Source organism: Hyphomonas sp. TMED31, from assembly GCF_002172815.1.
GTDB lineage: Bacteria > Pseudomonadota > Alphaproteobacteria > Caulobacterales > Hyphomonadaceae > Hyphomonas > Hyphomonas atlantica.
In genome coordinates this window covers 1-51,249 of the sequence record NZ_NHCK01000067.1, presented here as the reverse complement: position 1 = coordinate 51,249, position 51,249 = coordinate 1, and the positions used below count along the sequence as shown (strand labels likewise).

The following is a 51,249-nucleotide window of genomic DNA, read 5'->3' as shown; positions in this document are numbered from 1 at the left end:
TCGGTCGCGAGTACATCCACGATCCCGGCATTCAGCGCCCGCCAGAGGGCGTCCTGATGGCGTTGTTCGCGCACGGGCGGGTTCTGCTGGGCAAAGCCTTTGAGGCGCTCATAACAGTCGGGCGCAGCCAGCGTGAGGTGGTTCGGAAGGACTTCCACACTGGCCAGATCCTTCGCATCGCGCAGCAACTCCATTTCCTCAGCGGTGGAGATATGCAGCACGTGGATGCGTTTTCCGGTCTTGCGGGCAAGGCGCAACAAGCGGCGCGTAGAACTGACAGCGGCCTCAACATCGCGAACCACAATATGACTTTGCCAATCCCCCTGCACGGCCAGGCTGCGGCGTTCCTCGAGTCGATACTCGTCTTCCGAGTGGAATGCGGCGCGACGCTTGATAGCGCGCAGCACAGCTTCAACGCCTTCATCGTCCTGGATCAGCAAATCTCCGGTCGACGCGCCCATGAAGACTTTCACACCGCAACAACCGAGCATCTGCTCCATCTCTGGCAACACATCTGTGTTGTCATGTGTCGCGCCGGCATAGAACGCATGATCGGTATCCATCCGGCCCTTCGCGCGGGCCAGCTTGTCAGTCAACGCATCGGGCGTGATCGTGGACGGGTTTGTGTTCGGCATCTCGAACACGGCCACGACGCCGCCCAGCGCGGCAGAGCGAGCTTCTGTTTCGAGGTCGGCCTTGTGCTCCAGTCCCGGTTCCCTGAAGTGAACCTGGCTGTCGATCACACCGGGCAGAATGTGCAGGCCGGTTGCGTCATAGATTTCTCCGGCATCAACGCCGGTCAGGTCGCCGATATGGGCAATACGCTCGCCCTTCACGCCGATGTCGGTTTGCGCCATGCCGCCGGGAGAAACGACGGTGCCGCCTTTCAGGATCAGATCATAGGTCATGGCAAATGGGGTGTGACTCCGCGCGGCCTAAGTCAAGTGTGGTTTTCCCGAGCCTTGAATGGAACGTCGGACTTGAGAAGCCACCTTGCCATACTTACAACAGGCAGATGAAACGCATTCTCCCCCATCGCGCGATCATTCGCCTGACCGGCCCTGACATGCTTCACCTGCTGGGCCGCACTGTCACACACTCCGTCGACAATTGGCAGACGGGTGAGATGCGCTATGGCGCGTTATTGACGCCGCAAGGAAAGGTGATCGCCGATTACCTGGCCATGCTGGCCTTGGAAAACATCTATCTGGATGTTCACGTCGACGCGGCGGATGACCTCGAAAAGCGCCTGAAAATGTTCAGAATGCGCAATGATGTGACGATTGAACGGCTGACCGATGATGTCGTGACCGAAGGGAGTTGGGTGGACGTCAGGTCGCCGCAAATGCCGCATCGCGCAATCACGCCGTCGGGTGTCTCTGGAATCGATATGCCCGAACAGGAATGGCATGCCGCCCGGATCGCAGCCGGCGTTCCGGAATGGGGCTCAGACTATCGCGCAGCGGAAGTTTTCCCGACTGACATCAACATGGATATGATGTCGGGTATCGACTACAAGAAAGGCTGTTTCGTCGGTCAGGAAGTCGCCAGCCGCATGAAGCGCAAGGGCAAGATTCGCAAGCGCACCGTGAAGGTGACGGGTGAGGCCCTGGAAGCGGGCGCAGACATCGTCGCAGGCACCCCCATAGGCAGTCTCACCAGCGTGGCCGGATCAGTTGGACTCGCTCTGATCCGCACGGACCGGCTTGCCAAGGCTGAGCAGGATGGACTGACGTTCACCTGCAACGGCGCNTCTGTGACGTTCGAGCTCACGGAATGGCAACGCGCGGAGGTGGACAGTCACATCGCGGAGCCAGCCGGTGAGTGACACATATCCCTGCGCATGGGCCCCGCCGTCAGACGAGCTCTATCGGACCTATCATGANACCGAATGGGGCGTGCCGGAGCGCGATGGACGCGCGCTCTGGGAGAAACTGCAACTGGACGGCATGCAGGCCGGACTGGCCTGGATCACCATATTGCGCAAGCGCGACAGCATCCGCGAAGAGTTCGACAACTTCGACCCCGAAAAGCTCGCCCGCTGGACGCCCGCCCGCGCAGCCAAAGCGCTGAAAAACCCCGGCATCATCCGGAGCCCCAAAAAGGTCGACGCGGTGATCGGCAATGCTCAGGCATTCCTTGCGATGGAAGAATCAGGTGACAGCTTTTCCGACTATTGCTGGCAAATTGTGGGCGGCCAGCCCATNGTGAACCAGTGGAAACATTTCCGCGATGCGCCCACTCACACCGACTGGTCCGCTGCAATGTCNAAGGATCTCAAGAAACGTGGGTTCAAATTCGTGGGCCCAACGATCNTTTANGCATGGGCNCAGGCAGTTGGCATGGTCAATGACCATGATGTATCCTGTCCNCGACACAAGGCCGTTCAGGAGATGTGATTGATGAAAGCCTCAATGATTGCCGCTGCCCTTCTGGTCGCGGTGCCATTTCTCGCTGGCTGCGCAACGTCTTCAATGGACAAGGCAAACCGCGCCGAAGCCTGGAGCCGCTGCCGGACAGCCCCTGATCCTGANACGCGAGACCGGTGCATAGANACAGAGATCGCGCTGCTTGAAGCGCGGCAGGAGCGAAATGCTGCATCCTACGCCGAAAGAATGAAAGCGGCGGAAGAACGCGAGGCCATAAACGAAGCTCAGGGTCTGCCCCGCGAAGCAGTTCGGGAAACGGTCGATTCCGGGCTACGCGCCCCAAAAGACTAAACAGCCTCGGTACTTGCAAATCACCGGAAGTTGACCAAACTTCCCGCAGACACAAACCATTGTAGAAAAATGCGATAACGGTCTGGGTTATCCGGATCGGACAAAGAGGGCAGGCATGAATACACCAGTCATTTCGGCGACAGGACTCTGGACGCCTCCCAACTCCATTTCCAACAAGGAATTGGTCGACAGCTACAATGTTTGGGCCGACAACTGGAACCGCGAGCGGGAAGCAGATATCGCCGCCGGCCTGCTGGAGCCAAAGACGCACTCATCGGTCGAATTCATCGAAAAGGCGTCCGGNATCAAATCCCGCTATGTGATGGACAAGACNGGCGTTCTGGATCCGGACATCATGGCNCCCCGTATTGCAGAGCGTCCGAACGAGCAGATTTCGGTCCTGGCCGAAATCGCTGTGAANGCCGCCAANGATGCGCTGGAGCGCGCCGGGCGCAAGCCCGAAGACGTGGACGCCGTGATCTGCGCCGCCTCAAACATGCAGCGCGCCTATCCTGCCATGGCCGTGGAAATNCAGGACGCGCTTGGATGTGGCGGTTTCGCATTCGACATGAACGTCGCCTGCTCTTCCGCAACCTTCGGCATCCAGACCGCAGCAGACTTCGTGCGCTCTGGCAGCGCCAAATCCGTCCTCATGGTCAACCCGGAAATCTGCTCGGGGCATCTGAATTTTACGGATCGCGACAGCCACTTCATCTTCGGCGACGTCGCAACGGCTGTCCTGGTGGAAGATGTCAGCATAGCGCCGGTCGGCCATTGGAAAATTCTCGGCACCAAGCTGAAGACGCAGTTTTCGAATAATATCCGGAACAATTTCGGCTTCCTGAACCGCGCCGCACCGGAAGGCATTGACGCGCCAGACAAGCTGTTTGTTCAGGAAGGGCGCAAAGTGTTCAAGGAAGTGGTGCCAATGGTTGCCACGATGATTGGGGAACAACTGGGCGAACTGAACATCGCCCCAACCGATTTGCGCCGCATGTGGTTGCATCAAGCGAACGCAAACATGAACCGCCTGATCTCGTCAAAGGTCTTGGGGAGAGAAGCAACCGATGAGGAAAGCCCGACCGTGCTGGACACCTATGCCAACACGTCTTCGGCCGGTTCCATCATCGCCTTCCACAAATATTCAGGCGACTTCAAGCCCGGCGATCGCGGTTTGATCTGCTCTTTCGGAGCCGGTTATTCCGCCGGAACCGTATTTGTGGAGAAAACGGCCTGAATCAGGCCCGGCCGGACTAATCGTCCAGATCATCCATGAACATGTCGCCCCAGAGGATTTCCTTGCTGGCGCGAACGGCTTCAACGACAACAATGCTGCACCCTATCAGCAGGACCCCGAACGCAATGGTTTGGGAAGATACAACAGTCGTCAAAGAATCCAGCATGGTCACCTCACTTGCAGGAAAGGCGGCGAATCTCTGAACGCGGCCCTTGTTCATGAGACCCTTTTGCCCCAAACGCCTTAACAGCGCATTTGCCGATTGGGGCCAAAAAGGGACGAGTTCGTAACCGGAATGCCCTCGTTTCTTTACCTGTGTTTCCAAAGCTTTAAATAAGGTGGTGATGACCTCTCGCGTGAAGCAATCTGTTAAGGCCCCCCGCGTCTGGCAACGCATGTTGTCGGGTCGACGGCTTGACCTGGCCGACCCATCCCCAATGGATGTGGAAATCGAAGATATTGCCCACGGCCTTGCCCGGGTTGCCCGATGGAACGGGCAAACACGCGGTGAACACGCATTCTCAGTGGCCGAACATTCTGTTCTGGTTGAAGATATCTGCCGCCGCCTTCAACCTGACCTGACACCGCAGCAACGCCTGACGGCGCTACTTCATGATAGTCCTGAATACGTGATTGGCGACATGATATCGCCCTTCAAGGCGCTACTGGGTGAAAGCTACAAGACCATCGAGGCCCGCCTGCAGGAAGCGATCCACATCCGCTTTGGCCTGCGGCCTGTTACTCCACAGAAGCTGAAGCGCCTGATCAAGAAAGCCGACCTCATCTGCGCCTGGGCAGAAGCGATTCAACTGGCGGGTTTCTCCGAAGACGAAGCAAACCGCTTGTTTGGAAAGCCGCCTGAAGGAACCAAGCTGAAACTTTCTCCGAAAGCGGTTCCAGATGCGCAAGCCGCGTTCATGAAGCGCTACGCACAGATCAACAAATTGCTGGAGCCCTCCTGATGCCGCTGTCATCGCCTTTGCTCATTGGACTGTCCGCCGTGATGGTTGCTGTCGAAGGCGACGCCCCCCGCGTATTGATCACCCAGCGCGAGACGGGCGAAGACGCCCTGCCCTTTGGTGCATTTGACCCGGACCGCCATCGCACGTTTGACCTGTCATTGCGGGGCTGGGTGCGTGAGCAAACCGGCTTTGAACTCGGCTATGTCGAGCAACTCTACACGTTTGGGGACAAGGATCGCGAAACCCCCGAAGCCACTCTGGCAGATTCAGCCCCGAATGCGCGCGTCATTTCGGTTGGCTACCTCGCCCTGACCCCAGAGCCCCGCCCCGCGGATGATTCCTTCGAGGCGCGGTGGCACTCCTGGTATCGATATTTTCCGTGGGAAGATCATCGCAGTGGCCGTCCAGCGCTGATCGATGCACACATTGCGCCCCGCCTGATGACGTGGGCCGCCGGGAATGAACGTCGGTTGGAACGTGCCCGCGCTGCTTTCGCTCTGGATGGAATCCGGTGGATTGAGGAGCGCGTTCTGGATCGTTACGAATTGCTNTATGAGGCCGGGCTTGTCATCGAATGCGCGCGCGATGCTGGCCTGCCAGAACCGGATGTCCGCCTCGGCGAGCCAATGGCCTCGGATCACCGGCGTATTCTGGCCACAGCAATTTCTCGTTTGCGCGGCAAGATCAAATACCGTCCAGTCGTATTCGAATTGATGCCAGACAAATTCACACTGTCGTCACTTCAGCGCGCCGTTGAGGGGATTCTGGGTCTGTCCCTGCACACACAGAATTTCCGGCGCGCTCTGGACAAGACCGGCTTTGTTATCGGAACCGGCGCAATGGAAACCAGCACCGGCGGCCGACCGGCGGAGCTCTATCGATACAATCGGGAGAGCGTGTTTGATGCGGCAACGACCGGCCTGTCCGCACCCCGAAAGACTGCGGACTAGGCCGGGCAATCGCTATTCCAGCCCTTCGGGCTGCCCCACGACAATGAAGCTGAGCCGATCTGGCTGCAGATATTCAGCGGCGACGCGATTTACGTCTTCCAGTGTCACTGCCTCGATCAACGCATTGCGACGGTCGAAATAGTCCACACCCAGATCATCCTGACGCACGCCCATCATCTGGCCCGCAATCTTGGCGTTGGAATCAAACGCCAGCGGATACGACCCCGTCAGATACGCCTTGGCATCTGCCAGTTCTTCAGCGGTAACGCCTTGCTCTGCGATCAAGGCGGTCTCTTCTTTCAGCGCCGCAACAAACTCCCCAACGCTTTCGTTCCGCGTTTGACCGCCACCGCCCCAGTTCTGATACTTCTCATCATAGGACAGGCCGGTATAGACGCCATAAGTCAGCCCCTTCTGGACACGAAGCGATTCCATCAGACGACTGCCAAATCCACCGCCACCATAGGTGTAGTTCAGCACATAGGCCGTAAAGAAGTCCGGATGCTCCCGCTCCAGACCCGGCGCCAGAAAACGCACAAGGCTCTGAGGCTGGGGCAGGTCAATGACAATCGTGTCGAATTTGTCCTCAGCCGTGAACGCGATCTTCGGCGTTTTCGGCAGGTCGCTGCTTTCAGGCAGGGGCGCTGCGACCGCATCAATCATCGGTGCCAACTCTTCCGGCGTGACAGCGCCAACTGCCGTCACGATAAGCCGATCCTTCACCATCAGCTTGCGCATATGCGCCTTTGCGAGTTCAGGCGTCAGCGCAGCAACGCTTTCGGCGGAAATTTCTCGCGCATAAGGATGCTCCGGGTAAAGCGCTGCAGCCTCTGCCCGGCCCGCGAGATAACGCGCATTGGTTTCGCGCGTATTCAGCGAAACTTCCTGCTCACGCACGAACCTGGCAAATGGGCCTTCATCGAACCGGGGCGCTTCAAACGCCATCGCCACCAGGTCCATCGCATCCGTGGCATTATCCGTCAGCATGGATGCGGAACAGGATGTCCACTCATTGGACGCGCTGCACCCGAAGCTCATATTGAGCTCTTCCATCCGCGTCTGGAACGCCAGCGAATCGAGATCACCCGCGCCTTCGTTCATGTGATAGGCCACGGCATCCGCCAGCCCTTCGAGGCCATCCGGGTCTGCCGCTTCGCCACCCTCCCAGGCCATCGCAACCGACAGGATCGGAATGGACGGTTCAGAAACCAACCAGACCGACACACCGCCTGGCGTCGTGAATTGCTGGATCTCGGCAAAATCGCCTTCATGAACGACGACATCCAGGCCTGCGTCATCCGCACTCGCCTCGACAGGCGGTGCAACCGCCGTAATTTCTGCGTCCGTTTGCGCGGGCTCGACTGACGCACATGCTGCAACCCCCAGTCCGAGGGCAGCACCGATGATGAGGTCAAAAGGTTTCATCTCAGAATTCTCCCTCTGCTGGCAGCAGGTGTGCTTCGATGTAGTGGCGATCCGCGCCAAATACTTCGCGGACGGCGGCGATTGCCTGCTCCGTGGTAATGGCCCGCATGGCATCCGGATAGTTCAGAACGTCATCAATTGAACCGCCGAGCGCCAGTGTTGATCCAAATGTATTCGCCATGTTGGATTGGCTGTCTCGGGCATAAATGGCCTGAGCCGCCAGCTTGTTGCGAGCCCGCTCGACTTCAGCGTCCGTGAAGCCTTCGGCCAGAACCTTCTCAACCTCTGCCATCACAGCGGCTTCGAGATCCTCCAGTGATACGCCCGGTGCCGGGCTCGCCATAATCACGGCAGGGCCTTCATCATGCAGCGTGGTCCAGGCGAAAGTGTTGGCGTTGATCGCGAGCTGCTGGCCTTCCACAAGCGACTGATAGAGACGGCTTGTCATGCCGCCGCCCAGCACTTCCAGGCCGACATCCAGCGCATAGGACAGGTCTCGATCACGCGTTTCAGACGTGCCGGAGTAATAGCGACTCCAGCTCGGCTGACGCACTTTCGGATCGGAATAGACCAGTTCCTTCGTCTCGCTTAGCGGCGGAACCGGCGCCCATTTGCGGTCACCGTGTGCCGTTCCAGTCGGCTCAATCGCGCCATAATGCTCTTCGGCCAGCGCCCGAACTTCGTCAGGTGTCACATCACCGGCCACNACNAGNATCGCATTCTCGGGGCTGTAATACTCCTTGTAGAAGCTCATCCCGTCTTCCGGGGTCAGCGCCGCGACTTCGTCCATCTTGCCGATGACCGTGATCTCGTATGGATGGCCCTTCCAGAGTTCCGACAGGACCATTTCCTGCAGGATNACGCCGGGATTGTTGTCGATNCGCTGGCGACGCTCTTCCTTCACCACATCGCGCTCGGAAATGAACGGACCGTTCGGATCGTCATTGATGATCAGATCGGTCATGCGCTCGGCTTCGAGTGCCATCATCGTGCCGAGGTGCTGCTTCGCNACGCGCTCGAAATAGGCCGTGTAGTCCCAGCTGGTGAACGCATTGCTGACGCCGCCATTGCGCGAGACGATGTCGTCGAACTCACCCGGCGCAAGGTCGTCTGTTTCCTTGAACATGACGTGTTCGAAGAGGTGTGCGATGCCGGACTTGCCTTCGGCCTCGTCCACGGCGCCAACCTTGTACCAGACCATATGCGTCACGACCGGTGCGCGGTGGTCCGGCACAACGACGACTTCCATCCCATTGTCGAGGCTGAACACGCTGGGTGACCAGGTGCTTTCTTCCGCAACGGCGCTGGAGGCGAAAACCGAGAGCGCGACAAGCCCCCCGGTGAGTATCCGTTTCATGGGCTTGTTTCCTCTCAGGTTTTCTTCAGACGCATGGTTCTGATTTTATCAGGTTCCCGGCAGCTTGATGCGTGGGCCTTCGCTGGAGCGCTCAATCACGACGGGGTTCCCGCCGGTCGCATTGTCCAGCGCGATCTCTTCTGCCGCCTCGTCATCGCTGCGCCAGAACAAGATCCGGTCCGCAATGCTGGTCGATTTGCGGATCGTCTTGGTCTCTTCATAGTCGACCTGGGTGCGAATGATCGGATCAACCGCGTTCGCGCCCGCTGCAGCCACGAGAGCCTTTTCAGACGCGCTGGCATTCCGGCCGATCGTCGCGCCAAATGCCGCCGTGGTTTCCGTGCGTGAGCCATCCAGTTCAGGTGGCAGGGCACCACCTGCAGAAGGCGGACGCAGCTTGTAGTTCGGCGGAACGGTCAGCGGAGACATGGTGACAACGCGGAACTCGTCCGGCGTACGCTGGCCACCGCCAGAAGATGTACAGGCCGTTGACGCAACCAATGCGGCACCGGCCGCCATCAGGAACAACTGTTTTTTCATATCAGGGCGTCCTCGCCATCACGATTAAACTACTCAGACTGTGTCTTAGCCTGTTTCCGGCCCGACAGTAAGAACTGGTCGACAAACAGCAAGACCGCGCCAACACTAATTGCAGCGTCAGCCACATTGAAGACCCACGGAAAGTATAGGTCGCTGGCATTGATGAAGTCCACGACGGCTCCGAACCGAACCCGGTCGATGAGATTTCCAAAGGCCCCGCCGACGACCATCGCCAGCGACAGCTTCAACAGCCAGTTGCTGGCGTGGCGCACCAGCCAGTACAGAAAGCCGAGCGCGATTACCAGCATCACCAGGGCAAGCAACCAGCGGCCAATGCCTTCAGACTGGAACATGCCGTAGCTCATGCCGCGGTTCCACAACATGGTCAGGTCAATCGGCCCCGGCAGCGGGACATGCCCACACTGATAGGGGTTATCCAGGCAAGCCAGGGCGTTGAACCGAGGATCCTTCAGAATCAGCCATTTGGACCATTGGTCCGCCAGCAGGAACACTGGAATGAGCGCCGGGGCCCAGAGATTGGCAAGTTTCAGTTTCATGCCGAGCAGATTGCAGCTTCAGCCCTGCCAATCAAGCGATTCCCCGCACTCATCCGTGAACCTTGTCCCAGGCCTTTACGGTCAGCGCGTCACGCGGCGTAATGTCCGGGAAGGCCGGGTCAGCCGTGGATGGGTCGAAATACTTCCAGCTACGGCGACATTTGATGCCGTCTGCCTTCTCCGGGTACACGACCACGCCGTCGGTATCGTCGAGCGTGAACCCGCCGCCATTTCCGTTGGACGTGTGGATCAGCTCTGCGCCGGACGTGATGAAGATGTCGGCGGCGCTCTCACCCTTGAAGGCATCAATCAGGGCCTGGTCCGCGATATGCACTTTCGGCGCAGCTTCCAGAGACGCACCAATCCGCTTCTCGCGGCGCTCCACTTCCAGCGCACCGGTCACGACGCGGCGGACGGTGAAGATCTTTGCCCAGCGCGCGGCCAGCACGTCATCCTTCCAGCCTTCCGGCGTTTCTGCGAATTGCAGCAGATGCACAGATTCAGCCCGGTCCTTCAGATGGCTTTCAAGAAACGCCTCTTCCATCGTGAACGGCATGACCGGAGCCAGCCATGTCAGCAGGCGTTCCAGCACAGCCGCCATGACTGTGCGTGCGGCGCGGCGGCGATTGCCAAAGACAGCCGTGTCCTTGTCCCAGGCTGATTGCGTATCGAAGCGCGGGTCGCAGTACAGGCTATCCTTGCGGATATCGAAATAGACCGCAGACAGATCGACGCCGCAGAAATTGATCAACAGCGCCATGACACGCTTGAAGTCGTATACGTTATAAGCCGCACGGATCTGGCCATCGAGTTCGGCAAGGCGGTGAAGCACCCAGCGCTCAAGGCTCGGCATTTCGTCACGCGGCAGGGCTTCGGCCTCGCTCCACCCATCCAGCGCGCCCAGCAGGTAACGCACCGTATTGCGCAGCTTGCGATAGGTCTCGACCGATCCCTTGATGATCTCGTCAGAGATTCGCAGGTCTTCAGTATAGTCGCCCGAGGCCGTCCAGATACGGAGGATTTCGATGCCGTACTGTTTCTGGATTTCCTGCGGCTCGATCGTGTTGCCGATNGATTTCGACATCTTCTTGCCNTCNGCATCCACGATNAAGCCNTGCGTNAGNACCTGCTTGTANGGNGCNATACCGCGTGTTGCACAGCTCTCCAGCAGGGACGACTGGAACCAGCCGCGATGCTGGTCAGAGCCTTCCATATAGAGATCCGCCTGCCCGGTCTCCGGGTCGATGATACCGCGCTCGCGCAGGGCNAAGGCATGCGTCGTGCCGGAGTCGAACCAGACGTCCAGAACGTCCGTCACCTTGTCCCAATCACCCGAATCCAGACCGAGCGGCGACAGGAAGTCTTCCGCAGGCGTATCGAACCATGCTTCGACGCCACCCTGTGCGATCGCCGCTTTGATGGCTTCGTTCAGTTGCTCTGCCTGATCGGCAGCCAGCGCGGCCGTGTGCGGCTGGCCATCCTTGTTGACGAAAATCGTGATCGGAACGCCCCAATTGCGTTGGCGGCTGATCAGCCAGTCCGGGCGTCCTTCCACCATTGCCTGCAGGCGATTGCGGCCAACAGCGGGGAAGAATTCGGTATCTTCAATGGCTTTCAGCGCATTCTCGCGCAGCGTCTTGCCGTTCGGGCCGGGCTTGTCCATCGAGATGAACCATTGCGGCGTCGCCCGGCGGATGACCGGCGCCTTGGAGCGCCAGGAATGCGCATCGCGGATCGTCGTCATGCCACGTGCGAGCAGGTTTCCACTCTCTGCCAGCAATTTGATGACTTCTGGGTTCGCCTTGCCCTGCTCGCCCCGCTTCTTGCCGGACGTGCGGATGATGTCGAGCCCCTGCAGCGCGGCCGGAAGCTCCTGGTGCTGATAGGCTCCATCCGGGTTCACGATGTCGCGAATGTCAGACGCCTTGCGCCCGGACGCGATCCAGACATTGAAGTCGTCCTCACCATGCGCCGGCGCCGTATGCACAAAGCCCGTACCGGCATCATCTGTAACATGATCGCCCGCGAGCAATGGCACCTCATGTTGGAAGAACGCGTCCACACCAGCCAGTGGATGAGTCAACGAGCCGAGCGTCGCCGGGTCCACGTCTTCAACACGTTTGAAGCCAGTCACCTTGGCGGCGTCGAGGACATCTTTTGCCAGCTTGTCCGCAAGGATCAGCTTGTCGCCCGTCGCGGCGTACGGAGGAAAGCCAAGCTCTTCCTCGCTCATCACGGTCTCGACTTCGTAGAGCCCGTAAGAAATGTCGGTGCTGTAGGANACGGCCTGATTGGCTGGGATCGTCCACGGTGTCGTGGTCCAGATGACNAGCTCTGCACCATCATNACGCGACGGGATGCCAAACTTCACCCAGATCACCGGCACCTTGCGGTCGTGGTATTCCACTTCCGCTTCCGCCAGCGCCGTGCGTTCCACCGGGCTCCACATGATCGGCTTGGCGCCGCGCACCAGCGTGCCGCCCATTGCCATGCGCAGGAACTCGCCCACNATGGAGGCTTCGCTTTCGAATTTCATCGTCAGGTACGGATTGTCCCACTCACCCTCAATGCCGAGATTGCGGAACTCTGCCTTCTGTACGTCCACCCATTTGCCGGCATAGGCGCGGCAAGCGGCGCGGAAGTCTCCNGGCGCGACATCATCCTTGGTCTTGCCCTTGGAGCGGAACTCCTCTTCCACCTTCCATTCGATCGGCANGCCGTGGCAGTCCCATCCCGGCAGGTAAGAGGCATCAAGACCNGTCATCTGGTGCGAGCGCACGATGATGTCCTTGACGATCTTGTTCATCGCCGTGCCGAGGTGAATGTGGCCATTCGCATAGGGCGGGCCATCATGCAGGATCCACGGNTTNGCCCCGCGCGCCTTCGCATCGGCGCGAAGNTTTTCGTACAGCTTCAGCTCATCCCAGCGCTTGATCCAGTCGGGCTCGCGCTTGGGCAGGCCGCCCCGCATCGGAAACTCGGTGGCAGGCAGAAACAGCGTGTCGCGATAATCGCGGTCGGTCAGGGAATCGGTCATGTCGGGCCTATGGCAGTTTTGGCGTGTTTTACGGAAATGCCGGGCAATGGCCACGGCTTTTTTTCATGCGTTCAGAGCATGGGCTCCCGGCTTCGCGGCCCCGTTCGTTCCGGGTCAGCGCGCAGCCGGGCGGCTAATTCGAATGCAGTCTATCCGTGCCATGCGATTTCCGTAGCAGGCTCGTCTTAACGAGTCACTATTGCCATTCAGCGGTGGTTTGCGTTTCCGCCAGATTGGCCAGGCGTTCNGACACCTTGCCACAAAGCGTACGGAACACGTTCATGTTCTCGATCATGTTGTCCCAGGCGATGCCGTGGTCGAGGATGACATAGCGCGACACACGCACCTTCTGCGCATCGGATTTGTAAAGGGAGATTGCGGGATAATCGCGGTCTATTCCCGCAATCACCTGCTCGCTNACCGNTGAGCCATAGACCGCCATGAACTCCAGTCCGCGGCAATCGCTGCCATCCGGCAGCGCGCAGACGGCATAAGCNCCGAAGGTCAAACCGTCCTCGAACTCGCCGAACACGAAAGGTGCGCCATCGCCTGTGCGCCCCGCCGCGATAAAGGTCGCGCCGACCTCATCCAGCATCAGACGCAGATCGTCCATCGTCACCGTCTTGATGATCTGGATTGGCTCCAGCAAGGCCGGATCGATAGTCCCGGCTTCTGGCACAGGCGGATCCATCGTCCCCGGATCCGCGCTCGCTATTGGTACAGCCGCAAGGCCAATCCCCGCGGCGATCAAACACTTCAACATGGTCGTCCCTCAAACCAGTGCTTCAGTTTCTAGAAAGTGATTGTGGCGGCGNCTGGGCAACACTCCAAGTAGAATNAGGCTGCCGCCAGACGTTGCTTTGCNTCTATNACGTCCTTGCCCATCTGCACCACCATGGCATCCAGGCTCTCAAAATGCAGCTCTGGCCGCATGTAAGAGATTATCTGAACCTCCATCCACCGACCGTAAATGTCGCCATCAAAGTCGAAGATGTGCGCCTCCAGCAGCGGATCGCGCAGACCCGTGGTTGGCGTGCGTCCAAAATTGGCGACACCTGGCAACCATTCACCCGCCCGATCGATGCGAACCCGCACCGCGTACACGCCGTACTTGGGATGGATCAGCTCGCCCAGGCTCGTATTGGCGGTCGGGTAGCCGAACTTCCGGCCATTTTGCTCGCCCTTGATAACCGGGCCATCAGCAACCCATACCTGCCCCAGGATCTGCGCCGCCAGTTCAGGCTCCCCGGCCCGCAATGCCTGGCGGATCGCTGTTGAAGAGGCTTTCTCATCTTCGTTCTGGACTTCGTCGACAATGGTCACGCCAAAACCAAGTGCGCGCCCAAGACTGGCCAGGCGCTGCGCATGGCCCATACGTCCCCGGCCAAAGCGGTAATCAAAGCCGACAGACACATGGCTGACGCCAAGGCCATCGACCAGAACTTCGCGCACGAACTCCTCATCGGTCTTGGACGCCATTTCGCCATTGAAAGGCAGTTCAAACACAGAGTCTGCGCCTTCAGCCAAGATCGCAGCATTGCGGCGCTCCGGGCGGAAAATGCGGAAAGGTGGGTCTTGCGGGCGAAAATANGCGTGCGGGGGCGGCTCGAACGTGGCCACAGAGAAATTGCCGGCTCCTGCCTCTCTTGCCGCCGCCATCACAGCCTTGTGGCCCGCATGCAGCCCATCGAAATTGCCAAGGGCAATCGATGCACCACGCGCCCGTTCCGGCAGGCCTCGATANTCGGCGAAAACGCCCATCAATCCTCCCGNCGCGGNGCAACCACTTCCGCTTCACCTGTGATCACGCGCTTGCCATCGACAATNCAGGAGACCTTCAGCGTCACGCGGTTACCGCGATCTTTCTTCTCGGCCACTTCTGCCCGCACAGTCACCTCATCACCAATGTGAACCGGGCGCTTGAANCGCATGGAGAGCCCNACAAAGATCGCGCCNGGNCCTGGCANATTGTTGCCCAGAATGCCGGAGATGTAGCTCGCTGTCAGNGCACCATGCGCGATGCGCTTGCCGAACACCGTTTTCGCGGCGAACTCGTCTGACATGTGCAGAGGGTTGAAGTCGCCAGACACTTCGGCAAAGCGCTGGATATCGTTTTCGGTGATCACGTGCACCGTCTCATGAGACATGCCGACATCGAGATCTTCGTACTTGTAACCGGTGAACTCACTCATCCCGTTTGGGCTCCTGATTGCTTTTCGGCAGTTTGGTTACACGCTGCAGCGCAACACGTCACCATCTGAGGCCAGTCATCGCATAGGTCGCCTGCTCGCCATAATCGGCCAGAAGGTCTGCGACCTCCGCTTCAAAATTGTCGCCATGCTCCTTCAGGCCGGTGCCAACATAGAGGCCGTGAAAGCCTTGAAGCCGCGCACCGCGCATGTCCGTCGTTGGGCTGTCGCCTATACACAGCACGCGGGATTTGTTCGCTGCGGCATCGCCAAGCCGCTCAACCGCCAGATCATATATCGCCGCGTGAGGCTTGCCCGGATAGATGACATTGCCGCCAAGATCCTCATAGATTTCCGCCAGCGCGCCGGCGCACCAATGCAGGCGTCCACCGATTCTCACTTGCTTGTCCGGATTGGCGCAAATCATGGGAATGTTGCGATCAATCCCCTGTCTTAGCGTGTCCGTATAATCGCTGGGGTGGTCATTCAGTGAATCGCGCAAACCGATACAGAGCAGCACGTCCGATTCGTCCGGCTCGCCGAATTTCAGGTCCAGTCCCTGATACAGGTATGGGTCGCGTTCCCAGCGGGCATTCGCCCCCATCGCCCAGAACACCTTGTCTGTGCGCTTGCTCAATTCCGCACGGGTCGCATCGCCTGAAGATACGCAATCGTCGTAGGCATCCGCTGGAACGCCCAGTGGCTCGAAATAGTCAATGACCTGCTGTTTCGGGACAGGTGCGTTCGTAATCAGGCAAACCTTTCCGCCCTTGGACCGATAGGTCACCAGCGCGTCGCAAGCCTCGTCGAATTTGGCGCGGCCATTGTGAATGACCCCCCAGACGTCGCACAGAACGGCATCATACTTGTCCGCGATGTCGGACAAGCCGCCCGGAAATTTCAAATCTGTCATACATATGGACCTATGCCCGGCCAGTGAGGCGGTCAATCGCCAAATCCGCAGGCTGACGCAGGCAATGGATGGAGACGCCAGTGAACGGCCGTTGGAATGGAAATGGAATGCGCAAGAAAGCAGCCTTTGACACGCGTCATGTGGCCGAAACCGTCTTCAGAAATCAGCTCTGGCGCGTAGTTGCAGGACAGCAAGTTTGCGGCATGGGTTTCGGGGTCGCCCATCAGCACTTCCAGGATCATGTGATTGGACCCCGTTCCGATCATGACCGTATCGGCTTCCACGCCGCCGAATTCGCACCCTTCCAGGTTGGCTGCACTGCCATCTGAGTTCAGCAGGTTGGGTTCCAGTTCCGGCGAAATGCGGAGGTCCAGAAGGACGACACCTTCTGTCATGGCTTGCAACGCGTCCGGCGCCTCGAACTCAGCTGGCCCCGGCAATTCCACCGTGATGCGCTGAACCATTTGAGGCTCGGCCGCCGCTGCGCGACAAAGGGCGACTACCGGAATACAAAACGCGACAAATCTCATACCGTCCTCCACCAATTGGAGGCATCGGACCGCATCAATGAGGCAAATTGAAGGTGGTCGGGATCAGCCGAAATTGGACAAGCGCTGGACCAATTCCTGTGGCGGGGCCGTTTCTTCCATCAGCGAAGACTTGATCGGACGCGGCGCGCCGAACACATGGCCCTGACCGTAAGGAATATCGTATTCCAGAATTTCGATCACGCTGGCCTCGTCTTCGATCTTCTCGGCTACGACGGTAACGCCATAGCGAGAGAACACAGCGCTGACTTCTTCGCCGTCCACACGGCGATTGATCGACGACACGGGACGCGGGCCAGCAGGATCGCGCAACTGGTCCATCAGCAGCGTGCCATTCATCTTCACAAAGCGAATACCGGCTGACTGAAGACGCGGCAGATCCAGCGCAAGGCTGTCTGCGTGATCAATCGAGAAGCGGAAGCCAAGCGCCGTCAGCTTGTCCATATTGTCCCGCATCGTGCGAGAGCGCGTCTCGAAACGGTCAGCCGTGATCTCGAAAATAACCGCGCCTGAAAGATCACGATTTTCCGTCATGAATTCAAGGAACAATGGGAAGAATGTCGAATCTTCCAAAGAGGATGCAGAGATGTTGCAGAATACGCCGACGCGGCGATCCCGCTCCGCAAGGCGACGCACGATCTGGACACACCGAAACAGGGTGAAGTTGTCGATGATCCCCATCAGCTTCGCCCGGCGTGCGGCATCCAGGAACTCGGCCGGCAGGACCAGCGAGCCATTCGGACGGCGCAGACGGGTGAACCCCTCATAAAACGATACGCGGCGCTGTGGCAGCGAGACAATCGGCTGCAAGTGCAGATCGACGCGACCGTCTTTCAGCGCGTCGCGCACATCGCGCAGAATGGCGTCTTCTTCCGGTGCCACAATTGCNTTCTCGCTGGTCTCGGCCAGCTTGTTTTCGAAACTCTTGGACANNCGGTCGATGAGGCTTTCAAGCTGCTTCATTTCGGTAACCAACGCATCACGGCGTTCGGTGAGCTCATGCTTGATCGTCGCCTCAACGGCCTCGGTGCGCGCCTCAACAACATCAACACGCTCAACAGAATCACGGACCGTGCGCTCNACACGGTCGATGCGCTCGTCGATCTCCTTGGTGGAGCGGTCAGACTTGATCAGGATATGGATTTGTCCGAGCAACGCTGTCGCGATACCGCCCGCCGCGATGGACAGGGGCATGCCGACATCCGTCAGCGTGAACACGCCGTAACCGACGCCCCCGCCGATTGCCGCGTAGAGAAGGAACAGAACAAAAGTCATTACGTCAGCACCCGATACAACCCNTGAATGTTAACAGCTAGGCCCAATTGGTTAACGAATTGCGAGGAATTGAAAGAATTTGCCAAGCGCGACCTTCTTGTCACAGCTTGTTTACACTCATGCCACAATCCCAGTGGTTCAAAGCATGGCAGGCGTCGCGTTCCCGGACAAGGTGAATAGTGTCAGCGCGCTATGCGCGACATCTGACNATTCGGCATAATCGCCTCCATGACAGCTNATCGGCGACATTGGGGGAAGCTGTGGAATAACAGCGAATGCTGAGGTCAATCAGACGAGCCGTCACGAAATACGAATTCCGGCGCCCCCAATGGCCACTCCGATTCGCAATCAAGCACACGAAACTCTCCGCCCGATAATTCCTGCAATGGCGTCCCGCCGCATGACGACAGGATCAGATTGTGACCTGCATAATCGACAATATATGTCGCGCGGTCTGTGCCCGTTTCGAATTTCCGCACGCGCAAATCGCCTGTGTCGAAAACTGTCGCTTCAGCCTCACCTTCACCGGGCAATANGGCAAGCAGAGCCGCATCAAAGCCCCCAGCCGGTCTCTCTTCCACAAAGATCAGCGCATCNGATACTTCATAAGCCCTGTTCAGAATGCCCGCGAATTCACCTGTGCCCGAAGGCCCGGCCACCGGTAGCGAGCTTTCACGCCCCGCGCGCCAAGCGGCATTCCTCAACTCATCCAGCCCCTCGACATCTTCACCACGCAGCGACAGCAGCATNACTGCATCGAGGTTTCGAAGGTCTGCGCTCGACTGATCCAGAGTCACGCCTGCAGGCGCACCGAACATCACACGCTTTCCGCCCGCCANTACGATCACGCATTTGCCTGGCAGCAAGCGCTCGGAACAAGGCAGAAGCGCGAAGTCAGTTGAACGGATTGCAAGTTCGGGCGGAGGCGCGACCGGCGCGTCATTCGCCGATCCACAGGCTACCGCGCTCACAAGGGCGGCAAAAGCGAGCAAGCTCCGAACAATCATCGCAGCGAGGCTTATCCGATTCTTGCCGTCTCAGGTTCAGCAATAATCTGGTTTTCGATCACNCCNANCTGNTCGATCTCGAGCCGAACCGTGTCGCCAGCCTTCAACCATTTTGGCGGAGTATGTCCCGCCCCCACACCTGCAGGCGTCCCGGTGAAAATGAGATCACCTGGCTCCAGCGTGAACGCGGCNGTCAGATGCGCGATCTGAGCTGGAATGTCGTGAATCATGTCCCGAACNTGCCCGCTCTGGCGCAGCTCCCCATTTATGTAGGATCGAAGCTGGAGCGACGAGACATCCTCAATCTCGTCAGGTGTCACGATAGCCGGGCCGAACGGCGCATGCGTGTCAAACCCCTTGCCCATGATCATGGTCTGGCTCGCCTTCTGCCAATCGCGGACCGAGTAATCGCAGCCGACGCAAAACCCGCCAACAATCTCCATCGCCCGCTCGCGCGGCACATGGCGACCGTGCTTGCCAATAACCACGACGAGCTCGACTTCATAGTCCAGCTGTNCCGAAACCTTTGGNAGATGCACTTNNCCAAAGGGCGCATTNGCNGATGTGGCCTGCTTGTTGAACCATTTCTGGACCTGAGGCGCTTTCGTATCCACGAAACTGACGCTCTCGGCGGCATGAGCGGCGTAGTTCACACCAATCCCNAGAATTTTTCTCGGGCGCTCNACAGGGGCAAGCAACTCNACATCCGCGAGCGCGATCTCAGGGGCTTCTGACCCGGTCGTTTGCAGNGCGTCTTCCAGCGTCTCTGCAGGGATTGGCCGGATGCTTTCGCCCCGAAGAATTCCGTAGCGATCGCCATCTTTTCCTGTGAACCGAACCAACCTCATTGCGTTACTCTCCTGTCACACTTTTTCCCGAAACGCCTTGCAAACGGTTCATGTGACGTTGTGGTCATTGTTGGCAAGGGCTACTCACAAGTCTTGTATAGAGGATGCCAACATGGATCTCGGCGTACGTGCTCAAGAGAGCTCACTCAAGAACATTTTTGCCCCTAGCGAGCGGCTGTGCATGCCGCCCTATCAGCGAAGTTATTCCTGGGGCGAACGCGAAGCGGGCGAATTGCTGACGGACCTGCTCGATGCTGCGGAGACCGGCACGCCACACTTCATCGGCGCGGTCGTACTGAATCGAGGCACCGAAGAAGGCCTGTTGGAAATTGTCGACGGGCAACAGCGCCTGACGACCCTGACCATTCTCCTCGCTGTCCTGCGCGATACCGAATCGGACGCCGCGAAAAGCAAGGAAATTCACGCTCTGATTGCGGATGAGGCCCGCCCGATGCTGGGTGAAGCCGCAAGCTGGAGGCTGGAGCTNAACCATATGGACGGGCCGTTTTTCCGGCACATGATTCAAACGCCNGGCGCAACTCTTTCGCTGGATGGCGAGTCCGGTGAGAGCGACAGTCAGCGCCGCATGGTACAGAATGCCCGCACCCTGCTGAAACGCGTCCGCGAGCTTTCCGACGAAGACCGGCGCGCCCTCGCAGACATCACAATCAACCGCTGCGCGCTCGTGCGCGTGGTCGTCAACGACAAGGATCAGGGTTTCAAAGTGTTCCGTGTGTTGAATACGCGGGGAAAAGAACCTGGCGCACATGACATCATCAAGACCGAATTGTTCCAACGGTCAAAATTCACCACCAAGGAAGCCGCCACCTATTCCGAACAATGGGCCGAACATGAGGCGGTTCTGGGTGGAAGCGCCTTCGATGACTTGCTGCGCCAGATTCGCTCTATTTACGACAAATCCTCCAAAGGCGAACTGATCACCGGCTTCCTCAAGAACGTGATCCCCAAAGTGACTGCTCGCGGCTTTCTGGACGAATTGCTGCCGCGCTATGTCGAAGCCTACAAGATCATCACGACGGCCCGCGTGAAAGAGGGCCCCCACGCGCAACTGATCAGTGACAAGCTCAACCAGATGCGCGCGCTTGATCAGACCAGTTGGCGTGCGCCGGCACTGAAATTCCTGGTTGAGCAAGGCGTTGACCATGAAGACGCCCCCGAATTTTTCACCAAGCTCGAACGTCTGTCCTACATCGTGATGCTCGTATTGACGGATCGCGACCAGCGCACGAAACGCTTCAACAAGGTCAATGAGAACATTGGTAACAAGCGCGCCCTGAATGGGCGTGGCAGCCCCTTCAACATCTCCAAGGATGAAAGCCGTCGGGCCTTCGACCGGATGCTGGGACGGTTTGCAACGTTCGGCCAACGACGCTCCATGGCGCTGCGCCTGAATGCGGCGCTGGATGGTGGTTTTACCATTGCGCCCCAGTCGGATGCGACTGTCGAGCATGTGCTGCCCCGCAATATCAGCGAGGATAGCCATTGGATGATTGTCTGGCCCGACCCCGCAAAACGACGCGAACAATGCGACACGCTGGGCAATTTCGTGCTGCTCACCAACAAGGTGAACCAGAAAGCCGATCGGATGGACTACCGCGCAAAAAAGGATGTCTACTTCAATGGCGGCGGCGGGCAGGACTTCGCCTTGACGCGTGACCTCGTCGATCAGGACGCTTGGACGTCAGAAGTCGTGCGCAAGCGCACTGAGCGACTGGCCGAAATCCTGATGATGGAATGGCAACTCACCTGATCCGGCTTTTCCTAGCGTGACCCCTGTTCGCTACGGTCGCTTATGATAACCATTTCCCCGAAAACATAATTCAGGGAGCCACATCATGAGCCTGTTCGACCTTTCCGGCAAAACGGCCGTTATCACCGGATCTTCTCGCGGCATCGGCAAGGCCATCGCAGAACAAATGGCGGAACAGGGCGCCCGCGTCGTCATCTCGTCTCGTAAGCCCGGCCCATGCCAGGAAGTCGCCGATGCCCTGAACGCGAAGCATGGCGATGGGACCGCGATTGCAGTGCCGGCAAACATCTCCTCCAAGGATGAGCTCAAGACGCTCGTCGAAAAGACGCGCGACTCCTTTGGTCAGATCGACATTCTCGTCTGCAACGCAGCCTCGAACCCATATTATGGAAAGATCGAGGAGATCGACGATGAGTCCTTCGAGAAAATCCTCTCCAACAACATCATCTCCAATCATTGGCTGATCCAGCTCGTCGCCCCGGAAATGAAGGAACGGAACGACGGCGCCATCGTCATTATTTCGTCGATCGGTGGTCTCAAAGGGTCCGACACGATTGGCGCATACAACATTTCGAAAGCCGCAGATTTCCAACTCGCCCGCAACTACGCGATTGAGCTAGGCCCGCACAATATCCGCGTGAATTGCGTCGCGCCCGGCCTGATCAAGACAGACTTTGCCCGCGCGCTCTGGGAAAATCCGAAACTGGCCGAGCGTATCGAAAAAGGCACCCCCATGCGCCGTATAGGTGATCCGGAAGACATTGCCGGCGCAGCCGTTTTCCTTGCTTCGAAGGCTGGCGCCTACATGGCCGGGCAGATGATTGTTGTCGATGGCGGCACAACGGTTACCTGATCCATGCATTTGACAGATTCCCCGGACTCGGCCCCCGCCGAAGAGACCAGCTTTGACACTTTCCGACAGGTGGACATCCGTATCGGCACAATCGTCGAAGCTGCCCCGCTCGAAGGCGCACGCAAACCCTCTATTCGCCTTCTGATCGATTTTGGCCCCGGCGTCGGAACCAGGAAATCATCTGCACAGATCACGGACCACTACGTGCCGGAGGACCTGATCGGCAAGCAAGTCGCTGGTGTGGTGAACTTCCCGCCTCGCCAGATTGGCAAATTCATGTCCGAAGTCCTCACCCTCGGCTTCCCGGATGAGAAAGACAGGATTGTCCTCTTCTCACCCGACCACACAGTCCCCAATGGAGCTCGGCTCGCATGACCGAACGTACCCTCTCACCCCAAGCCCGCACCTTTCTCAGCAATCTGCAGGACGGATCCTGGCAGCCCCCCATTGGCCTCAAGAATCTCGGCATTCGGCCAGACCTTTGGCTGAAGGAATTCGACTATGGCTATACGCGGTACGAGTGGCCAAACACCGGCGACCGCGACATCAGCGAAAACCGCGCCTTTGGCGGTTGGGTTGCCGGGTTTTCAGACCATATCGTCTCGATCACGATGGCCAGCGCTCTGGAAGAGGGCGAGTGGTTCACGACCATGGAATTGCAGACCCGTATCCTGCGTCCAGTCAGTCACGGCCTGATCACCATTGAAGGTCGCCTCGTCAGCCGCGGTCGAACAACCGGCCTCGTCGAAGCTGACTGGAAAGACGACAAAGGCCGTCTGCTTGCTCGCATCACCGCGGCCAAAGCAATCCGCACGCGGGATGAACTCGGACAGCCCGCACTACCGAAATAAGGCCATTTCAGGACAACAGGAACCACGCCTTCAGCGAGCCGTTTTGCTGGCTAGCTGAAAGGAGTTGATCCATGTTGAACTCGGTCAAATGTATCGCCGCTACTGCGGCGTTTGGTCTCGCGACGGCGCTTGCAACTGCTCCCGCATACGCCCAGCTCGGCTTGGGTGTAGATGCCGATGTTGACCTTGGTGTGGGCGTCCGCACGGCGGATCCGCATCCTCGTCACCGGCATGAAACCTATGTCTATAATGGCTACGAATCCGGCCATTGGCACACCCGCCATGAAGTACGGCGTACCCACCGCTGGTACGCGGATTATAACGGATATGATTGCTACGAATCATTCCAGTACACGTGGGAAGATGGCGAGCGCGTCCGCCACGACACCATGTTCTGCTACAAAGAGAATGGAAAACGGTTCGAGCCGAAAGGTGTGCGTGCAACCGTTCGAATTCGCTAATTCTTGATTATTCGAGTAGTGAGGCCTCCATGCTTCAAGCATGGGGGCTTTTCTATGGCAGCAACAAACACGCATCACCGTAGGAGTAAAACCTGTATTCGGTTTCGATAGCGTGGGCGTAAGCGGCCTGCATCACATCAGTTCCCATAAGCGCGCAGACCANCATGAACAGGCTCGATCCAGGCAANTGGAAGTTTGTNACAAGAGCATCGGTCGCGCGCACAGCATCGCCCGGCTTCAGGAAAATGTCAGTTGGCCCCGTGGCGGCGCGCAGNATGCCNTCTGCATTCNCACAGCTTTCCAGTGTGCGCATGGCAGTCGTACCGACCGGCACAACGCGCCGTCCACCAGAGCGCGCCGCGTTCAGACGCTCAGCAACTTCCGGCGTCAGGCGTCGCCACTCCTCNTGCAACCGGTTGGCTTCCAACTGCGCCGCCTCTAACGGCTTGAACGTACCAAGCCCCACATGCAAGCGCACCGTCTCTCGCGCGATCCCGGCCGNATCGATCTCTTCGAGCAGCCGNGGGGTAAAATGCAGTCCGGCCGTGGGCGCCGCAACTGAAGCGGCATCATCCCCTGCAAACTCCGTCTGGTAGGTTTGCCGGTCTTTAGCGTCTGCAGGNCGACGNCGCGCGATGTAGGGAGGCAGAGGCATNGCCCCGTGCGCATCCAGCGCAGCCGTCAGCTCATCGCCGCTGAGCGAAAAGAGCAGCCCGATCTCGCCGCCTTCGTGGCGGCCNGTAATCTCTGCGGAAAATCCTTCAGCAAAAACAATACGGTCGCCCTCTTTCAAGCGGCGCCCCGGCCGGGCAAGCGCGCGCCATNAGCGGGCGTCAATGCGCTCAGTCAAATTCACGTCGCAGGCAACATCCTGCCCCGTCTCGTCCCTTGCCGGACGAACCCCCTTCAACGCGGCAGGCAAAACCCGCGTATCATTGAACACCATGACATCCCCGGGCGACAAAAACCGCGGAAGGTCCCGGATATGGGCATCTTCCAGCCTGCCATCTCCGTGCACGACCAGAAGGCGCGCAGAATCCTGCGGCTCAACCGGACGCAAGGCGATCCGCTCTTCCGGCAAGTCAAACTGGAATTGTGAAAGGTCCATCGGCCCCAGCCTCGGTAGTTGCCCTAATTGGCCACAACCGTCGGAACAGCCGGCAGGTCACAAACATGTGGACGGCCCGGCTCGGTAATCTGGCTGGCGAACAGGTCGCTGTCGGTGCGCATCACCCACGCCTGTGGGCGCTCGGACTCTGGCAGATCCGCCGCCACTGCGGTGGATTCCAGTGTGTCCGGGTCTTTNGCAACCACGCCNTCGGTNCCGTCCGGACCTTTCTTGATCGACATGACCACATCCTGACCNTCNATCACNCGGCCCCAGGCCGTGTATTCCTTATCCAGATGTTCCGCATAGCCGCGCATCAGGAAGAACTGGGAGTTGCCGGAATTCTCATCATTTCCAAGGCGCGCGGTCGACACAACGCCGGGGCAATGCGGAATCCAGCTCTGAATGGTNTCGTTGCCAAGATCCTGCGCAAGCCAGAGTGGCCGGGTCGCGACCGGAAACCCGTTGATAAAGCCGCCATCGGCATCNTCCCGGTTTCCGATTGGATAATCGAGCGGCATCTCGGCCGGGTTTCGACGGAAGGTGAACTCAGCCTCAATGTTCGGCAGGCCAGAGCCCACGCCATTGATCGCGCGGATGTCACCGCCCTGGGCCATGAACCCCTCGATCACGCGATGAAACTTCGTGCCGTTATAGTCACCAGANCGGACGATTGCCGCGAACTGTTCGTAATGCTTTGGCGCAACTTCCGGAAAAGCCTCGATAAGGATGCGCCCCTTGTTCGTATTGAAGATGAACAGGCGCTCNGGNTCCACGGCGCGCCANTTCTCAGGCTCTGCCTTCGCCTGCTCCACCGTANAGGCCGCGACGGCAGTGTCGTCCGCTGGCGCTGCGCTGTCTGTAGTCTCTGCCGTTGCTGTCAGGGCGAGGGCGGAAGCGGCGAGCGCAAAAGCGGCAAACTTCATTTTTGGTACTTCTCCAAAAGTGCCCGTTTTACGTCGGGCGTTACAAATGGCGTGATGTCTCCGTCCAAAGCCGCGATTTCCTTCACGAGCCGGGAGGCGACCGCCTGATGCTTAACATCGGCCATCAGAAACACGGTTTCAATGTCGGGATTCAGTTGCTCGTTCATCGCCGTCATCTGGAATTCGTATTCGAAATCCTGAACCGCTCGCAGGCCCCGCACAATGATGTGCGCTTCACAGGCCTCAGCGAACTTCATGAGCAAGCCATGCATCGGCATAACCTTGATTTCAGCCAGTCCAGGCCCGTTCAGCTTCTCGCACTCGGAACGCACCATATCGACGCGTTCCTGCAGGCTGAACAACGGCTTCTTCGCCTCATTGACCGCCACCCCGATGATCAGCGTGTCCACCAGTTTCCGGGCCCGACCGATAATGTCGATATGGCCATTGGTGGGTGGATCGAAGGTTCCTGGGTATAGTCCGACGCGATGCACTAGCTGTCCTCCCGCTTGAGCGGCTCGTGTTTCTGGCGCGGGATCTATTCTCCCGCTGCTTCTTCGGGACCATCCATAGCGGTTTCAGCGTCTTCCACAAGCCGTGCGACAGAAACCACCCGTTCACCCTCAGCCGTGCGCAGAACCCAGACACCACCTGTGGAGCGGCCCGCAATGCGGATCTGGTCCACTGGCGTGCGGATCAGCTGGCCGGCATCGGTGACGAGCATGACCTGATCACCATCATCCACCGTGAAGGATTGGGCCACTTTCTTGACCGGCCCCTGCTTCTTGTCGCGGCCCCAGATATTCTGGGCGACAAGGCCTTTACCGCCGCGTCCGGTGACGCGGTAGTCATAGGCGGAAGAACGCTTACCCATGCCATCATCGGCAATGGTCAGGATGAACTCTTCGGCGGCACCCAGTTCAGCAATACGCTCGGCACTCAGCGCGGCCTCTGCCACGGCCTCGTCATCATCGTCAGAGACTTCTTCTTCCTCACCTGTGGCCGCGCGGCGCATGGCGGCGGCGTGCTTGAGATAAGCCCGCGCCTCTTCAGACGTAACGTCGATGTGCCGCAGAATGCCCATCGAGATGACCTCATCGCCATCCGCCAGGCGAATGCCGCGAACACCAGTTGAGTTACGGCCCGCAAACACACGCACATCCGGTACCGCGAAGCGGATACACTGGCCGAGCGCTGTGGTCAGAAGGATATCATCCTTCTCGGAGCATATCTTCACCGACACAATGCCATCGCCCTCATCGAGCTTCATGGCGATTTTTCCGTTCCGGTTTACGCGCACGAAGTCCGGCAACTTGTTGCGGCGGACGGTGCCTGAACGCGTCGCAAACATGACGTCGAGCTCGTTACGGGACTCATCATCCTCCGGCAACGGCATCACGCTCTCTATGCGCTCATCAGCGGCCAGCGGGAAGATATTCACCAGCGCCTTGCCGCGAGAGTTCGGCCCGCCCATTGGCAGGCGCCAGACCTTCTCCTTGTAGACCATGCCAGCCGACGAGAAGAACAGAACCTCGGTATGTGTCGTGGCAGAGAACACTTTCACGACGAAATCCTCGTCCTTCATGTTCATGCCGGAACGGCCCTTGCCGCCGCGATGCTGGGTTCGGTAGGTCGAGAGCGGGGTGCGCTTGACGTAGCCACCATGCGTCACGGTCACGACCATGTCTTCGACCTCGATCAGGTCTTCGTCTTCCATGTCGACGCCACCGAAGGCAAATTCGGAGCGGCGCGGTACAGCGAACTTCTCTTTCACTTCGGAAAGCTCGCCCTTGATGATGTCCATCACGCGTTGACGCGAGCGCAGGATATCCAGGAAGTCCTCGATCTTTTCGGACAGTCCCTTGGCTTCGTTGCCGATCTCATCGCGACCGAGGCCGGTGAGGCGGGAGAGCTGCAACGCCAGGATCGCACGGGCCTGTTCGTCGGACAGAAAGATCGTATCGCCGTCACCCTTGCGAGTCCGGCGGTCTGCGATCAAGTCAAGCAACGGCCCCATGTCCATGATCGGCCAAGCTTTCTCCAGCAGGGCTTCCCGGGCAGAATTCGGATCAGGCGAGTAGCGGATGATGCGGATCACTTCGTCGATATTCGCCACAGCCATGGCAAGGCCGACAAGAACGTGCGCACGGTCGCGCGCCTTGTTCAGTTCAAACTTGGTGCGACGAACGACGACTTCCTGACGGAACGTGACAAAGCAATCGAGCACTTTGCGCAAATTCATCAGCTCTGGGCGGCCACCATTCAGCGCCAGCATGTTCACGCCAAAGCTCGTCTGCATCTGGCTGAAACGGTAGAGCTGGTTCAGCACGACTTCCGCGCTGGCATCTTTTTTCAGCTCGACGACGACGCGAATACCGTTCCGGTCAGATTCGTCGCGAAGATCGGCGATGCCCTCGATCCGCTTCTCGCGCACGAGTTCGGCGATCTTGGTGATCATCGCCGCCTTGTTCACCTGATACGGGATCTCGGTCACGATAATGGCCTGACGGCCATTCTTGGCTTCCTCGATATCCGTCTTGGCGCGCATGATGACGCTGCCACGTCCGGTGGTCAGCGCCTTGCGGCTGCCGGACATGCCCATGATCAGGCCACCGGTCGGGAAATCTGGTCCCGGCACGATCTCCAGCAACGCATCTTCATCCAGCGTCGGGTCGTCGATCACGGCGAGCGTGGCGTCGATCACTTCGCCCAGATTGTGCGGCGGGATATTGGTCGCCATACCAACCGCGATGCCGCCGGCACCGTTGACCAGGAGGTTCGGGAACTGCGCGGGCAGAACGACCGGTTCCTGCTGGGACCCGTCATAATTGTCCTGGAAATCGACCGTGTCCTTGTCGATGTCGGCGAGCAGGTAAGTCGCCTCCTTCGTCATACGGCTCTCAGTGTAACGCATGGCAGCCGGCGGATCATTGTCGATTGAGCCGAAATTGCCCTGACCATCAACCAACGTAACGCCCATGGAGAAGGGCTGCGCCATACGTACAAGCGCATCGTAGATCGCGGAGTCACCGTGCGGGTGGTAGTTACCCATCACGGCACCAACGATGTTGGCGGATTTCTTGTAGGGCTTGCTCGGCGTGTTTCCACCCACATCCATCGCGTAGAGAATACGGCGGTGAACCGGCTTCAGGCCGTCGCGCACGTCGGGCAGCGCACGGCTGACAATGACGCTCATCGCATAGTCGAGATACGAGCTTTTCAGCTCGGATTCGATAGAAATCGGCTCGATGCCGTCTGGCAGGGGCGCGCTGCCCTCACCGCCATTTTCGGGCGTTTCCGGCTCGTCCGGAGGAGTCGTTTCGTCGCTCATGGAGAATTCGTCCTGGCTGGGGTGAAACCGGCGGGAATCACCTGTTCCGATACAGCAACGACTCTAGCATCCCGTCGCTCTTGAAACAAATGCGACAGGGTCAAAATAGCAGTAATTACGGGCGAAAACGCCCTATTCCTAGGGGTCAGCAGGGGCTTCCAGCGCCCCGATCGCAATCAGCGCTTCATGCACGGCTGCGCGGCGCTTCTGCAGGGGCGGATTGTCGCCGCGCATATTCATGTTCAGCGCAAAGGCATAAGTTCCCGGCGCCTCACCGGCTGTCTGCTCCAGCCAACCGACATACCAGCCAATATCCGTCTCACCCTTCACACTCTTCCAGCCGGTTTTGCCATACAGCGTCCAGCCTTCACCGGATTTCTCCAACATGATCGGCAAAGCCTGAGTATAAGTCTCTGCGGATAGTGGCAGGGTTCGCGCGGCCAGCTTTGCCAGAAATCCGATCTGTTCGTGCGCCGAAATCTCCAGAGGGCCTTTCAGCCAATAGGTTTGGATATCGTCGGCGTCGCCGGTATTTGCATTGCCAAAATCAAATTTGGCGAGCCAGTCGCCCAGTGTCGCGCTGCCTATACGCGGCGTGATCGTCTGGTAAATCCACACTGTGGAACGCCGAAAGGCTGTCGCGAAATCCTGGCTCTCATTCCAGCCCGGCACAAACCGGACTTCGCCATCCCACTCAAACAATTCATCAGGCCCACTGACAGCGCCGGTCTCCAGCGCAATCAGCGTGTGCGGAATCTTGGATGTCGATGCCGCGACGAACCGCTCAGCGGGCCGGTCGCCGCTGCTGGTCCAAACCCTCTCGTCTTCCAGCCGATAGATCACCAGCGCCGCGACATCGGGCGACAGCGCCTGGTTTTCGAGAATGTGATCCAGATTGCCCGTCGCCGAAACGACAGGAGACTGGCAAGCGCTCAACACGACGGCAAAAGCCGCCAGCAGCCAATACGCAGGATGCCAGCCTGCCTTCGCCATTCTAGAACGGGATCTCGTCGTCCAGATCCTGGCTGAAGCTCTCCTGCGGGCCGCTCATCTGGCGCGCGCCGCCGCTCTGGCCTTGATAGCCGCCGAAATCATTGCCGGCAGCCCGGCCGCCGCCGCTGTCATTGCGGCCATCCAGCATGGTCAGGGTAGAGTTGAAGCCGCGCAGCACGACTTCCGTCGTGTAGCGGTCCTGGCCATCCTTGTCCTGCCATTTGCGGGTCTCGAGCTGGCCTTCAATATAGAGTTTCGAGCCCTTCTTGATGTAATTCTGCACAACGCGAACAAGGCCTTCGCTAAAGACAGAGATGCGGTGCCACTCGGTCTTTTCCTTGCGCTCGCCCGTATTGCGATCTTTCCAGGTTTCAGATGTGGCCAGCGAAAAACTGGCGACCTGGCCGCCATTCTGGAACTGGCGGACCTCCGGGTCCTGTCCGACATTGCCGACAAGAATGACCTTGTTCACTGATCCTGCCATGGTTCCAACTCCGCTCCGATCTGTTTCGCTTTCGATTCGAATCTGCTTTTACTCTTCCCAAGGCGGCCTGTCGCCCGTGACGGTGAGATTTCCCCCGCCTTTGGCATGAAAATGCAGCGACCGCTGTATGTTCACATTTTGTTCTTGTCGTCAAGCTGGACTCAAGGCACACATAGGACCTAGCAACTATTAAGCCTGTTTCGCGTTCGAAACAGACACCGTCCCAGCCAGAGAGCTCCTGAAATGGCCGAGTCCCCCTTCATCCGCGTGCGCGGCGCCAAGGAACACAATCTGAAAAATGTCGACGTGGACATCCCACGCGGCGAGCTTGTCGTGATGACCGGCCTGTCCGGCTCGGGCAAATCCTCGCTGGCGTTCGACACGATCTATGCCGAGGGCCAGCGCCGCTATGTGGAGAGCCTGTCGGCCTATGCGCGCCAGTTCCTGGAATTGATGCAGAAGCCCGACGTCGAGAGTATTGAAGGCCTTTCGCCCGCCATCTCCATCGAGCAGAAAACAACCAGCCGCAACCCGCGCTCCACCGTTGGCACGGTGACAGAGATTTACGACTATATGCGCCTGCTCTGGGCGCGCGTCGGCGTTCCGTATTCGCCCGCGACCGGCCTGCCCATCGAAAGCCAGACCGTCAGCCAGATGGTCGACCGCACGATGGACTTGCCGGAAGGCACGCGATTGTACCTGCTCGCGCCCATCGTCCGTGGCCGGAAAGGGGAGTATCGCAAGGAATTCGCTGAACTCCTGAAGAATGGCTATCAGCGGGTAAAAGTGGATGGCGAATTCCACGAACTTGAAAACCCACCCAAATTGGACAAGAAATTCAAGCATGACATCGACGTTGTGGTCGACCGTATCGTCGTGCGCGAAGGCATGGAGCAGCGCCTCGCAGAGAGTTTTGAAACTGCCATCGGTCTCGCCAATGGTATTGCCATCGGTGAATATGCCGATCTGGAAGAGGGCGAGACCGAACCGAAGCGCATTACCTACAGCGCCAATTTTGCCTGCCCGGTGTCCGGATTCACCATCCCGGAAATCGAACCGCGCCTGTTCTCTTTCAACAATCCCTTTGGCGCCTGCCCGACGTGCGATGGTCTTGGCGAACAGCTGAAAGTGGATGTCGGCCTGGTTGTTCCGGACAAGGATCTTGACCTGCTGAATGGCGCGATCGCGCCCTGGGCAAAATCGACTTCTCCCTACCAGACGCAGACGCTGCAGGCCCTGTCGGCGCACTACCGGTTTGACCTCAAGAAGCCCTGGAACAAACTGCCGGATGACATCCACCAGATGATCCTGTTCGGAACAGGCGAGGAAGAGGTCAACTTCGTCTATGATGATGGCATGCGCCGCTATGAGGTGAAGAAAACGTTCGAGGGCGTCATTCCNAACCTTGAACGCCGCTATCGCGAAACCGACAGCCAATGGGTGCGCGACGAGATCGCNAAATTCCAGGCNGCTGCACCCTGCCCGGCNTGTGGNGGCAAACGCCTGAAGCCCGAAGCGCTGGCGGTAAAGATCAACNGTCTCGACATTTCNGACACNTCGGTCTTTTCCATCAAACAGGCACATGAATGGTTCGCATCTGTCCACAAGACGCTGACCAAGCAACAGAATGAAATTGCCGGGCGCATCCTGAAAGAGATCAATGACCGGCTCGACTTCCTCAATGATGTCGGCCTCGAATACCTGACGCTCAGCCGCGCTTCGGGCACGCTGTCCGGCGGTGAAAGCCAGCGCATCCGCCTCGCCAGCCAGATTGGCTCCGGCCTGACCGGCGTGCTCTATGTTCTGGATGAGCCGAGCATTGGCCTGCATCAGCGCGACAATGATCGCTTGCTGGAAACACTGAAACGCCTGCGTGATCTTGGAAACTCCGTGATCGTTGTGGAGCATGATGAGGACGCCATTCTCACCGCCGACCATGTCATCGACATGGGCCCAGCGGCGGGTGTGCATGGCGGGCAGATCATTGCTCAGGGTACGCCGGATGAAGTCATGGCAGACGAGAAGAGTCTGACGGCTGATTATCTGAACGGCACAAAGGAAATCCCGATCCCGACGCGCCGCCCGGTCGAAAAGGCAAAGCGCAAGGTTACGCTGAAAGGCGCAACCGGGAACAATCTGAAGAATGTCACCGCCACTATCCCACTTGGCAGCTTCACCTGCATCACCGGCGTATCCGGCGGCGGCAAGTCGACGCTCATCATCGAAACACTCTACAAGGCGCTGGCCCGCAAGCTGAATGGCGCCTCCAGCCCACCCCAGCCCTATGAAAGCCTTGACGGGTTGCAACACCTCGACAAGGTCATCGACATTGACCAGAGCCCGATCGGCCGCACACCGCGTTCGAACCCGGCCACCTATACCGGCGCCTTCGGCCCGATCCGTGATTGGTTCGCGGGCCTGCCGGAAGCCAAGGCGCGTGGTTATGCACCCGGACGATTCAGCTTCAACGTAAAGGGCGGTCGCTGCGAAGCGTGCCAGGGCGACGGCGTCATCAAGATCGAGATGCACTTCCTGCCGGACGTGTATGTCACGTGCGAAACCTGCAAAGGCAAACGCTATAATCGCGAGACGCTGGAAGTCTTGTTCAAGGGCAAGTCCATCGCCGACGTGCTGGACATGACAGTCGAAGACGCCGCCAAATTCTTCTCTGCCGTGCCTGCCATTGCGACAAAGCTCGAAACGCTCAACCAGGTTGGGCTCGGCTATGTGAAGGTTGGCCAGCAGGCCACCACGCTATCAGGCGGTGAGGCTCAGCGCGTGAAGCTCGCCAAGGAATTGTCCAAACGGGCAACGGGCAAGACGCTCTACATCCTCGACGAACCGACGACGGGCCTGCATTTCGAGGACGTACGCAAGCTGCTGGAAGTCCTGCACTCGCTCGTCGACACCGGCAACACGGTTGTCGTCATTGAGCACAATCTGGATGTGGTGAAGACCGCCGACTGGGTGCTGGACCTTGGTCCGGAAGGTGGTGATGGCGGCGGTGAACTCGTCGCCTCGGGCACGCCAGAAGACATTGCCGCTTGCGAGCGCAGCTGGACCGGCAAACATTTGGCCGAGACATTCCGTCGTCAGGATGAACGTCGCGCCGCCCGCAACAAGCGCCTGCGTGCCGCCGAAGCGCCCACCGCAAAGTCAAAAGCAAAACCTGCCGCAAAGCCAAAGAAGGCGACGACCAAAACGCCTGCCAAGCCAGCCGCGAAAGCAAAGAGCCCGGCCAAGCGGAAACCGCGTACGCCGAGCCCTGCCAAGTAAGTTTACGCCGCCTTTAGGCGAACGTGTCATCCATCGCGTTTGGATCTGCCCAATTCGGATCGGTCTTCGCAGCCAGTGCTGCGGGGCCGCCGAAGACATGCATCATGCCGCCTGCGAATGCCAAGTAGACCAGACCGAAGATGATCGCCGGAATGATAAACGCCGGTGAGGCGAACGCCGCCAACACAACCGCTGGATCATCCGAACCGCTCTGGAAGGCAGGCATCAGCGCCAGCATCGCCATTACCGCAAAAACCAAATACAGCGCCATGATGATTGCCATCATGATCAGCGCGAGAACAAGCCAGCTGCCGATCAGTGTCCAGACTTTACCCTTTGTGACACGCCAGGCGCTGCCGAAACGGATCTTGCGATCGCGGATCGTCATCGCGCCCGCAGGAGAGAAGCGCACCACGATCCAGATCGCCGCCACAAAATACGCGATGAACAGAACGAAAGTCAGAAGCCCCGCTATGATCGCGCCGTCACTGCCCAGGACCGCGCCAATCGTAATCGGCACAATCATCAGCAGGAACATGACGATGTAGAGCACGATTATCAGGCCCAGCCAGAACAGGCCTACCACGAATAGCCGCCCCTCGTCGCCACCGAGCTTCAAGCCAAACCCTTCGGCACGCATATACCGCCGTTGGCTGGCCGCTTCGAACAGAACCCACATCAGGATGCCGAACACGAACGAGACGAGGTATCCAAGAAGTACCCGCCCCATGTTTTCCAGCATGATCTGGTCCATCACGTCTGGGTCTTCCATCACGATGGGATTGAACGCCGCCGCATAGATTGGGGCCATCAGATAGAGGCTCAGCCCCTGAACAATGATGGCGAAAAGGGCATAAGTCAGTGCGAACTTCCACAGAAAGCCTTTCGGCCCGCCGGTTTTCTGAAAATGCCCCACGGCATTTCCAAACGAGAATTCCAATCGGTTCATCAGCTCGCCCACCCGCTAATTGAATACGTCTGCCTGCAATGCGTCGTCGACACCCCCGCGTGGGTCGTGCCGCGCGGCCAGCGCTGCTGGCCCGCCTGCCACGTGCATCAATAGGCCAGACAGGAAGAGGCGGATCAGGAAGTAAACCGCCAACACGACCAGAACGCCTCCGCTCATGAAAGCGCGCAGAAAATCCTCGCCCGTCTCGGCATCACCCAACGCAGGCGTCAGCACGCCGATCAGGCCAAACTCGAGTATTTGCTCTGCGATGCTGACCACGATGCCGCCCACGATCGTGATAATCACATAGGCTCCAAGGATCGGCCAAAACCGTCCACGCGACACGTTCCACGCATCAAGGAACCGGAACTCACGGTCCTTGATGGTCAGCGCAAAACATGGTGCCAGGCGGGTCGCGAAAAAGATGTAGACAAGAAAGAGCAGGAACCAGACGCCCAGCGCACCAAAGATCGGGCCTATGATGCTTCTCGCAATCTCGTCTTCCGATGCACCGGAATCGATCAGATCAAAGATGCCCATGATTGATCCAAAGATCATGAAAAGGGGCAACAGGGTAAAGACGGCTTGCAACACGGCCCAGCAGAAACCGACGCCCATCATGCGTAATTCATCGCCGCCAAAACCGAGCGAAAAGCCCTCATCCCGAATATAGCGACGCTGCGATGCCGATTCGAATACTGCCCAGATGACCCAACTGCCCAGCATGGCGAACACGCCCCAGCCGATGAGCGGCTCGAACGCGCCCAGAACCAGAGAGATCAAGACCCGCGGGTCGTCATCGTCAAATCCAGCCTGATCCAGCGCCTCGAATGCGGAAATCACTTCCCTCGCATCTCCGCTGGCGAGCAGCATGATGAGCAACAAGAACGCAGTGAACACGCCTGCGAACGCCGCCGAAAAGATCCACGGAAAGCTCCGCACATGCGGCGCNCGGAACGCGAACATAAGCGCCCCATCAAACGAAAACCGGCTTTGCATAAGGTGTCATACCCCCCTGAACGACCATTCCGGTCGCACGATAGGGCGATTTATATGACAGGCGCAATCACTCGTCGGTTTTGATATCGGGGTGTAATTTGGACAGCGCCGCCACCGCCAGCCCATGACCTGACAACAGGAATGGCACCAGCAGAGCCATTCCGACCGCACCTGACAGGAATGAGCCAACAGCGCCGTCCCCCCACACATCCCGCAATGCCCAGTTCGCCGCCAGCGCAACAGAGAACGGCACGATGTGCGTAGCAATTCCGGCGACAGCGAGTTTCAGCGCATGCCCTTTCGTCCAGGGCCAGGTGCGAAACACAAGGGTCTGCCCGGTCGCAACCGTGGCTGATCCGACGAGCAAAAGCCTGAGCGCCATGAAGAACAACACCGCCGCGCCCGCCAGACAGGCGAGGATCAGCACGGCGCCATAGGCCGTCGGCAACATGTCCACCAGCGCGGCCTGCACCACTTCCGGCGGCGTCTCCGCATCTACATCCACCCGGCCCGAGGCCTTGAGCAGAATTCCGGGCAGGATCAACAGGAAGAAACCAATGAAGACACCGACAAACAGGAAGGCGACATAAATCGACAAATTGGCGTGCGCCAGTCGCAACCTGTCGCCGGTCCGCGTCTCCAGCATCGCGCGATAGACGACCAGCGAAAACTCCACGCCGACGAAAAATACGACCAGCGCGGCGATCGCCGGCGCTGCATCGCCCATTGCAGACCCCGGCCCGATGGCNAACGTGTAGATCCCGCCCGCTACGATCAAGGCCAGCATGATGACCAGGCTGGGCCGTGCAGCTTTGGCAGCCAGTGACCAAGCCTCAGAGACGAGCGCGGGAATCGAGAGTTCACGTGTCATATCAGACTCCTTACACGCCTCTCCGCGCCCTCGCCACGGGGAATCACGGCAACCGCCATCTTGACGCCGCCGCGCTTGCCCCGCACATCCCGCGCATGAGCATCAAACCTATTCATATCATTGGCGGCGGCATGGCCGGTTCCGAAGCGGCCTGGCAGGCGGCAAATGCTGGCGTTCCCGTCATCCTGCACGAAATGCGCGGTGTCAAAGGCACCGATGCCCACCAGACCGACAAGCTGGCCGAACTCGTCTGTTCGAACTCCTTCCGCTCGGATGATCATGAATCCAACGCTGTCGGCGTGTTGCACGAAGAGATGCGCCGCGCGAACGGGCTGATCATGCACACCGCGCACGACCATCAGGTACCTGCGGGCAGCGCACTGGCCGTCGACCGGGAGGGCTTCGCCGAAGCGGTCACCGCCAAGCTGGAAGCGCATCCGAACGTCACTATCGTGCGCGAAGAGATTGATGGCATTCCGCCGGAAGACTGGGACAGCGTCATTGTCGCGACAGGACCGCTGACCTCGCTGAAGCTGGCCGAGGCCATCCATGCGCACACGGGCGAAGACGATCTCGCCTTTTTCGATGCGATTGCACCGATTGTCTATTTTGACTCCATCGACATGACCAAGGCGTGGCGCCAGAGCCGCTATGACAAGCCCGGCCCAGGAGGCGACACGGCCGCTTACATCAACTGCCCATTGGATGAAGACCAGTACAACGCCTTCATCGACGCACTGATCTCGGGCGAAAAGACCGAGTTCAAGGAATGGGAAAAGAACACGCCATATTTCGAAGGCTGCCTGCCCATCGAAGTCATGGCGGAGCGGGGGCGCGAAACGCTACGCTATGGCCCGATGAAACCTGTCGGCCTGACCAATCCCCACCAGCCAGACATCAAGGCGCACGCCATTGTGCANCTGCGNCAGGACAATGCCCACGGTACGCTCTGGAACATGGTCGGCTTCCAGACCAAGCTGAAATATGGTGCACAAACCGAAATCTTCCGCATGATCCCCGGACTTGAAAAAGCAGAGTTCGCGCGCCTTGGCGGCATTCACCGCAACACCTTCCTGAACTCACCAAAGCTGCTGGATGAACAACTGCGCATGAAGTCCCTCCCACGGCTTCGCTTCGCTGGTCAGGTCACCGGGGTTGAAGGCTATGTCGAAAGCGCTGGCATGGGATTGCTGGCAGGCCGGTTNGCGGCGGCTGAGCGCCTTGGCCGCCCCTTGGCACCGCCGCCGGAAACGACTGCGCTTGGCTCCCTGATCCGCCACATCACGGGCGGACACCTCGAAGGCAAGGCGACTTTCCAGCCAATGAACGTGAATTTCGGCCTGTTTCCTGACATCACCGAATTTCCGAAACATGGGCCAGATGGCAAACGCCTGCGTGGCAAGGACAAAGGCCGCGCCAAGAAACGCGCCATGGCCGCCCGCGCGCTCAGCGATTTCGATGCCTGGCTCACGAAACAATNCGACTTGCTTGAAGCGACAGGAACGCTCACGTGACAATGATCGAGTGCGACAAACATGGACCCAATGAGGCGACCTTTGTCTGTTCGCACATTCTCGAAACACTCCGGACAAAAACGCCTCGAGGTTTCAATTGGGATTTTGACGAGGAAGGCGGCATCCAAGCATTCTGCGATTCCTGCTGGAACGCGACCGATGAGGAATGGCTCGAAATCAGCGCCGACACCTGCCGCATGATCTGCCTCGGTTGCCTCAAAGACGCGGCGGCGATCAACGGCTTCGAATTTGATCCGGAGCCTTACCGCAACGCCGAAGGCAAAGCATGAGAGTCCTGCTGACCGGATCGACCGGCTGGCTGGGCCGCCATCTTGCCCCGCGCCTTGCCGCGCTCGGCCATGAGGTCACGGGCCTCGACGTCGCCCCCGGCCCGCACACGCAGGTGATCGGCAGCGTCGCCAGCCGCACCACGGTCGACCGCGTCTTCGCGGATCACAGCATCGAATCCGTCATCCATGCGGGCGCCCTGCACAAGCCGGACATTTCCCGCTTCCCCGCGCAGGCCTTCATAGACACCAATGTCACCGGCACGCTGAACCTGCTCGAAGCCGCCGTCGCGGCGGGGCATGACCGGTTCGTGATGACGTCCACAACGTCGCTGATGATCTCGCAGGCCATCCGCGATGAGGTGTCGGACCACGCCATCTGGCTCGACGAGGCCCACGCCCCGCTGCAACCGCGCAACATCTATGGTGTCACCAAACTGGCCGCCGAGAATCTTTGCCGCCAGATGCAAGGCGAGACCGGCATGGGCGTGATCGTGCTGCGCACCTCCCGCTTCTTCCCTGAAGATGACGACACGCATGACCACCCGCCCGCCGATAATCTGAAGGCAAACGAGTTCCTTCATCGCCGCCTGACGGTGGAGGATGCCGNCGATGCCCATATTGCCGCGCTGGAGAAGGCCCCGGAGATCGGTTTCGGCGTCTATATCGCGTCCGCGCCGACGCCCTTCCAGCGATCCGACTGCGCCGGACTGAAGCGCGATGCCGCCGCCGTCATCCGGCACTACTTCCCGGAGGCGGACGCGCTCTATGCGGCGCGTGGCTGGATACTGCCGGACACAATCGGGCGGGTGTATGATGCCTCCCGCACGGAACAAGACCTCGGCTTCCGCCCGGCGACAGATTTTGGCAGTGTCCTCTCCGCCCTGAAGACCGGCGCGCCGCTGCCTTTCCAGCACGACAGCGGCTACGTCTCGCCCAGCACGCTCGGCGCGGCGCTTGTCTCGGAGGACTGCGCATGAGGCTGGCCGTTACCGACCCCGGCGTGCCCGAAATATTTCTTTCGCTGCAGGGCGAGGGTGTCTCGGCTGGCAAGCCGAGCGTGTTTGTGCGCTTCTCCCAGTGCAACCTTCACTGTGCCTGGTGCGATACGGCCTATACCTGGAATTTTCAGGGAACGGAGTTTGTTCATCGTGATGACGCGCTCGGTGCACCGCGGAAGTTTGATCGCGCCGCCGAAACGGTCGATGTATCCGTTGANACGCTTGNTGCGCGCCTGATCGAGCAGTCCTGTCGTCGCATCATCTTTACTGGCGGCGAACCTCTGCTGCAGCAGCGCGACTTGGGTGTGCTGATCCANCNGTTGAAGGCGACGGATCCAGACTTCTACATCGAGATTGAAACAAATGGGTCGATCAAACCGGCCGGGCTCGCGGCAGAGCTGATTGATCAGTTCAANGTTTCNCCCAAACTTGCCCATTCCGGCAANGCGGCCGCCATCCGCCTGAAACCGGACGTGCTGGCCTTCTATGCCGCTGACCCGCGTGCGAATTTCAAGATTGTCGTCGCTGANCCATCAGACCTCGAAGAAGTCCATGAATTGGTTTCAAGTTCCGGCATGCCACCCGCGCGAGTCTGGCTGATGCCGGAAGGCCGGACGCCGCAAGAATTGCGGTCGCGCGAACGCTGGTTGGCGGAGGCTTGTCTCAAGGCCGGCTACAATTTCACCGACCGCCTGCACATCCATCTCTACGGAGATACGCGCGGTACTTAGGCGCGCTAAACCTTCCCGCTGCGGATTGCCTGCAGAACGCTAAGGCGCTTTTGAAGCGGGTTCGGTGTCTTGCCTTCGATGTAGAATTTACGCAGGCGAAAGTGCGCAATCGCGGGCCGGATGGGCTTCGGTGCAGGCGTAAGGATTGGACCGAACGCCTTCGAGTCCGAACGGCGCGCGGCAGAAAAATAGGGCGCCACGTCGCGAATCTCCTCGGCCCAGTCATGTATCGGCGTTAGCACATTTGCCGCCGTCAGGGCGAGCCACGCCTCGGGCTCAAGCGAGCGGTCTTCGGCCTCGAACGCGCCTTGATAGCCATCGATCAGCTTGTGCAGCGCACCCGGCTTCAGACGCCCTGCGTCGATCTCTTCCTTGAGCGCCTTTGCCACATCATGCTCGCGCACCTTGCCCGCTTCGATCTCTGAAACGGCATCGCGCCACCATTGGAACCGGATCAGTCCCAATCCCTCTTCGGTGACCACCAGACGCACCCGCGCCAGCTCATAGGCCAGCGCATAGAGCGCGATCAGCGCGCGGCGTTCACTTGCCCCGGCATAACGGCTTGAAATCCAGCGATCCTCGTCTGCCCGAAGGATCCGCTTGTCGATTGCGGCCCATTGAGTTTCCGAAAGAGGGTTGGTCGGGTTTGACATGCAACCCATATGTGGGAAGACGCGTAATTAGGCCAGATACTTTGCTGCAAGAAAGGACGCCCAAAATGGCATTTTCCCTCCCTGATCTCCCTTATGAGCGCGACGCCCTGGCGCCGCACATCTCCGAGGAGACCTTGAACTTTCACCACGGCAAGCACCACGCTGCCTATGTCAACAACCTCAACGGCCTGATNGAAGGCACAGACCTCGAAAACGAGTCNCTGGAATCGATCATCAAGACCGCCGCTGCTGATAGCGGCAAGGCAGGCCTGTTCAACAACGCTGCCCANGTCTGGAACCACACCTTTTATTGGCACTGCATGAAGCCATCTGGCGGCGGCAAACCGCACGGCAAAGTGGCAGAGCTGATTGACCGCGATCTCGGCGGCTACGACCAGTTCGTGAAAGACTTCAAGGCAGCAGGCGGTGGCCAGTTCGGCTCTGGCTGGGCCTGGCTCGTTTACAAGGATGGCAAACTGCACATCACCAAGACACCAAACGCCGAAACGCCAGTCACCGATATGGGCGCAACGCCAGTCCTGACCATGGATGTCTGGGAGCACGCCTACTATCTCGACTACCAGAACAGCCGTCCGAACTATATGGACAGCTTCATCAACAATCTCATCAACTGGGATTTCGTGAACCAGAATCTCGCTGACGCGGGCGCCTGATTCGGGCTATGGTCCCTTCGTCATATGGACGAGGGGACCGCCCATGTATTGCACGAATTGCGGACAGAAGCTCGGGGATGGCCACCGCTTCTGCGCCCATTGCGGAACGGAAGCTGCTGCAAATGCTTCGCCCGCCACACCGCCATCCATTCCACCGCAAACAATTCACCCAAGCCTAGACTGGCGCAGCTCCATGAATGTTGGAGAGATCGTCAATCACCCTGACGTACGCGCTCGCATCGTTCGGGTCACAGGGGCTACGCCGCAGGGCATGACCGCCGAGCAATTCTTCAAATATGCCGAGCCCGTCATGGCTGCTGCAGGCGCCGGGGGAATTCCGCTGGGAGCTATCAAGGACATTGCCCTGCCCATGTATGCGCGCATGGGCCTGAAGACGGACCGGGAGATGTCACAGGGGTTTCGGAACACGTTTGGCGAGACCCTCGCAGCCGTCCTTTGCTCCCTCGCCAGCCGCAGCCAACCCTTGGTCGATATTTCCGAAGCAGGGGACGGATGCATCCTGAATACGAAAATGGCGTCTTCCATCCTGTCCTGGGAAGGCAACATGATCGTGACGCTGGAACGCCAGAGCGAAGGCACCTTGTTGAAGGCGACCATCACCGTGCCCGGACAGGCATTTGACTGGGGGCGCTCGAAGCGCGTGCTGCAGGATCTGATCGACGACGTGAAACGCTATCGGGATTGATGCTCTCCACGCGCAAAGCCCCGCTGGCGTCGCCCTCTTCCATTTATCCACAATTTAGCTTATGTGCAGCGCAACACGACGCTCCGGGCAATGGATTCGCCCGGCCCGCCGAATGCGCACTGAGGCGCTGGACGCGGGAAATGCGGCCATCAAGGCCGCCGGGTTAGATTAGAAACCATTCCAGGAACGAACACATTGACTGAAGTTACATTTGCCGACCTTGGCCTCGGCCCCAACATTCTCAAAGCCGTTACCGAATCCGGCTACACGCACCCTACCCCAATTCAGGCTGAAGCCATCCCGCATGTGATTGGCGGCGGCGACGTTACCGGCGTAGCGCAGACCGGCACCGGCAAGACCGCAGCCTTCGTGCTGCCGATGATCCACCGCCTCGCCCGCGGTCGCGCCCGTGCACGTATGCCACGCTGCCTGATCCTTTGCCCGACCCGCGAACTGGCCGCTCAGGTGGCGGAGCAATTCGAAAAATACGGCAAATACCTCAAGCTCAGCATGGCACTTCTGATTGGTGGCGTCAGCTTCAAGGAACAGGAAGCCCTGCTCCAGCGCGGCGTTGACGTTCTGATCGCGACACCGGGCCGCCTGATCGACCAGTTCGAGCGCGGTAAGCTGCTTCTCATGGGCGTCGATTACCTGATCATTGATGAAGCCGACCGCATGCTGGACATGGGCTTCATTCCAGACATCGAAAAAATCTGCGCTCTGCTCCCTCCACGTCGCCAGACCCTGCTTTTCTCCGCAACGATGCCGCCAGAAATCGCCGGCCTTGCAAAGAAATTCCAGAAAGACCCAAAAAAGATCGAAGTGTCCCGTCCGGCACAAACAGCCGAGACGATCAAACAGTACGTAGTCAAACTTCCTAATGATAGCGCGAAGGCGAAGCGAACTGCGCTGCGCCGCGTGATTGAGACTTGTGACGTGAACAACGGCATTGTCTTCTGCAACCGCAAGGTCGAAGTGGACATCGTGGCTGCATCGCTCTCCAAGCATGGTCACGACGCCGCCGCCATTCATGGCGACCTGCCGCAGGCGGTACGTAGCGAAGTGCTTCAGAAATTCCGTGATGGCGAATTGAAACTGCTGGTCGGTTCAGACGTGGCCGCGCGGGGACTGGACATTCCGGATGTCTCCCACGTCTTCAACTATGCTCCACCGCCAAAAGACGAAGACTATGTGCACCGCATCGGTCGCACAGGCCGCGCTGGACGCAAGGGTGAGGCGTACACGCTCGTCTCCCCGGATGATACGAAATCGTGGGGCTTCGTCCTGAAGATGATCCAGCAGGACGTCGAAGAGTTCATGCCTGAAGGCCTGCTCGATGAGATCGAAAACCTGCCACCGGAAGAAAGTCGTGGCCGGGGCCGCAATCGTCGCGGTGGACGTGATGACAAACCTCGCGGCGACCGTTCGCGCAGTCGCCGCCGCGATGAAAACACCGATCGCGTTGAAGAGGTTGCTCCGACAGAAGCCACTGAAGAAAAGGCCAAGTCCGAACCGAAACCGGAGCGCAAGAAAGAAGAGCGCTCAGAGGACAAACCAAAGCGTGAGCGCGCCTCAAAGCCAAAGCGCGAAAAAGATCGCAAGCGCAAGGATGATGATTTGATCCTGGAGCCTGCGCCCGATCGCGTCAAAGGCTTTGGCGACGATATCCCGGCCTTCCTGAAGCGGTAGAGCCGGAATACCGCACGGAAAAAAGCCCGTCAGTCTTTNCTGACGGGCTTTTCTNTTGTCGTTTCGTAGAGCTCTAACGCTTGATACGGCCTTTGACCTGGCCCCGGAACTTGTCGCCATAGGGTGGGCGCATCATGGCCAGCATCTCACTGCCGGTCTGCGTGTAGACGGCCTTCTTGTGGCTGAACTCCATGAAGCCATCGAGACCATGATAGCTGCCCATACCGGATGGTCCGACGCCACCAAAAGGCAGGTCTTCCTGCGCGACATGGAAAATCACGTCATTCACGGTCACGCCGCCAGAGGTCGTATTGTTCAGCACAAAGTCTTTTTCGCTGGCATCCTCGCCAAAATAGTAGAGGCCTAGCGGACGGTCATGTGAGTTGATGTAGTTCACCGCATCTTTCGTTTCGCCGTAGGACTTGATCGGCAGGATNGGTCCGAAGATCTCATCCTGCATCACTTTCAGATCATCGCTTGGGTCAACAATGATGTGCGGCGGGATCTTGTGATGCGGCTGCTGGGAGAAATTCTCCCCAGTCGGATTGATTTCTATNACCTCAGCACCCTTGTCGCGGGCTTCCTCGATATAGGACATGATCCGGTCATAGTGACGTTGGTTCACAACGGACGTATAATCGTCATTGTCTTTCAGACCGGTTGGAAACATCGTTTCGACAGCCTTGGTCGCTGCGCCCACGAATTCCTTGGTTTTTTCCTGAGGCACAAAGGCATAGTCCGGTGCCAGACAGATTTGTCCGGCATTCAGCGTCTTGCCCGCCATGATACGGCTGGCGGCCTTCTGCATATCCGCAGACCGGCCAAGTACAACTGGGCTCTTGCCGCCAAGTTCCAACGTCAGTGGCACGAGATTGTCCGCCGCCGCGCGCATGACGTGGTGCGCAATGGAGGTCGCGCCGGTGAAGATCATGTGGTCGAAAGCGAGCTTGGAAAATTCCGCGCCAATTTCAGGCCCGCCGGTTACGACCGCAACTTCCTCCTCATCATAATACTGCGCAAGGAGCGACTTCATCAATTCAGAGGTCGCTTCAGTGAACTCTGACGGCTTGATCATTGCGCGGTTACCCGCCGCGAATACGCCGGCTAGCGGCGCAAAGGTCAGGTTAACCGGGAAATTCCAGGGACTGATCACCCCGATCACACCCTTGGGCTGGTACTGGATATAGGCTTTGGAGCCAAGCAGGCCGAGCGGGAACTCCACCTTGCGCTTTTCCGGCTTCATCCATTTGGCGAGATTCTTCTTCGAGAATTTGAGCGCACCAATGGACCCGGCAATATCCGTCAGCGCCGATTGATCGACAGACCGGTGTCCGAAATCCTCGCGCATCGCTTCTGCCAGCGCATCGCCGTGGGTAACGAGCAAGTCGATGGATTTGTCGATCCACTCGATCCGCTTCGCAGCGCTCGGAATGCCATCGCGAATGTGCGCGGCTTTCTGGCGGCTAAGAATTGAACTCATGCCGGAACCGGCAGCGCTATCGAGAGCCATTTGTTTTCCTCCGGGGCGTTTCCTCCGTAAAGTGTAACGCGCATTGAGCGTTGAACAAAATAAAAAACATTTCCGCTGGGTCAGGCGTTCACGCGAGCGGAGCTAGGCCATAGGATGACAAAAAACATCCACCGGGAGCGAAATGCATGGCCTACACGAAGATTTCCTACGAGTTGAAAGGCGACATCGCCATCATCAGTTTCAACGACCCGTCGACGCTGAATGCGTGCGGCGTCGACACAGCACAGGAAATGCTGCACGCATTTGAAGTCGCGGCGGATGAGGCGCGCTGCACCATACTGACAGGCGCTGGCCGTGGGTTCTGTTCCGGCGCGAATCTCGGCCCCGGCCAATTGGGCGTACAGCTCAGCCATGAAGGGTCCAAGCCAGATGCCGGTCGCGCGCTGACTACGCACTACAATCCACTTATGCAAGCCATACGCGAACATCCGCACCCGGTTATTTCCGCTGTGAATGGGCCTGCCGCAGGTGTTGGCTGCTCTCTGGCACTTGCTGGTGATATCGTACTTTGTGCGGAAAGCGCCTATTTCCTGCAAGCGTTCCGCCGCATCGGCCTGGTACCGGATGGCGGGTCAACCTGGCTGCTGGCGCGCACCATTGGCCGCGTCCGCGCCATGGAAATGGCCTTGTTTGGCGACAAGGTTCCGGCCGAAAAAGCGCTGGAATGGGGCATGGTGAACCGAATTGTCGCTGATGACGCACTCATGTCCACAGCGATGGAAATGGCTGAAAAGCTTGCCACGGGGCCAACGGTTGCCCTGTCTCTTGCGCGTGACCTGATCTGGAAAGCCTGCGAGTCCGACTTTGACGAAGCGATCTATGATGAACGCATTGCGCAGAGGACTGCGGGGCGCACGGATGATTTCAAGGAAGGCGTCAGCGCATTCCTTCAGAAGCGTCCCGCCGAGTTCAAAGGCAAGTAATTCACAAGGTTTTAGGGGCGATTCTGAATTCGCTTAAGAATTGTGAAACGGCTTTGTCTTAATCCCGTCAACATTGGATGGGGACAATTCGATGGCCGACGAGTATCGTTTGATACACTTCAATTGCGCGCGCCCCCTGGGCGCGTTCACGATGGAGAACGAGTTCGTTCGGGTCTTCATGGCGATTTTGCCGCGCATATTTTCGGATGCAGATTCCTTCGAAGGTATGCACTGGCACACCCACGGTATTCGCCGCCCGAATGGTGAGTGGTACGGCATGGAACTCGCGTTCCCATACCCGGCTGAACTCGCGGCCCCTGATGTCTGCACGATGGCGGGCTGGAAGTCCGTCGAAGCGCTGCGCGAATTCACCTACAATGGCCGCACGCACCCCCCCGGCATGAGGCGTTTGTCGAGCCAACTGGATCGGAGCGCTGGAGCGGGCTTTGTCCTGTGGTGGGCAAAGCGGGGTGAGCGCTTCACGTTGCAGGATGGCTGGGACCGATTGCAATCGCTCCGACAGAACGGCCCAACTGAAGATGCGTTCTCTCTGGAACGTCCAGTAGCCAAACCGGAAGCAGCCTGATGCTGTCGCGACGCGTCGCTCTGGCCATGATCGCCTTTGCGACGCTGGCAGCTTGCGCTTCACCCCCGGAGCCTGACGCCCAGACGATTTATCTCGTCCGCCACGCAGAGAAAGCCAGCGGGCAGGACCCTCACCTGACAATTGTCGGCCGGGCCCGCGCGGAGATTCTGGCTGCCGAACTGGCTGACGCAAACCTTTCCGCTATCTACTCCACAGATACCAATCGCACCCGCGAAACCGCCGCGCCCACGGCAAATGCGTACGGCCTGACGGTTCTCCCTTACGACGCAAGCAATCTGGACACGTTCGCGAACATGCTGCGCGCGACGCCCGGCAACATCCTTGTGGTCGGCCATTCCAATACGACGCCGGAGCTTGTGAAAGCGCTNGGCGGCAAGCCCGGCGCGCCGATTGTCGAAGCTACGGAGTATGACCGGCTCTACGTACTGACCGCCAATGGCCGCCGCTACCGCACGGAGCTGCGCAGCTACGGCAACTGACCGGTCAGGCTGCCGGCAANCCCAACCGATAAACGCCCTTGAACGTATCCGGATCTTCGACCGGCTTGCCCTTGCGATAGATCAGAACGATGCCCGCCTTGTGCAAACGTACGGCTTCAGCCCGAACATCCTTCAGCACACGCTGGAAGTTCTTTTCGCTGACGGCCTTCGCCGCAATCTCCGGCGCAACNGTCTTGCCCGCGCCACAAGCGGCTGTCACGTCCAGGATCGCNTCGCGGACTGGGTTGGAATGCTCCTCACTCACCAGTCCACCGCCGCATAGACAAGTTGTTGCAGCTGAGGCCGGATCGGATAGGTGCCTGACGGCATCATCTGGGTCGCCTGAATGGCGATCATCTCTTCAACCGGGTCAATCCAGAAGAAAGTGGAGGCAAGACCACCCCAGCTGAAATTACCGTGGCTGGAGGGCTGCATGCTTGCCACCGGATCAACCAGTACAGAGCCGCCAAGCCCGAACCCGTTGCCTTCCATGCGAGCCTCGGAAAACGTCTTGTCACCCATCGCCTTGATGGTCTGACCATCGGGCAAATGGTTNTGGCGCATGAACTCCCACGTCTTGGGGCTGATGATGCGCGCGCCATCCAGCGTGCCGCCCCGCATCAGCATCAGGCAAAACCGGTGATAGTCCCGCACGGTAGAGGCAAGTCCGCCGCCCGCATTCAGCAGNTTCGGNCGCTTGCTGTAGAGCTTCGACTCCTTGCCCGCCGCATCGGCCAGAGTGATCTCTCCGCTGATCGGATGCTTGCTGTAGCAAGCCATCAGCCGGTCAATCTTGTTTTCAGGTACCCAGAAATCGGTATCATCCATACCGAGCGGTCCAAAAATCCGCTCCCGGAAGAACTCGTCCAGTGGCTGCCCGGACACAATCTCGACCACCGCGCCAAGCACATCGATCGAGTGGCCATAGCCCCATTGCGTTCCGGGGGAGAAGGCCAGCGGCAATTTCGCAATCCGCTGGCTCATTTCCAGCAGGGTCTCGGTCGGCGCGCCGATCTTTTCCTTGCGATAAATCGCGTCCGGCTCATCCTGCATCAGGAAGCCATAGGTAATCCCGGATGTGTGCGTGAACAGGTCCAGCAGGGTCATGGCCCGGTCTGGCGCGCGCGTCGTGTAGTCCTCACGATTGCCGCTATCGAACACCTGCACGTCCGCAAATTCCGGAATGTANCGGGCAACTTCATGATCCAGCCTCAGCTTGCCTTCCTCGAACAGCATCATCGCCGCCAGGGATGTGACCGGCTTGGTCATCGAATAGATTCGGAAGATCGTATGCGGACCGATTGGCTCNCCTTCGCCGATNTGGGTCGTGCCGGAATAATCCTCCAGCGCCACTTCGCCGCCACGAGAAACCAGTGTCGCCACACAGGGCAGCTTGCCCGTGTCGATATAGTTGCTCTGGAAATACTCCGGAATGGCCTCCAGCCGCTCGGCATTCAGTCCAACCTCATGCGGGTCTGTCAGATCGTGTTCGAACATGGCCTAAAGCCTCCCTGCCTTCGCCGCCTTGGACAGTTCACGCGCGATGATCACCTGCTGGATCTGGCTGGTGCCTTCATACAGGCGGAAGATGCGCACATCGCGATAGAAGCGCTCGATGCCATAGTCGGAGACATAACCCGCGCCGCCGAATACCTGCACTGCGCGATCTGCAACCCGGCCACACGCCTCAGTGGCGAACAATTTCGTCGATGAGGCGAGCAGGGTGACATCCTCACCGGCATCGCGCCGACGCGCTGCATCCATGATCATGCATTCGGCCGCATAGGTTTCGGCCTGGCTGTCGGCAATCATGGCCTGAATCATCTGATGCTGNATGATCGGCTTTCCGAACTGCTGCCGCTCCANNGCATANTTNACCATNTCGCGGATCAGNCGCTTNGANACGCCNGTNGCNACGGCGGAGATNTGCAGNCGNCCCTTGTCCAGCACGCTCATCGCCACTTTGAAGCCTTCGCCCTCGCCCGCGATCATGTTCTCGGCAGGCACACGCGCATCTTCGAAGATCACATCACAGATATGCGCGCCCTGCTGGCCCATTTTCTTTTCAGGNACGCCCNCCGTTACGCCCGGTGTATCGCGCTCCACNATGAAGGCCGAAACNCCCTTCGGGCCGGGCGTATCCGGNTCNGTCCGCGCCATGACCGTAAAAAGGTCNGCCTTGTTCGCATTGGTGATGTAGCGCTTGGTGCCATTCAGCACNTAATGGTCGCCATCACGGATGGCCTTGGTCGTCAGGCTGCCTGCGTCAGACCCCGCTTCCGGCTCGGTCAACGCGAAGCTGGCGATCAGGTCGCCAGAGGCAATNCCCGGCAGCCATCTTTCCTTCTGCGCATCCGTTCCGAACAAGACGAGCGCCTGGCTGCCGATACCGATATTCGTGCCCGCCACGCTACGGAAAGCAGGGGATGTCTCGCCCAGCTCCATCGCAACCAGTGCCTCGGTCTCCATATCCAGGGCCAGACCGCCATACTCTTCCGGCACCGCGATGCCGAACAGGCCGAGATTCTTCATCTCGTCGACGATTTCCTGTGGTACTTCGTCTTCCTCGCCGACCTTGGCCTCGATCGGCACGCACTTNTCGGTCACAAAGCGGCGGACCTGCTCGATCAGCGCCGCGCGGATTTCGGCATCGAATGCCATACCATTTCCTCCGGTGAATATTCTTGCCAGACCAATCTATGCCCCAACGGCACGCTTGTCGAAGGGTGACTGTGCGGTATCGTGCCCCACAAAAACAGCAGGGAGGCGGAATGACCGCACATACAGTGGAATCCGGGGAATTTGCCGGCTGGCAGACTTGGCCCGACGAACCCTTTGAACACGACGCCGCAGGGCCATTCTATTTCAAGTTTGACGATCAAGGCCCCGTCGCCGCNTTTCGCGCCGAACGCAAGCACATGAATGCGGGCGGCGTCATGCATGGCGGCTGCCTGATGTCGTTCGCNGACTTTTCCCTGTTCGCTATCGCCCATGACGGCATGGAGGGCGAATATGGCGTGACCGTCGCTTTCACATCCGAGTTTCTCGATGGCGCCCTAGAAGGCGAATACATGGAAGCGCGCGGAGACGTACTGCGTCGCGGCCGATCCCTGACCTTCGTCCGGGGCATAATCACGGCCAATGGTCGCCCCGTCCTGAATTTCTCCGGAACGATCAANAAGCGAAAGAAAAAGACATGAGCAACCTACCCTATCAGGANCTGTCCCGCTCTATCGACGGCAAGACCGCGCTGATCACCGGCGCTGCCAGCGGCATGGGCCGCGCCACCGCGCACCTTTTTGCCCGGCAGGGGGCCAATGTCGCCGTCACGGACCTGAAACAGGAGAACGTTGACATCGTGGTTCAGGAGATCCGCGACGCTGGCTTTTCCAATGTTCATGGCTGGGCGCTGGATGTGAGCGACGCTGACGCGATCAAACGCGTTGTCGATGAAATTGCCGCGCATTTCGGCGGCCTGGAAATCCTGGTCAACAATGCCGGTTTTGCCTTTCCGGCAGATATTGCCGAGGAGAGCTATGAGGACAGTTGGGGCCCGAGCATCAATGTCATGCTCACCTCACACCAGCGCGCCATCCGCGCAGCACTTCCACACATGCGCAAGGCTGGCTTCGGCCGCATCGTGAACATTGCATCCACCGAAGGGCTTGGCGCGACGCCGGGCAATTCGCCCTATGTCGCCGCCAAACATGGCGTCATCGGCCTGACCCGCGGCCTTGCCGTAGATCTTGGCCGCGAAGGCATCACGGTGAACTGCATCTGCCCCGGCCCGATCCACACCGGCATCACCGAAGGCATCAAGGACGAGCACAAGGAAATCTATGCCAAGCGCCGCGTGCCGCTGCGCCGGTATGGCATCCCGGAAGAGGTCGCCAACATGACCCTATCTCTCGTCCTGCCGGCCGCCAGCTTCCTGACAGGGGTGCAAATCCCGGTTGATGGCGGGATGAACATCAAGAACGCCTAGCCCGCAAAACCGCGTGCTTTCATGGCGTCGT

General features: G+C 59.0%; 48 protein-coding genes. 23 read left to right on the top strand and 25 right to left on the bottom strand.

All coding sequences use genetic code 11. The features are described from left to right. Positions 1-908 (bottom strand): dihydroorotase (locus CBB91_RS10485; protein WP_273013996.1); only part of this gene is annotated, 908 nt, incomplete at its 3' end. Positions 909-1,015: 107 nt separating this feature from the next. Here CBB91_RS10485 and CBB91_RS10480 point away from each other — a divergent pair. From CBB91_RS10480 to CBB91_RS10470, 3 genes are all read left to right on the top strand, one after another. After that, complete coding sequence (locus tag CBB91_RS10480) at positions 1,016-1,828, top strand: folate-binding protein (RefSeq protein WP_273013995.1); 813 nt, start codon at positions 1,016-1,018, stop codon at positions 1,826-1,828. Beyond that, on the top strand, positions 1,821-2,399 hold the full coding sequence (locus CBB91_RS10475) for a DNA-3-methyladenine glycosylase I (RefSeq protein WP_273013994.1): 579 nt from the start codon (positions 1,821-1,823) through the stop codon (positions 2,397-2,399). Before CBB91_RS10480 ends, CBB91_RS10475 begins: the two co-directional genes overlap by 8 nt. Before the next feature lie 436 nt (positions 2,400-2,835). Beyond that, positions 2,836-3,957, top strand: a complete 1,122-nt coding sequence (locus CBB91_RS10470) for a beta-ketoacyl-ACP synthase III (protein WP_273013993.1) — start codon at positions 2,836-2,838, stop codon at positions 3,955-3,957. Positions 3,958-3,973: 16 nt separating this feature from the next. Here the strand turns inward: CBB91_RS10470 and CBB91_RS10465 are convergent, their stop codons facing one another. Beyond that, positions 3,974-4,123 carry a hypothetical protein gene (locus CBB91_RS10465; protein WP_162175989.1) on the bottom strand — a complete coding sequence of 50 codons (150 nt, stop codon included), beginning with the start codon at positions 4,121-4,123 and terminating at the stop codon, positions 3,974-3,976. 178 nt (positions 4,124-4,301) lie between these two features. Between CBB91_RS10465 and CBB91_RS10460 the strand changes: the two genes are divergently transcribed. Both CBB91_RS10460 and CBB91_RS10455 read left to right on the top strand, forming a co-directional pair. Beyond that, a complete protein-coding gene (locus tag CBB91_RS10460; RefSeq protein ID WP_081806168.1) occupies positions 4,302-4,919 on the top strand; it encodes an HD family hydrolase in 618 nt (205 codons plus the stop codon). Then, positions 4,919-5,869, top strand: coding sequence for an NAD regulator (locus CBB91_RS10455; protein WP_051602748.1), 951 nt, complete (start codon positions 4,919-4,921; stop codon positions 5,867-5,869). The genes CBB91_RS10460 and CBB91_RS10455 overlap by 1 nt, the downstream gene beginning before the upstream one ends. 12 nt (positions 5,870-5,881) lie before the next feature. Here CBB91_RS10455 and CBB91_RS10450 read toward each other — a convergent pair whose 3' ends face one another. The 11 genes from CBB91_RS10450 to CBB91_RS10400 form a co-directional block, all read right to left on the bottom strand. Beyond that, positions 5,882-7,294, bottom strand: coding sequence for a pitrilysin family protein (locus tag CBB91_RS10450; RefSeq protein WP_273013991.1), 1,413 nt, complete (start codon positions 7,292-7,294; stop codon positions 5,882-5,884). 1 nt (position 7,295) lies between these two features. After that, positions 7,296-8,651: a pitrilysin family protein gene (locus CBB91_RS10445; protein WP_273013990.1), complete on the bottom strand. Its 1,356-nt coding sequence runs from the start codon at positions 8,649-8,651 to the stop codon at positions 7,296-7,298. Positions 8,652-8,699: 48 nt separating this feature from the next. Then, positions 8,700-9,191, bottom strand: coding sequence for a DUF3035 domain-containing protein (locus CBB91_RS10440; RefSeq protein ID WP_035552938.1), 492 nt, complete (start codon positions 9,189-9,191; stop codon positions 8,700-8,702). A 29-nt stretch (positions 9,192-9,220) separates the two neighbouring features. After that, positions 9,221-9,748 (bottom strand): signal peptidase II, encoded by a 528-nt coding sequence (lspA, locus tag CBB91_RS10435; RefSeq protein WP_035552935.1) that lies wholly within the window; start codon positions 9,746-9,748, stop codon positions 9,221-9,223. Between the two features lie 49 nt (positions 9,749-9,797). Next, a complete protein-coding gene (ileS, locus tag CBB91_RS10430; RefSeq protein ID WP_273013989.1) occupies positions 9,798-12,785 on the bottom strand; it encodes an isoleucine--tRNA ligase in 2,988 nt (995 codons plus the stop codon). A 792-nt stretch (positions 12,786-13,577) separates the two neighbouring features. Continuing rightward, positions 13,578-14,546: a riboflavin biosynthesis protein RibF gene (ribF, locus tag CBB91_RS10425; protein ID WP_273013988.1), complete on the bottom strand. Its 969-nt coding sequence runs from the start codon at positions 14,544-14,546 to the stop codon at positions 13,578-13,580. Continuing rightward, entirely contained in the window at positions 14,546-14,977 is a 432-nt protein-coding gene (locus CBB91_RS10420) for a MaoC family dehydratase (RefSeq protein ID WP_273013987.1), read from the bottom strand. Before CBB91_RS10420 ends, ribF begins: the two co-directional genes overlap by 1 nt. Positions 14,978-15,035: 58 nt before the next feature. After that, a complete protein-coding gene (locus tag CBB91_RS10415; RefSeq protein ID WP_035552922.1) occupies positions 15,036-15,887 on the bottom strand; it encodes a TIGR01459 family HAD-type hydrolase in 852 nt (283 codons plus the stop codon). Between the two features lie 32 nt (positions 15,888-15,919). Further along, positions 15,920-16,417 carry a hypothetical protein gene (locus CBB91_RS10410; protein ID WP_273013986.1) on the bottom strand — a complete coding sequence of 166 codons (498 nt, stop codon included), beginning with the start codon at positions 16,415-16,417 and terminating at the stop codon, positions 15,920-15,922. A 63-nt stretch (positions 16,418-16,480) separates the two neighbouring features. Beyond that, positions 16,481-17,710 (bottom strand): EAL domain-containing protein, encoded by a 1,230-nt coding sequence (locus CBB91_RS10405; protein ID WP_273013985.1) that lies wholly within the window; start codon positions 17,708-17,710, stop codon positions 16,481-16,483. 1,018 nt (positions 17,711-18,728) lie between these two features. After that, a complete protein-coding gene (locus CBB91_RS10400) occupies positions 18,729-19,565 on the bottom strand; it encodes a fumarylacetoacetate hydrolase family protein (RefSeq protein WP_273013984.1) in 837 nt (278 codons plus the stop codon). Positions 19,566-19,677: 112 nt separating this feature from the next. On the opposite strand from CBB91_RS10400, the gene CBB91_RS10395 reads away from it, so the two are divergent. The 5 genes from CBB91_RS10395 (at position 19,678) to CBB91_RS10375 (ending at position 23,501) form a co-directional block, all read left to right on the top strand. Continuing rightward, complete coding sequence (locus CBB91_RS10395; protein WP_081806167.1) at positions 19,678-21,336, top strand: DUF262 domain-containing protein; 1,659 nt, start codon at positions 19,678-19,680, stop codon at positions 21,334-21,336. An 85-nt stretch (positions 21,337-21,421) separates the two neighbouring features. Beyond that, on the top strand, positions 21,422-22,189 hold the full coding sequence (locus tag CBB91_RS10390; protein ID WP_273013983.1) for an SDR family oxidoreductase: 768 nt from the start codon (positions 21,422-21,424) through the stop codon (positions 22,187-22,189). A 3-nt stretch (positions 22,190-22,192) separates the two neighbouring features. Further along, complete coding sequence (locus CBB91_RS10385) at positions 22,193-22,564, top strand: tRNA-binding protein (protein WP_035552903.1); 372 nt, start codon at positions 22,193-22,195, stop codon at positions 22,562-22,564. Next, positions 22,561-23,040, top strand: coding sequence for a PaaI family thioesterase (locus CBB91_RS10380; protein ID WP_035552900.1), 480 nt, complete (start codon positions 22,561-22,563; stop codon positions 23,038-23,040). Before CBB91_RS10385 ends, CBB91_RS10380 begins: the two co-directional genes overlap by 4 nt. A 71-nt stretch (positions 23,041-23,111) precedes the next feature. Beyond that, positions 23,112-23,501 (top strand): hypothetical protein, encoded by a 390-nt coding sequence (locus tag CBB91_RS10375; RefSeq protein ID WP_035552897.1) that lies wholly within the window; start codon positions 23,112-23,114, stop codon positions 23,499-23,501. Positions 23,502-23,553: 52 nt separating this feature from the next. On the opposite strand, the gene queA is transcribed toward CBB91_RS10375, so the two are convergent. The 6 genes from queA to ssb form a co-directional block, all read right to left on the bottom strand. Next, positions 23,554-24,609 carry a tRNA preQ1(34) S-adenosylmethionine ribosyltransferase-isomerase QueA gene (gene queA, locus CBB91_RS10370; protein ID WP_273013982.1) on the bottom strand — a complete coding sequence of 352 codons (1,056 nt, stop codon included), beginning with the start codon at positions 24,607-24,609 and terminating at the stop codon, positions 23,554-23,556. Between the two features lie 23 nt (positions 24,610-24,632). Beyond that, positions 24,633-25,535 carry a peptidylprolyl isomerase gene (locus CBB91_RS10365; RefSeq protein WP_273013981.1) on the bottom strand — a complete coding sequence of 301 codons (903 nt, stop codon included), beginning with the start codon at positions 25,533-25,535 and terminating at the stop codon, positions 24,633-24,635. Further along, positions 25,532-26,029 (bottom strand): pantetheine-phosphate adenylyltransferase, encoded by a 498-nt coding sequence (coaD, locus tag CBB91_RS10360; RefSeq protein ID WP_035552893.1) that lies wholly within the window; start codon positions 26,027-26,029, stop codon positions 25,532-25,534. The genes CBB91_RS10365 and coaD overlap by 4 nt, the downstream gene beginning before the upstream one ends. 44 nt (positions 26,030-26,073) lie before the next feature. Continuing rightward, positions 26,074-28,866: a DNA gyrase subunit A gene (gene gyrA, locus CBB91_RS10355; protein WP_035552891.1), complete on the bottom strand. Its 2,793-nt coding sequence runs from the start codon at positions 28,864-28,866 to the stop codon at positions 26,074-26,076. 138 nt (positions 28,867-29,004) lie between these two features. Beyond that, positions 29,005-29,859 (bottom strand): OXA-1090 family carbapenem-hydrolyzing class D beta-lactamase, encoded by an 855-nt coding sequence (gene blaOXA, locus CBB91_RS10350; protein ID WP_273013980.1) that lies wholly within the window; start codon positions 29,857-29,859, stop codon positions 29,005-29,007. Between the two features lies 1 nt (position 29,860). Beyond that, entirely contained in the window at positions 29,861-30,343 is a 483-nt protein-coding gene (ssb, locus tag CBB91_RS10345; protein ID WP_273013979.1) for a single-stranded DNA-binding protein, read from the bottom strand. A 243-nt stretch (positions 30,344-30,586) separates the two neighbouring features. Between ssb and uvrA the strand changes: the two genes are divergently transcribed. Continuing rightward, positions 30,587-33,619: an excinuclease ABC subunit UvrA gene (gene uvrA / locus CBB91_RS10340; protein ID WP_273013978.1), complete on the top strand. Its 3,033-nt coding sequence runs from the start codon at positions 30,587-30,589 to the stop codon at positions 33,617-33,619. Between the two features lie 13 nt (positions 33,620-33,632). On the opposite strand, the gene CBB91_RS10335 is transcribed toward uvrA, so the two are convergent. After that, positions 33,633-34,568 carry a hypothetical protein gene (locus CBB91_RS10335; protein ID WP_273013977.1) on the bottom strand — a complete coding sequence of 312 codons (936 nt, stop codon included), beginning with the start codon at positions 34,566-34,568 and terminating at the stop codon, positions 33,633-33,635. Positions 34,569-36,533: 1,965 nt separating this feature from the next. Between CBB91_RS10335 and trmFO the strand changes: the two genes are divergently transcribed. The 4 genes from trmFO (at position 36,534) to CBB91_RS10315 (ending at position 39,971) form a co-directional block, all read left to right on the top strand. Further along, entirely contained in the window at positions 36,534-37,952 is a 1,419-nt protein-coding gene (gene trmFO / locus CBB91_RS10330; RefSeq protein WP_273013976.1) for a methylenetetrahydrofolate--tRNA-(uracil(54)-C(5))-methyltransferase (FADH(2)-oxidizing) TrmFO, read from the top strand. A gap of 2 nt (positions 37,953-37,954) precedes the next feature. Further along, positions 37,955-38,242, top strand: a complete 288-nt coding sequence (locus CBB91_RS10325; RefSeq protein WP_273013975.1) for a hypothetical protein — start codon at positions 37,955-37,957, stop codon at positions 38,240-38,242. Then, positions 38,239-39,219: an NAD(P)-dependent oxidoreductase gene (locus CBB91_RS10320; RefSeq protein WP_273013974.1), complete on the top strand. Its 981-nt coding sequence runs from the start codon at positions 38,239-38,241 to the stop codon at positions 39,217-39,219. The genes CBB91_RS10325 and CBB91_RS10320 overlap by 4 nt, the downstream gene beginning before the upstream one ends. Beyond that, complete coding sequence (locus CBB91_RS10315) at positions 39,216-39,971, top strand: 7-carboxy-7-deazaguanine synthase QueE (protein ID WP_273013973.1); 756 nt, start codon at positions 39,216-39,218, stop codon at positions 39,969-39,971. Before CBB91_RS10320 ends, CBB91_RS10315 begins: the two co-directional genes overlap by 4 nt. 5 nt (positions 39,972-39,976) lie before the next feature. Here the strand turns inward: CBB91_RS10315 and CBB91_RS10310 are convergent, their stop codons facing one another. Beyond that, on the bottom strand, positions 39,977-40,624 hold the full coding sequence (locus CBB91_RS10310) for a squalene/phytoene synthase family protein (RefSeq protein ID WP_162175988.1): 648 nt from the start codon (positions 40,622-40,624) through the stop codon (positions 39,977-39,979). Between the two features lie 65 nt (positions 40,625-40,689). Here CBB91_RS10310 and CBB91_RS10305 point away from each other — a divergent pair, with 65 nt between their 5' ends. The 3 genes from CBB91_RS10305 (at position 40,690) to CBB91_RS10295 (ending at position 43,693) form a co-directional block, all read left to right on the top strand. Further along, positions 40,690-41,298, top strand: a complete 609-nt coding sequence (locus CBB91_RS10305; RefSeq protein ID WP_273013972.1) for a superoxide dismutase — start codon at positions 40,690-40,692, stop codon at positions 41,296-41,298. Positions 41,299-41,341: 43 nt separating this feature from the next. Further along, a complete protein-coding gene (locus CBB91_RS10300; RefSeq protein ID WP_273013971.1) occupies positions 41,342-42,004 on the top strand; it encodes a zinc ribbon domain-containing protein in 663 nt (220 codons plus the stop codon). 195 nt (positions 42,005-42,199) lie between these two features. Then, complete coding sequence (locus CBB91_RS10295; RefSeq protein ID WP_273013970.1) at positions 42,200-43,693, top strand: DEAD/DEAH box helicase; 1,494 nt, start codon at positions 42,200-42,202, stop codon at positions 43,691-43,693. A 73-nt stretch (positions 43,694-43,766) separates the two neighbouring features. Here the strand turns inward: CBB91_RS10295 and CBB91_RS10290 are convergent, their stop codons facing one another. Further along, positions 43,767-45,203 (bottom strand): coniferyl aldehyde dehydrogenase, encoded by a 1,437-nt coding sequence (locus CBB91_RS10290; RefSeq protein WP_273013969.1) that lies wholly within the window; start codon positions 45,201-45,203, stop codon positions 43,767-43,769. Positions 45,204-45,349: 146 nt separating this feature from the next. Between CBB91_RS10290 and CBB91_RS10285 the strand changes: the two genes are divergently transcribed. The 3 genes from CBB91_RS10285 to CBB91_RS10275 all read left to right on the top strand — a co-directional run bounded on the left by CBB91_RS10285 (position 45,350) and on the right by CBB91_RS10275 (position 47,233). After that, the gene (locus CBB91_RS10285) at positions 45,350-46,147 is read left to right on the top strand and encodes an enoyl-CoA hydratase/isomerase (protein WP_035552861.1); all 798 of its coding nucleotides are present in this window, start codon (positions 45,350-45,352) and stop codon (positions 46,145-46,147) included. A gap of 91 nt (positions 46,148-46,238) precedes the next feature. Next, positions 46,239-46,733 carry a DUF3291 domain-containing protein gene (locus CBB91_RS10280; RefSeq protein WP_273013968.1) on the top strand — a complete coding sequence of 165 codons (495 nt, stop codon included), beginning with the start codon at positions 46,239-46,241 and terminating at the stop codon, positions 46,731-46,733. Beyond that, positions 46,733-47,233 (top strand): phosphoglycerate mutase family protein, encoded by a 501-nt coding sequence (locus CBB91_RS10275; protein ID WP_273013967.1) that lies wholly within the window; start codon positions 46,733-46,735, stop codon positions 47,231-47,233. Before CBB91_RS10280 ends, CBB91_RS10275 begins: the two co-directional genes overlap by 1 nt. Positions 47,234-47,237: 4 nt before the next feature. Here CBB91_RS10275 and CBB91_RS10270 read toward each other — a convergent pair whose 3' ends face one another. From CBB91_RS10270 to CBB91_RS10260, 3 genes are all read right to left on the bottom strand, one after another. Beyond that, positions 47,238-47,498 carry a DUF3253 domain-containing protein gene (locus CBB91_RS10270; protein ID WP_273013966.1) on the bottom strand — a complete coding sequence of 87 codons (261 nt, stop codon included), beginning with the start codon at positions 47,496-47,498 and terminating at the stop codon, positions 47,238-47,240. Then, entirely contained in the window at positions 47,495-48,730 is a 1,236-nt protein-coding gene (locus tag CBB91_RS10265) for a serine hydrolase domain-containing protein (RefSeq protein WP_273013965.1), read from the bottom strand. The genes CBB91_RS10270 and CBB91_RS10265 overlap by 4 nt, the downstream gene beginning before the upstream one ends. A gap of 3 nt (positions 48,731-48,733) precedes the next feature. Continuing rightward, positions 48,734-49,894 carry an acyl-CoA dehydrogenase family protein gene (locus tag CBB91_RS10260; RefSeq protein WP_273013964.1) on the bottom strand — a complete coding sequence of 387 codons (1,161 nt, stop codon included), beginning with the start codon at positions 49,892-49,894 and terminating at the stop codon, positions 48,734-48,736. Between the two features lie 110 nt (positions 49,895-50,004). Here CBB91_RS10260 and CBB91_RS10255 point away from each other — a divergent pair, with 110 nt between their 5' ends. Further along, positions 50,005-50,433: a PaaI family thioesterase gene (locus CBB91_RS10255; RefSeq protein ID WP_273013963.1), complete on the top strand. Its 429-nt coding sequence runs from the start codon at positions 50,005-50,007 to the stop codon at positions 50,431-50,433. Then, positions 50,430-51,218 (top strand): SDR family NAD(P)-dependent oxidoreductase, encoded by a 789-nt coding sequence (locus tag CBB91_RS10250; RefSeq protein WP_273013962.1) that lies wholly within the window; start codon positions 50,430-50,432, stop codon positions 51,216-51,218. Before CBB91_RS10255 ends, CBB91_RS10250 begins: the two co-directional genes overlap by 4 nt. The last annotated feature ends 31 nt before the right edge of the window (positions 51,219-51,249 follow it).

Bases quoted from the DNA above. Each gene is read 5' to 3' on its own strand.
- CBB91_RS10390 (WP_273013983.1), top strand. From the start codon at position 21,422: ATGAGCCTGTTCGACCTTTCCGGCAAAACGGCCGTTATCACCGGATCT.
- lspA (WP_035552935.1), bottom strand. From the start codon at position 9,748: ATGAAACTGAAACTTGCCAATCTCTGGGCCCCGGCGCTCATTCCAGTG.
- CBB91_RS10335 (WP_273013977.1), bottom strand. From the start codon at position 34,568: ATGAACCGATTGGAATTCTCGTTTGGAAATGCCGTGGGGCATTTTCAG.
- CBB91_RS10300 (WP_273013971.1), top strand. From the start codon at position 41,342: ATGTATTGCACGAATTGCGGACAGAAGCTCGGGGATGGCCACCGCTTC.
- CBB91_RS10280 (WP_273013968.1), top strand. From the start codon at position 46,239: ATGGCCGACGAGTATCGTTTGATACACTTCAATTGCGCGCGCCCCCTG.
- CBB91_RS10410 (WP_273013986.1), bottom strand. From the start codon at position 16,417: ATGAGATTTGTCGCGTTTTGTATTCCGGTAGTCGCCCTTTGTCGCGCA.
- CBB91_RS10375 (WP_035552897.1), top strand. From the start codon at position 23,112: ATGTTGAACTCGGTCAAATGTATCGCCGCTACTGCGGCGTTTGGTCTC.
- CBB91_RS10440 (WP_035552938.1), bottom strand. From the start codon at position 9,191: ATGAAAAAACAGTTGTTCCTGATGGCGGCCGGTGCCGCATTGGTTGCG.
- ssb (WP_273013979.1), bottom strand. From the start codon at position 30,343: ATGGCAGGATCAGTGAACAAGGTCATTCTTGTCGGCAATGTCGGACAG.
- CBB91_RS10385 (WP_035552903.1), top strand. From the start codon at position 22,193: ATGCATTTGACAGATTCCCCGGACTCGGCCCCCGCCGAAGAGACCAGC.
- CBB91_RS10380 (WP_035552900.1), top strand. From the start codon at position 22,561: ATGACCGAACGTACCCTCTCACCCCAAGCCCGCACCTTTCTCAGCAAT.
- CBB91_RS10460 (WP_081806168.1), top strand. From the start codon at position 4,302: ATGACCTCTCGCGTGAAGCAATCTGTTAAGGCCCCCCGCGTCTGGCAA.
- gyrA (WP_035552891.1), bottom strand. From the start codon at position 28,866: ATGAGCGACGAAACGACTCCTCCGGACGAGCCGGAAACGCCCGAAAAT.
- blaOXA (WP_273013980.1), bottom strand. From the start codon at position 29,859: ATGGCGAAGGCAGGCTGGCATCCTGCGTATTGGCTGCTGGCGGCTTTT.
- CBB91_RS10325 (WP_273013975.1), top strand. From the start codon at position 37,955: ATGATCGAGTGCGACAAACATGGACCCAATGAGGCGACCTTTGTCTGT.
- CBB91_RS10465 (WP_162175989.1), bottom strand. From the start codon at position 4,123: ATGCTGGATTCTTTGACGACTGTTGTATCTTCCCAAACCATTGCGTTC.
- CBB91_RS10310 (WP_162175988.1), bottom strand. From the start codon at position 40,624: ATGTCAAACCCGACCAACCCTCTTTCGGAAACTCAATGGGCCGCAATC.
- CBB91_RS10450 (WP_273013991.1), bottom strand. From the start codon at position 7,294: ATGAAACCTTTTGACCTCATCATCGGTGCTGCCCTCGGACTGGGGGTT.
- CBB91_RS10415 (WP_035552922.1), bottom strand. From the start codon at position 15,887: ATGACAGATTTGAAATTTCCGGGCGGCTTGTCCGACATCGCGGACAAG.
- CBB91_RS10285 (WP_035552861.1), top strand. From the start codon at position 45,350: ATGGCCTACACGAAGATTTCCTACGAGTTGAAAGGCGACATCGCCATC.